Annotated in this window: 35 protein-coding genes (2 of these 35 running past the window's edge); 10 read left to right on the forward strand and 25 right to left on the reverse strand. The window is 35.2% G+C overall.

The window, feature by feature from the left end:
- From ACFSC2_RS17315 to ACFSC2_RS17340, 6 genes are all read left to right on the forward strand, one after another.
- Positions 1 to 616 carry the 3' end of an ankyrin repeat domain-containing protein gene (locus tag ACFSC2_RS17315; protein ID WP_379815592.1) on the forward strand. 884 nt of this gene lie to the left of the window's left edge, so the window shows 616 of its 1,500 coding nt (coding positions 885-1,500); its start codon lies off the left edge, out of view; it ends in the stop codon at positions 614 to 616.
- Positions 617 to 731: 115 nt separating this feature from the next.
- A complete protein-coding gene (locus ACFSC2_RS17320) occupies positions 732 to 1,214 on the forward strand; it encodes a DUF2271 domain-containing protein (RefSeq protein WP_379815593.1) in 483 nt (160 codons plus the stop codon).
- 210 nt (positions 1,215 to 1,424) lie between these two features.
- Positions 1,425 to 3,617, forward strand: coding sequence for a PepSY domain-containing protein (locus tag ACFSC2_RS17325; protein ID WP_379815594.1), 2,193 nt, complete (start codon positions 1,425 to 1,427; stop codon positions 3,615 to 3,617).
- Positions 3,618 to 3,878: 261 nt separating this feature from the next.
- Positions 3,879 to 4,886, forward strand: a complete 1,008-nt coding sequence (locus tag ACFSC2_RS17330; protein ID WP_379815595.1) for an FAD:protein FMN transferase — start codon at positions 3,879 to 3,881, stop codon at positions 4,884 to 4,886.
- Positions 4,887 to 5,227: 341 nt separating this feature from the next.
- Entirely contained in the window at positions 5,228 to 7,621 is a 2,394-nt protein-coding gene (locus ACFSC2_RS17335; protein WP_379815596.1) for a TonB-dependent receptor, read from the forward strand.
- Between the two features lie 34 nt (positions 7,622 to 7,655).
- Positions 7,656 to 8,993, forward strand: coding sequence for a hypothetical protein (locus ACFSC2_RS17340; protein ID WP_379815597.1), 1,338 nt, complete (start codon positions 7,656 to 7,658; stop codon positions 8,991 to 8,993).
- Positions 8,994 to 9,088: 95 nt separating this feature from the next.
- On the opposite strand, the gene ACFSC2_RS17345 is transcribed toward ACFSC2_RS17340, so the two are convergent.
- A complete protein-coding gene (locus ACFSC2_RS17345; RefSeq protein WP_379815598.1) occupies positions 9,089 to 9,964 on the reverse strand; it encodes an NAD(P)H-binding protein in 876 nt (291 codons plus the stop codon).
- 84 nt (positions 9,965 to 10,048) lie between these two features.
- Between ACFSC2_RS17345 and ACFSC2_RS17350 the strand changes: the two genes are divergently transcribed.
- Complete coding sequence (locus tag ACFSC2_RS17350) at positions 10,049 to 10,414, forward strand: winged helix-turn-helix transcriptional regulator (RefSeq protein WP_379815599.1); 366 nt, start codon at positions 10,049 to 10,051, stop codon at positions 10,412 to 10,414.
- A gap of 184 nt (positions 10,415 to 10,598) precedes the next feature.
- On the opposite strand, the gene ACFSC2_RS17355 is transcribed toward ACFSC2_RS17350, so the two are convergent.
- The 16 genes from ACFSC2_RS17355 to ACFSC2_RS17430 form a co-directional block, all read right to left on the reverse strand.
- Positions 10,599 to 11,552 carry a M20/M25/M40 family metallo-hydrolase gene (locus ACFSC2_RS17355; protein WP_379815600.1) on the reverse strand — a complete coding sequence of 318 codons (954 nt, stop codon included), beginning with the start codon at positions 11,550 to 11,552 and terminating at the stop codon, positions 10,599 to 10,601.
- A gap of 128 nt (positions 11,553 to 11,680) precedes the next feature.
- Positions 11,681 to 12,727: a sialidase family protein gene (locus ACFSC2_RS17360; RefSeq protein ID WP_379815601.1), complete on the reverse strand. Its 1,047-nt coding sequence runs from the start codon at positions 12,725 to 12,727 to the stop codon at positions 11,681 to 11,683.
- A 152-nt stretch (positions 12,728 to 12,879) separates the two neighbouring features.
- On the reverse strand, positions 12,880 to 14,208 hold the full coding sequence (locus ACFSC2_RS17365; protein WP_379815602.1) for a sugar MFS transporter: 1,329 nt from the start codon (positions 14,206 to 14,208) through the stop codon (positions 12,880 to 12,882).
- 269 nt (positions 14,209 to 14,477) lie between these two features.
- Positions 14,478 to 16,064: a SusD/RagB family nutrient-binding outer membrane lipoprotein gene (locus tag ACFSC2_RS17370; protein ID WP_379815603.1), complete on the reverse strand. Its 1,587-nt coding sequence runs from the start codon at positions 16,062 to 16,064 to the stop codon at positions 14,478 to 14,480.
- Between the two features lie 16 nt (positions 16,065 to 16,080).
- On the reverse strand, positions 16,081 to 19,167 hold the full coding sequence (locus tag ACFSC2_RS17375; RefSeq protein WP_379815604.1) for a SusC/RagA family TonB-linked outer membrane protein: 3,087 nt from the start codon (positions 19,165 to 19,167) through the stop codon (positions 16,081 to 16,083).
- A gap of 263 nt (positions 19,168 to 19,430) precedes the next feature.
- Positions 19,431 to 22,091 carry a glycoside hydrolase family 3 N-terminal domain-containing protein gene (locus ACFSC2_RS17380; protein WP_379815605.1) on the reverse strand — a complete coding sequence of 887 codons (2,661 nt, stop codon included), beginning with the start codon at positions 22,089 to 22,091 and terminating at the stop codon, positions 19,431 to 19,433.
- A gap of 12 nt (positions 22,092 to 22,103) precedes the next feature.
- Positions 22,104 to 24,347, reverse strand: coding sequence for a GH92 family glycosyl hydrolase (locus tag ACFSC2_RS17385; protein ID WP_379815606.1), 2,244 nt, complete (start codon positions 24,345 to 24,347; stop codon positions 22,104 to 22,106).
- An 11-nt stretch (positions 24,348 to 24,358) separates the two neighbouring features.
- A complete protein-coding gene (locus tag ACFSC2_RS17390; RefSeq protein WP_379815607.1) occupies positions 24,359 to 25,843 on the reverse strand; it encodes an alpha-L-fucosidase in 1,485 nt (494 codons plus the stop codon).
- A gap of 56 nt (positions 25,844 to 25,899) precedes the next feature.
- The gene (locus ACFSC2_RS17395) at positions 25,900 to 27,750 is read right to left on the reverse strand and encodes a glycoside hydrolase family 35 protein (protein ID WP_379815608.1); all 1,851 of its coding nucleotides are present in this window, start codon (positions 27,748 to 27,750) and stop codon (positions 25,900 to 25,902) included.
- Positions 27,751 to 27,790: 40 nt separating this feature from the next.
- Entirely contained in the window at positions 27,791 to 30,103 is a 2,313-nt protein-coding gene (locus ACFSC2_RS17400) for a beta-N-acetylhexosaminidase (RefSeq protein ID WP_379815609.1), read from the reverse strand.
- A 241-nt stretch (positions 30,104 to 30,344) separates the two neighbouring features.
- The gene (locus ACFSC2_RS17405) at positions 30,345 to 31,370 is read right to left on the reverse strand and encodes a N(4)-(beta-N-acetylglucosaminyl)-L-asparaginase (protein WP_379815610.1); all 1,026 of its coding nucleotides are present in this window, start codon (positions 31,368 to 31,370) and stop codon (positions 30,345 to 30,347) included.
- Between the two features lie 93 nt (positions 31,371 to 31,463).
- Positions 31,464 to 32,579 (reverse strand): putative glycoside hydrolase, encoded by a 1,116-nt coding sequence (locus tag ACFSC2_RS17410; RefSeq protein WP_379815611.1) that lies wholly within the window; start codon positions 32,577 to 32,579, stop codon positions 31,464 to 31,466.
- Entirely contained in the window at positions 32,554 to 33,621 is a 1,068-nt protein-coding gene (locus tag ACFSC2_RS17415) for a carbohydrate-binding family 9-like protein (RefSeq protein WP_379815612.1), read from the reverse strand. Before ACFSC2_RS17415 ends, ACFSC2_RS17410 begins: the two co-directional genes overlap by 26 nt.
- Before the next feature lie 7 nt (positions 33,622 to 33,628).
- Positions 33,629 to 34,594: a glycoside hydrolase family 130 protein gene (locus ACFSC2_RS17420; RefSeq protein WP_379815613.1), complete on the reverse strand. Its 966-nt coding sequence runs from the start codon at positions 34,592 to 34,594 to the stop codon at positions 33,629 to 33,631.
- Between the two features lie 304 nt (positions 34,595 to 34,898).
- Positions 34,899 to 36,776 carry a sodium:solute symporter family protein gene (locus tag ACFSC2_RS17425; protein ID WP_379815614.1) on the reverse strand — a complete coding sequence of 626 codons (1,878 nt, stop codon included), beginning with the start codon at positions 36,774 to 36,776 and terminating at the stop codon, positions 34,899 to 34,901.
- Between the two features lie 40 nt (positions 36,777 to 36,816).
- Entirely contained in the window at positions 36,817 to 39,042 is a 2,226-nt protein-coding gene (locus ACFSC2_RS17430; protein ID WP_379815615.1) for a GH92 family glycosyl hydrolase, read from the reverse strand.
- Positions 39,043 to 39,173: 131 nt separating this feature from the next.
- Here ACFSC2_RS17430 and ACFSC2_RS17435 point away from each other — a divergent pair, with 131 nt between their 5' ends.
- The gene (locus ACFSC2_RS17435) at positions 39,174 to 40,244 is read left to right on the forward strand and encodes a sensor histidine kinase (protein ID WP_379815616.1); all 1,071 of its coding nucleotides are present in this window, start codon (positions 39,174 to 39,176) and stop codon (positions 40,242 to 40,244) included.
- Between the two features lie 57 nt (positions 40,245 to 40,301).
- Entirely contained in the window at positions 40,302 to 41,015 is a 714-nt protein-coding gene (locus ACFSC2_RS17440; protein ID WP_379815617.1) for a LytR/AlgR family response regulator transcription factor, read from the forward strand.
- A 507-nt stretch (positions 41,016 to 41,522) separates the two neighbouring features.
- On the opposite strand, the gene nagB is transcribed toward ACFSC2_RS17440, so the two are convergent.
- The 4 genes from nagB to ACFSC2_RS17460 form a co-directional block, all read right to left on the reverse strand.
- Positions 41,523 to 43,436 (reverse strand): glucosamine-6-phosphate deaminase, encoded by a 1,914-nt coding sequence (nagB, locus tag ACFSC2_RS17445; protein ID WP_379815618.1) that lies wholly within the window; start codon positions 43,434 to 43,436, stop codon positions 41,523 to 41,525.
- 142 nt (positions 43,437 to 43,578) lie between these two features.
- The gene (locus ACFSC2_RS17450) at positions 43,579 to 45,672 is read right to left on the reverse strand and encodes an alpha-L-fucosidase (protein WP_379815619.1); all 2,094 of its coding nucleotides are present in this window, start codon (positions 45,670 to 45,672) and stop codon (positions 43,579 to 43,581) included.
- Positions 45,673 to 45,792: 120 nt separating this feature from the next.
- The gene (locus ACFSC2_RS17455; protein ID WP_379815620.1) at positions 45,793 to 46,458 is read right to left on the reverse strand and encodes a Pr6Pr family membrane protein; all 666 of its coding nucleotides are present in this window, start codon (positions 46,456 to 46,458) and stop codon (positions 45,793 to 45,795) included.
- 48 nt (positions 46,459 to 46,506) lie between these two features.
- On the reverse strand, positions 46,507 to 47,064 hold the full coding sequence (locus ACFSC2_RS17460; RefSeq protein ID WP_379815621.1) for a YdeI/OmpD-associated family protein: 558 nt from the start codon (positions 47,062 to 47,064) through the stop codon (positions 46,507 to 46,509).
- Between the two features lie 199 nt (positions 47,065 to 47,263).
- On the opposite strand from ACFSC2_RS17460, the gene ACFSC2_RS17465 reads away from it, so the two are divergent.
- Positions 47,264 to 47,662, forward strand: coding sequence for a VOC family protein (locus tag ACFSC2_RS17465; protein ID WP_379815622.1), 399 nt, complete (start codon positions 47,264 to 47,266; stop codon positions 47,660 to 47,662).
- Between the two features lie 78 nt (positions 47,663 to 47,740).
- Here ACFSC2_RS17465 and ACFSC2_RS17470 read toward each other — a convergent pair whose 3' ends face one another.
- The 4 genes from ACFSC2_RS17470 to ACFSC2_RS17485 all read right to left on the reverse strand — a co-directional run.
- A complete protein-coding gene (locus ACFSC2_RS17470; protein WP_379815623.1) occupies positions 47,741 to 49,159 on the reverse strand; it encodes a glycine-rich domain-containing protein in 1,419 nt (472 codons plus the stop codon).
- Between the two features lie 363 nt (positions 49,160 to 49,522).
- Complete coding sequence (locus ACFSC2_RS17475) at positions 49,523 to 51,925, reverse strand: glycoside hydrolase family 2 TIM barrel-domain containing protein (protein WP_379815624.1); 2,403 nt, start codon at positions 51,923 to 51,925, stop codon at positions 49,523 to 49,525.
- 256 nt (positions 51,926 to 52,181) lie between these two features.
- A complete protein-coding gene (locus tag ACFSC2_RS17480) occupies positions 52,182 to 55,697 on the reverse strand; it encodes a malectin domain-containing carbohydrate-binding protein (protein ID WP_379815625.1) in 3,516 nt (1,171 codons plus the stop codon).
- A gap of 332 nt (positions 55,698 to 56,029) precedes the next feature.
- A protein-coding gene (locus ACFSC2_RS17485) for an alpha-d-galacturonidase (RefSeq protein ID WP_379815626.1) crosses the window boundary here: on the reverse strand, positions 56,030 to 57,671 show its 3' portion. 1,088 nt of this gene lie beyond the right edge of the window; the window shows 1,642 of its 2,730 coding nt (coding positions 1,089-2,730); its start codon lies beyond the right edge, outside the window; it ends in the stop codon at positions 56,030 to 56,032.

Raw genomic sequence — 57,671 nt, forward strand, 5'->3', positions numbered from 1 at the left:
TACTCCGGTTATGGCTGCTGCTTCGGCTAGAGAAACTGCGGTTTTAGAATTATTTATTCCGAAAGCTAAAAATCTAAACGTTCAAAATTTAAAAGGCGAATCGGCTTTGACAAAAGCGGTTCAATACGGAACTCCTGAAGCGGTAAGTTTACTTTTGGCTAAAGGTGCTGATGTAAATGTAAAAGATAAAGACGGAAATAATTTAGGTGTTTATTTGGTACAATCGTATCGTCCGGCTGGAAGAGAAAGAGGCGAAACTCCAAAACAAGATCCGTTTGATGCAAAAGCAAAACTTTTACAAGATAAAGGATTGAATTTAGCAGCAGCTCAAAAAGATGGAAACACATTATATCATTTAGCTATCACTAAAAACGATGTTGTACTTCTTCAAAAAATCACTGATTTAAAAGTAGATGTAAATGCTAAAAACAAAGATGGTTTAACGGCTTTGCACAGAGCTGCAATGACTTCTAAAGATGATTCAATCTTAAAATATTTAGTGAGCGCTGGAGCGAAAAAAGACATCAGCACGGAGTTTGACGAAACGGCTTATGCTTTAGCAAAAGAAAATAATGTGCTTACAAAAAATAATATCTCAGTTGAGTTTTTAAAATAACGAAATAATAATAACCAACATTTGAAATTCCAAATTCCAAACTTTACATTTGGTGTTTGGAATTTGGAATTTAAATATTGGAATTTAAAACAACAATCCATACAAATCTAATTACATGAAATCTATATTAAAAATTACCCTTACAAGCGCTTTTATCTTTTTACTTTCTTTTAATTCTAATGCGCAGTCAAGCAAATACAAATGCATGCTGCAAATGAACAATTATATGGGAGAAGGTGCTTATATCGTTGTTTCACTAATCAATGCAAATGGCGAATATGAAAAAACATTATATGTAATGGGCGATGACAAAAAATGGTACAAATCTCTGAAAGAATGGAATAAATTTCACACTCAAAAAGCGGAAGATATCAGTGCTAAAACAGGTGCTTCTGTAACTGGAGGCGATCGTAGTGTAACTACATTTGAAATTGAAAATTCTAAAATCAATAAAGGATACAAATTACGTTTTGAGTCGGCTGTTGAAGACCAGAAATATTATGTAAGCGATCTTGAAGTGCCGTTAACAACAGAAGGTTTAGCAGATAAATCAGACGGAAAAGGTTACATTAAATATGTAAAACTTATTAAAATATAATTATTTAAACACGTAGATACATAGTTTCAGAATGCTTAAAAGGCGTTTCACTTATTTAAATTAAAATAGTTGAGACTATGTGAGAGAAACAAGTTTCTTTTTTAAGATCTTTTTTTAAATTTAAAATATATGTATCTATGTGTTAAAATAAATTTCATCCATTTCGTAAATACTTAAATATATTACGATTACATTTATAGAATACATTACATGACTCTTTCTTTTTGGCGTTACACACACTTGGCCCTTGCCTTGTTTTCTTCTCTTTTTTTGATTTTAGCTTCGGTAACAGGAATTATTCTGTCTTACGATGCGGTACAGGAAAAAACACTTCCGTACAAAAGTGCCGATTTTGATAAATTGACTTTGGGAGAAACCCTGCCGGTTCTCAAAAAAAACTATCTAGAAATTACCGAATTAAGTGTCGATTACAATCAGTTTGTGACGCTTAAAGCACTTGATGAAGAAGGAAATGATATAAACGCCTACATCGATCCTAAAACAGGAAAAGCGTTAGGAACGCCCGTAAAGAAAAGTGAATTTATTCAGTGGATTACCAGTCTGCATCGCTCTTTGTTTCTTCATGAAGCAGGGCGTTTTTTTGTTGGTGTAATTTCCTTTCTTTTATTTCTTATTGCAATTTCGGGTTTTGTTTTGGTTTTAAAAAGACAGCAAGGCATTCGAAATTTCTTTTCAAAAGTGATCAAAGAATATTTTGCTCAATATTACCATGTTGTTTTAGGAAGAATCGCTTTGATTCCGATTTTAGCGATTGCAGTTACAGGAATTTATTTGTCTTTAGAAAGATTTAATTTCTTTATGCCAAAAGACGAAAAAGTAAAAGAAATAAAAACGTCTCAAGCAGATTTGGCCAAAAATAATAAAGAGAATTTCTTTAAAAACACGCTTCTAAGTGATGTTAAAAAAATTGAATTCCCTTTTACAGACGATCCCGAAGAATATTTTATTATTGAATTAAAAGACCGTGAAGTCGAAGTGAATCAAGGAACCGGATTGGTAACTTCTGAAAAACTTTCGCCTTTTAGAACGCAAATAGCCGCTTTGAGTCTGGATCTTCATACCGGAAGAATTAATCCGATTTGGGCAGTTATTTTAGGTTTAGCATGCATTAATATTTTGTTCTTTATTTACTCTGGTTTTGCTATTACTTTAAAAAGAAGGGCAAGCCGAATTAAAAATAAATTCAAAGCTGCCGAAAGTAAATACATCTTATTGGCAGGTTCTGAAAACGGAAGTTCGCTGCGTTTTGCGAATGCTATTCAGAAACAATTAATTGCAGCAGGAGAAAAAGTATTTCTGGCCGAATTGAATCGTTTTAAAACTTTCCCAAAAGCCGAACATATTATTGTTTTTACTTCTACGCATGGTTTAGGCGACGCGCCTTCTAACGGAAGTAAATTTATTTCAATACTTAAAAAACATTCTCAGGAACACAAAACTCATTTTTCTGTAGTTGGTTTTGGTTCGAAAGCTTATCCTGATTTTTGTGGTTTTGCAAAGAAAGTTGACACTTTATTAGAAAATCAAACTTGGGCAGAACGTTTTTTACCCATGCAGACCGTAAACGATAAATCGGCAGAAGAGTTTGTAGAATGGATTAAGTTGTGGAATTCTAAAAATCCGATTTTATTATCGACTACTCCTTCCGTTTACAATCAGGTTCCAAAAGGATTAGAGAAATTGATGGTTTTAGATAAAACACCTATTTCAGAAACGGAGCATACTTTTTTACTGACTTTACGCGCGGGAAGCAGAACCAAATTTACTTCGGGTGATTTATTGGCTGTTTATCCTGCCAATGATAATCGCGAACGCCTCTATTCTATTGGAAAACATACTGGTAATATTCAGCTGGTTGTAAAACTGCATCCGTTTGGTTTGGGTTCTGGGTATTTAAATAAATTAGAACCTGGAGATACGATAAAAGCACGAATTCTTAAGAATAAAGCTTTTCATCTTCCGAAGAAAGCGACAAAAGCGGCTTTTATTTCTAACGGAACGGGAATTGCTCCTTTCCTTGGAATGATCGAACAAAATAAAGTGAAATCTGAATTGCATTTATATAGTGGTTTTAGAATGGTTACACCAACACTTTTGGCTTATCAGAAGTTTGCCGGAATCATGATGCAGAAAGAGCATTTAGAGAATTTTCATGTGGCGCTTTCGCGTGAAGCGGAACATATTTATGTTATGGATTTGATTAAACGCGATGCTGCATTTTTTATTCGTTTATTAAATCAAGGCGGTGTGATTATGATTTGCGGTTCTTTACAAATGCAAAACGACGTCGAAAATATTCTGGAAGAACTTTGTTTAACTTCAAATTCTAAAAACATTACAGAATACAAACGTAATGGCCAGATTTTGACTGATTGTTATTAAGATACTAATTGTATAATTTTAGACGCGGATTATACGGATTTGCTATCGCGAAGACGCTGATAAAAATGGATTTTTGTATGAAATCTATAGAATTCGTGTCATCTTGGTTTTAATTATTTTTGGAAATATATCGCTCCTATGGAGCTTTTTACAATTAGGAAGAATCATTTTCTATAAATATATCACTCCTACGGAGCGAAACAGACAACCTTAATTTTCTATATATATTACTCCTTTGGAGCTAAGTTGTACTTTCGATTTATGAATAAATTACAATCATATAAATTTTTATTTTTATTTACTGTTGTTTTTTGCTTTTCAGCGAATTGCCAAGTTTTACGCAAGAAAACAACACTTTTAATGGGCGGTCGTTTTGACATTTCGATTGTGGCAAAAGATTCGGCAACGGCAAGTCAGAAAATTGAAGAAGTTATTGCCGAGATTTCTCGAATTGAGAATTTAATTTCCGATTGGAAACCCGATTCGCAGGTTTCTCAGGTCAATCAGAATTCAGGAATAAAACCCATAAAAGTCGATCGTGAAGTTTTTGAATTGACACAAAGAGCCCTAAAATTATCTGAAATTACAAACGGCGGTTTCGATATCAGTTTTGCTGCAATGGATCGTATTTGGAAATTTGACGGCTCGATGACTGAAATGCCTTCGGCGGAAGCCATAAAAAAATCGGTAGAGAAAGTGGGTTATAAAAATATTATTCTTGATAGTATTCAATCGACTATTTTTCTAAAAATCAAAGGAATGAAAATTGGTTTTGGTGCTCTAGGCGAAGGCTACGCAACCGATAAATGCCGAGACATGATGATCGCTCAGGGAATTAACGCTGGAATTATAAACGGTTCTGGTGATATGAGTACTTGGGGAAAACAACCGAATGGCTCTCTCTGGAAAATCGGAATTACGAATCCGTTTAAACCAGAGAAGGTTTTGGCAGTGGTTCCGCTAGAACAAGAAGCGGTTACTACTTCTGGCAGTTATGAAAAATTTGTTGTTTTTAACGGAAAACGATATTCTCATATTATAAATCCGTCCACCGGATATCCTGCAACGGGTTTGTGCAGCGTGACTGTTTTTGGTCCCAACGCAGAAACTGCCAACGGATTGAGTACCTCAATTATCGTTTTGGGTCAGAAAGAGGGGTTTATATTGCTTCAAAAATTCCCTCAATACAGTTGTTTAATGATTACGGATAAAGGGAAAGTTGTTAAATCTTCCAATTTTAAAATTAAAGATTTCAAGGCTAAATTTTAAAAGGTTGAACCATATAAGTTATATAAGTTCATTTAAAATTGTGGTTATTTAACCGCAAAGAATGCTAAGTTTTTATTTTAGAGCTATCTAAATAACGCAAAGTTCGCAAAGCTTTATCAATAAAACTTTGCGAACTTTGCGTTTTTATTTGCGCTCTTTACGGTTAAAAATACTGCAATCCAAGTAAACTTAAAATGAACTTATATAACTTATATGGTTCAAAAACAGTCCTTTCTTAACATTAAAACCTCTAATGTAAATCTAATAATCTTCTAATAGCTTTATTTAGATTAAATTTAAATAATCACATAAGTTTGCTGCACTTTTATTCGCAGACTAACATGAGATTATTTTTACTTCTATTTTTTATAACTATTACAAGCTGGTCACAAACCGGAACCATTTCTGGAAAAGTTTCTTACAGCCATAACGAATTGGCTTTTGGCGCTACGATTTCTATTAAAGGAACTCAAAAATATGCAGTCGTAGACGATAGCGGCCATTTTGAAATCAAAGGTGTTCCTTATGGCGAATATGTTTTGGAAACTTCTTCTATGGAAGCACAGACAAAAACTACAAAAATTCATCTAAACAAACCTACTTTAGAAATTCATATTTCATTACAGCGTAACGACGCCAGATCTCTAAAAGAAGTTGTTCTTCAAAAGAAATCTGTTAAAAAAGAAATTGCCGAAAAGGGATTTTCTGTAAATGTAATAGATACGCAGGAAGCTGCTAAAAGAAACATTCAAACCAATGAATTATTAGGACAATCTGTTGGTGTTCGAATCAGGCAAAACGGAGGACTGGGCTCAAATGTTACCTATAATCTGAATGGTATGACAGGAAATGCTATCAGAATATTTATAGATGGAATTCCGATTTCTACTTATGGTTCTTCTTTTAATTTAAATAGTATTCCGCCGGCATTAATAGAACGCATCGAAGTTTACAAAGGCGTTGTTCCCGCGCATTTAGCCGATGACGCATTGGGCGGTGCAATTAATGTAATATTGAAAAAAGGTGCTAGAAATACTTTGGCAGCTTCTATTTCTTACGGATCATTTAATACTTTTCAAACCAATTTTAATACGACTTATAGAGATAAATCTGGTTTTACTTTAAAAGGTTCAGGCTTCTATAATTATTCTGATAATGATTACGAAATCTGGGGAAAATTTGCTTACAACATTCTTCCTAACGGACAAAAAGTGTTCATTAAAGCGAAACGTTTTGAAGACGCTTATCGATCTTTCGGAGGTAGAATCGAAGCTGGTTTTACCAACGTAAATTGGGCTGATTCCTTTTTAATTGGATTTAATGCTTCAGACGATTATAAAGAAATTCAACACGGACAATCGATGTCTAAACCTTACAAAGGCAGGTTTACCGAATCTGATGCACAGGTTTTTAGTTTAAATTATGCTAAAAAAGATTTTATTGTAAAAGGTCTGGAATTTACAGTGAATTCTGTTTTCAGCCAAAGAAACGAAGTAGTAAACGATACAGTAAAATGGAATTACACTTGGTTTAACGAAAAAGCTTTAGGGCTTCGAGGAGAACCTATCTTAACTCCAAACGGCGCACAACAAGGCGCACCCACAATTCTTCATCTTAACAATAAAATTTTCAGTACAAGAGCGGGTTTAAATTATACTTTAAACGAAAACCACAGATTTGTTTTCAGTACGATGCTGTATTCTTTCGATAGAGATGATTATGACGAAAAGAAATCACAACTGGAAAGAGATTTTCAACAAAAAAGAGATCTCCAAAAAAATATTTTATCGCTGGCTTACGAATTAGAAGCTTTTAATTCTCGATTAAGAACCAATCTTTTCGGAAAACGTTACAATCAAAAAACAGAGCAAATAACACCTGTTTTAAGTAATGGCGGTACTACAATTGTAGAAAATATAGAAAATAACAATACTACTTTTTACGGTTATGGTTTAGCGACATCGTATTTTATTACTCCAAAGTTACTGTTTTCGCTTTCTGCGGAAAAAGCGATCCGACTTCCAAGTGAAAATGAAATCTTCGGAAATCCAGGCGAAAACCAAAGCAGCAACAGTTCTTTAAAACCAGAACAAAGCAACAACTTAAACGTTGGTTTACGATTTGGTCCTTATATCATCAATGATCATAAATTTAGTCTTAACGGATCTGGTTTCTGGAGAAATACGAGGGACAAAATCGCTCGTCAATTTAGTGTTCGTTTAAATGAAGCGCTGCAGGTAGCACCTTCTGTCAATTTAGGGAAGGCACAGTCTCTTGGTTATGAAGCTTCTTTAGAATATTCGCATAAAAACAGATTGTTTATCGCGATGAATATGTCGCAGTTTACTTCTCGTTCTAAGGATCAATATGATAAAAACGGAAATCAGCTGGATAATTACAACAAACGGTTTCCGAATGAGCCATTTTTTACTGTAAACGGTAATGTACAATACAATTTTAAAGATGTACTGCAGAAAAATTCACAATTGAGTCTGTTTTACAATTTTGGTTATGTTGGTGCTTTTTATACCAATTGGCTGAATAACGAAGATGACAGAACTCCCAATCAATTTCCGCATGATTTGGGATTGAGCTACACTTTTCCGAACAAAAAATTCATAGCCAGTTTTGATGCTAAGAATATTACTAACCAGCAGGTTTACGACAATTTTGCGGTTCAGAAACCAGGAAGAGCGTTCTTTTTGAAGATAAATTATACACTCAATAAATTTTAGTAACTGATTAATTAATTTTTTAATGACTTTAAATATGAAAAAAAGTACCTTTAAACTACTTGCATGTGGATTGGTTTTAACCACATTTGCACTTACTACAAGCTGCAGCAGTGACGATAATAATAAAGAAGCAGATCCTGTAAACCCAGTAACTGAAGGACGCTGGATTACTGTTGCGGGAGCGTTAATGCAGACAGATCCAGGTGACGGAAACGGCGGTACAAGAATTTATTCTGTTTCTAAAGCCGATGCTAAAAATCCCGATGTTTCTATCAATGTTTTTGATAATGGTGAAGGTGTACAATCAAACAGAACAGCACGTTTGCAGTCTTCTGTAGACGGAAGTACGCTTTTCAATATTACTTATACAGGTACAAACGGAGGCGAATTCATGACTTATAAAGTTAATGGAGCGAAGAATTTTGTAAAATCTGCAACTACAGTAAACATATCTCAGTATGCAGGAACATCTCCAAGATGGGTAAAACTTTTTGATGGTGATAAAACAGGTGTTGCCGTAAACGTAACAGCTCCGCTTATTGTAACTGAAGCTGACGGAAAAACATACAAACGTACAAGAGGTTCTGCGACAGTTTTAAGCTTAGATCTTCAAAAATCAGAAATTTCAGATTACAGACAATATGAAATTCCTTTGACAGATGCTGAAGAAATTCTAGGTCACCATATTTTCCGTTTAGATGCTCCGACTTTAAACAAAGCAGGAGATAAATTAATTATCGGAACTTGGATGCGTAAAACAAATCCAGCGACTGGTGCAAACGAAAGTGCATTTACTCGTTTAGGTTCTAAATCTGTTGTAGTTGATTATCCTTCATTACAAAATCCAAAAGTAATTACTTCAACTGTTGGTTTTGGTGATACTAGCGGTTACAGAAGTTTCAACAGTTTTGTAGCTAATGACGGAAACATTTACCAAGCTACACAAAGAGATACACAAAAAGGTTCTTATATCTTAAAAATCAACCAAAGCAATGAATATGACAATTCTTATGTGTTTAGTTTAGATACTGCTCTTGGTGTTAAAGGTTCTTATATTGATGCTTGGAGATATGCTGGAAACGGAATCGCTTATGCAGTTTATACTTACGAAGGTGCTAACGATCAAGGTTTTGTAGCAAGATTGGATTTAAATGCTAAAACAGCTCAAAAAGTAGAAGGAATTGCATACGATACTGATTTGAATTTTGGCCAGTACCAAGGTTTTGTAGTTGACGGAAATGAATTCTACATCGCTGTTACTCCAGTTGGAAAAGATGGAAACATTTATGTAATTGATATTCCTACAGGCGCTGTTACAAAAGGTGCTAAATTGGTTAACAAGCCAGGAAACCACTACATCGGAGTATTCTAAAAATAATTTACAGCTTGATTCGCTGTAAGAATCCTTGAGTTTTTTTTTAAATTGACAATCCGCTCTGAATTAGTGAGCGGATTGTTTTTTTTTATTTAAAATTTAGAAGCAAATTCTTTTGCAAAATCTTCTAATTTAATTTTTCCATCAACAGGAAAATTATTACTTAAGAAATCGGCACCAATTTTTCCGCTTCTTAAACCTGCTCCCATTTCGGCATACAAATTAGCCATTTCTTCTGGTAAGCCAGCTTGAATCATACCTCCTAAAGATTGTTCGTCTGTAAATTCAACCCACGGAAGTTCTGGTTTTGCAATTGCTGTTCCAAATGCTTTTACAATTTCAGACGGCGTTTTAACATCACTGATAATGTAACGAATGTTTTTTCCTTCCTGTGCTTTTTGTAATTCTTCAGCAGCTGCCAAAGCAATATCTTCTGGATGCACTAACGGAATTTGTAATGAATCTGGAAAATTAGCTCCCATAATCCCCGCTCCTTTTATCATCGGAATATCATTGAAGAAATTAATGTAGAAATAACCCGCTCTTAGGAAAGTAACAGAAGCGTCTAAATTTTGATATAATTTTTCAATTTGATGTAATCCTGCGATTGGACCGTTTCCGCCTTCTAAATCGGCTCCAATACTGCTTAACATTACTATTCTTTGTATGTTGGTTTTCTGGATGGCTTTCGCGAAAGCGTTACCTGCTTCCACAGTATTTTTGATAATGTTTTGTCCGCCCATATTTGGAGGTGTCATTGCAAAAAGTGCATCTGCTCCTTCAAAAGTTTTAGAAAGAAAATCGGCATCGCTTACAGAACCAATTGCTGCTTTTGCTCCCAAATTTTCGATTGCTGTTTTTTTATCTGCATTACTGCTTATTACAGTCACATCATGACCAGATTGTACTAATTGTGCCGTTAGAGGCTTTCCTATGTTTCCTAATGAACCTGAAATTATAATTTTCATCTTTAAATGTTTTTTTTTTATTAACAAGACAAAGGTATATTTGTACTTACTTTTATACAAGTACTTACCCTAAAGTATGTAACTATGACAGCGATTAAAGAAACTTCTACGATTCAGGAAAACAAGCAGTATGCCTTAGAAAAATGTCCTGTAACTTTTGTTATGGAAAAAATTGGAGGCTATTGGAAACCGATTATTTTGTATCATTTATCTACGGGAGACAAACGTTACAGCGAATTAAAAAGAGCTATTCCGGCTGTTACAGAAAAAATGCTGATTCAGCATTTGAAACAGTTAGAAGCGGATGGTTTGGTTATTCGCGAAGCTAAACCTGTTGTACCGCCATTTGTAACGTATCGATTAAGCGATGCAGGAACTGGTTTAATGCCTGTTATTGATGCAATGGCTGCATGGGCTTTTAAAGTAAAAGACGGCATCTATAGTATTTAATAGACACCGCCTTTCTTCAAAACAAACAAATAACTAATTCAATATATTTTTGTTATAAGGACGCCAATAAAAGGATTTTAATTATCGCATAGATCTTTTTTTGTTTCCCGCAGATTTATTTAGATTTAAGCTCATCAAAAAGGATTATTAACTAAATCTGCGTGAAATTTAATTCTAATAAAATTTAATTTTGTTTGATGAATACCAAATCTTCATCGTAATTGGCTATTGCTGTTAAGGCATTAAAAATATATTTTGAAACCAAAGCGCCTCCTTCAAAATTGATTAATTCAATATCGTCTTCGGGTGTGTGATACTGCGGATGTCCGCCTGTATGAAAACCTACTGCAGCAATTGATGCTTTGTAAAACGAAACATGATCTGATCCGCCGACGTCTCCTGCGTGTACAACGGGATTTAATCCTGAGTTTTCTCCTAGTTTTTTCATTAACTCTACTCCATTGGGAAATGTTCCTGCTCCGCCCATATAGAGTTGTTTTTCGGCATTTAATCTTCCAACCATATCCATGTTCAGCATGACTTTTACGGCTTCTTTTATTACAGGAAGGTGATTGACAAAGTATTTTGAACCTATCAAACCTTCTTCTTCTCCACTGAATGAAATAAAAATGATGCTTCTTTTGGGTTTGATTTTCATTTTCGAAACTTCTTCTAAAATGCACAATAAAGCCGAAACGCCCGATGCATTATCATCGGCTCCGTTATGAATCGCAACAGTGTCTTTCTTTTTGCTTCCAGATTCTTTTCCGCCCCATCCCCAATGATCGTAATGTGCGCCGATTACGATGAATTCATTTTTCAGTTTTTCATCAGAACCTTCAATAAAACCAACAACATTTTGTGTGGCAACACTGTCTGATTTCATTTTGTTAATACCTTCTTTTATAAAAACTTTAAAAGGCTGGTAATAACTATTATTGAATTCTTTTAAGCCGTATTTTTTGAAATGTTTCCTGATGTAATCTGCAGCTTCATTATTTTGCTTTGTACCCGGAAAACGACCTTCCATTTTATCAGATGATAGATATTTATCGTGCTTATAAAAAGTCTGCGCCATTTGTGCATTCACGAAAGTGCAGTAACAAAAAACAGCTATAATAGAGAGTTTTAATTTCATAATGTAATGTCTATAGAATGGGACGCTGATGACACGGATTTGTTTTACAAAGACGCGGATTAATACAGATATTTAAAAAAAAATAGAATGAAAAAATACGTAGAAATCCGCGTACCATCACTCAAAGATTATAAATCAAAAGTGGTGTGTTTAATATATTTTCTATCGTAAGTATATAAAACGTGTACTTTTTTATCGCTGGTTTGAATGATTGCCGGATAGCTGAATTCTCCTTTTTCTTGTTTTTCGAGATCAAAAAGTTTTTTCCAGTTTAAACCATCTTGAGAATATTCAACGTCCAAAATATTTCTTCCGTTAAACCAATCTTTTCCCATTGGTAATGGATTATTCACTAACAAAAACAGATTTTTATTTACGGTTAAGGCATCAATACCCGAATTTGAATTAATTACATTTATGGTATTGGTTCTAATCCAGCTTTTTCCTTTGTCTCCCGACCAGCTTGCGACAACTCTATTGTGTTTGCTTCGAGATAACATTTGAATATCATTCGCATTATGAACCAAAAATGTCGGTTGGATAACATCTAATTTATTATCATTTTCTACCTCTATCTTTTTCCAAGAATCAGTTGCTTCGGTATATACTTCTACGTGAACTCTCCATTCGTCTGTTTTAACGCTTTCTGTACTGCTTCCGCAAAGAATTTCGCCAGACGTAACTTCAATTGGTTTATTTCGAATGGGGCCTAAAAATCCTTCTGGAAGGTATTTTGCTTCTCCCCAAGTCGTTCCATTGTCTTTAGAAACCATCATGGCTCCAAACCATTCTCTTGGATTTTTCCCAACTTTATAAAACAAATACAGATTCTCGCTTTTACTTTTAAACAAAACCGGATTCCAACAAGGCAGTGTGTCGCCGTTTTTTATTAAAGGCTGAATCAATTCTTTTGGTGTTGACCATTTTTTATCTTTATAAGAAGAAATATAGATTCCAACGTCTTTTGCTCCTTCGTATTTTCCGCCAAACCAAGCAGCTAAAATCTCGTTTGGTTTATGTTCAACTAAAGTCGAAGCGTGACTCGCAGCCGTAACAGGCGGATCGGCTATGTAACTGCTTTCGATATTTACTGCTTTCATTTGTGCGTTTACTGCATTATTTGAAAACAAAAATGCTGTGAAAATGATTGCAGTTGCTTTTAATTTTATATTCATTTTTTTTATTATTTTTTTAATTCGAAAGGGTTGTAACGCGGATGAAACTGATTTACTTTGTAAAGACGCGGGTTATACGGATTTTTTTCTTTGTATAAATACAATTACTGCTTAAGTTCCACTCCTAACTCGCAACCCATAACTTTCAACTCCTAACTTTTTAATCCTACTTTATGTCCAGAAACTGCATAATAAAGAATGAAGGCATAACAAGGAAGTAAAATCCAATATCCCTTTGTTGATGCTGTCGCCGTTGCATTAATTTCTGAAATTCCCTGAGCGACTAAATCCGCTTTTGTTCCGTCAACAAATTTTCCGTACAAAGGTGGAATCACAGCTCCTCCAGAAATCGCCATTACTAATAATGCTGCTCCGGTTTTAGTAAATTTACCTAAACCATTAAGCGTTAACGGCCAGACAGCAGGCCAAACCAATGCATTTGCAATACCTAAACCAGCAACAAACAATACAGAGGTAAATCCTGTAGAAAACACAATACAAAACGAAAGAAGAATTCCTAAAACAGCACTAACTCTTAAAGCTAATGCCTGAGTAATATATTTCGGAATCAAAAATGCGCCTAATGCATAAGTGGCCACCATTGCTAATAGAGTAAATGTTGTAAAGAATTTAGCGTCGGCAGCAGGGAATCCTAAAGCGATTCCGTACGCTATGATCGTGTCACCAGCGATTACTTCAACTCCAACGTACATGAATAACGTTAATACACCAAGCCAAAGATGCGGGAATTGAAAGATACTTGTTTTTGCTGTTTTTCCTCCTTCTGCTTCTTCTATCGGCGCTGCTTCAACATTTGGAAGCGGTGCTTTTAGAATTAATAATCCCAAAACAAATAAAACTACAGCCATTGAAATATACGGTACGACAACGCTATCAGCCATATTATTAAGTAAAGTGTTTTTCTCGTCAACACTCACCTTGCTTAATTTTTCCTGAATTTCATCAATTCCAGATAATAAAATGGAGCCAAAAATAAGTGAACCTAATGCCCCTGCAATTTTATTACAAATTCCCATAATCGAAATTCGTTTCGCAGCACTTTCTATCGGTCCTAAAATAGTAATATACGGATTGGATGCGGTTTGCAATAAAGTCATTCCGGCACCTTGGATAAAGATTCCGGTTAAAAACATCCAATAGGTTCTGGCTTCTGCGGCGGGAATAAAAATTAAAGCGCCGAATCCCATGATGAATAATCCTAAAGACATCCCTTTTTTGTAACCCACTTTGGCTAAAATATAAGATGCTGGAAGCGCCATTACCACAAAAGAAATATACGACGCCGATGCCACTAATAAAGACTGCGCAGAGGTTAATTCGTTAATCGTTTTCATAAACGGAATCAATGCGCCATTGATCCAGGTTACAAATCCGAAAATAAAAAACAGACTGGCAATAATTAAAATTGGTATTAAGGTTGGTTTGGTTTGTGAGGTTTTTGTGGTATTTGTAACAGCCATTATTCTTTTTTAATTTATTTAATGTTTGTGTTGTTTGACGATTTTAATTTGGAGTGAATCATCTTTTGTTGTTGTATTAGACGCTGATGAAACGGATTTACTTCGTAAAGACGCGGATTGGTACGGATTTTTTTTATAGATAACTTATGATTTAGGATTCATATCCTATAACTCATAACTTATAAAACTTCCATATAAAACAAAAGGAGAGTTGCCTCTCCTTTTGAATTTTAAGTAAGGATTGTGTGGATCGTTACTTGCCAAATAAATTATTTTGTGTCCCACCAAAGTCTTGTTCCACCTGAATCTGCACCGCCTAATTTTGCGATACCATCATCAACGGCTTCTTTGTTTGATGAGTACTCATTTGTAACATAAATAATTCTTTTCATCAAAGATTTACCAACTCCAGCATCTGTATTATCTGTGTTTAAAACAGGGTAAATTACTTTAGCATCACTTCTTCTTAAATCAGCCCACGCTTCCCAAGACTCTGGGAAAATTGCTAAGTATTTTTGAACTGCAATTTGTGTACGCTGATTAGCAACAGTTGTAGAAAAAGCTACTGGTAATTTTACTGGAATATCTTGTAAATCTAATGTTGGATAAACCGTTAAAACGTTTGGTAAAGTTGGTAATGTAGAACCAGCGATGTAAGCATTAATCGCTGCCGTATCTGTAATTCCCCATTGTGCAAGAGATAATCTAATCCCTGCTTCATACAAAGTTTTAGCATCTCCGCCCATGTTCCATCCGTTCAAAGCTCCTTCTGCTCTACTCAAGTAGTTTTCAGAAGCCATAAAGATTTCGATGTTTTTAGACTCACTAAGATTATTTGCAGCACCGTTACCCATTACATCATTGTTAAATGCAGAGAATTTAGTAGTTCCAAATTGATCTTCTAAACCTCCAACAGGCTGTCCTCTATAAACTCCGGTATCGATTGGGGCAAACCATTTAGCTAAACGAGGGTCATTATAACCAACTAATAAACTTTCCATAGAAGCGGTCATAGTATAACCCCAGCTATTTACGATCATGTTTAAGTTGTTTGGTGTAATATTACTTGCTTTAAAGAAAGCACCTTGATCGTTTGTCTGCATCACTCCTGCAGCAACTGCAGCTTCTGCTTGAGTTTTAGCTTTTGCAGGATCTTTATCAGAAATTCTTAAAGCTAAACGAAGTCTCATACTGTTTCCAAAAACTCTCCATTTGTCAACACTTCCAGCATAAACTCTATCGTTTGGCTGAAAAGCTGCAACTGTAGTTACAGAAGAAGAAGAAAGTGTTGCATTTGCTTCATCTAACAATTTGAAAAAGTCTTCGTAGATAAATTCAACACTATCGTAAGGTACTTTTTCTTTACCATTTCCAGCTTCTGTATACGGAATTGGCCCGTAAGCATCTACCATTTGGTTGTACATAAATACTTTCCAGATTTTAAGAACTGCCAAAGCTTCAGCATTACCTGCGGATGCTTTTACTGCATTGTTAAAAGCAGGAACCGCTACAGTATAAAATCTTGTCCATCCTCTTCCTTCATATCCGTTTACGAAAGCATTTCTTTCTGTTCCGTATCCACAATTTAAATAGTGAATGAAAGTTGAAGATAAAATACCTGTTGCAATACCCCAAGTACCTTGATCATCTACTCCTGGAGAAGAATAAGATCCGTTGTGAATACCTGCGTACAATGCTGACGCAAATGCAGGCCCTGCAAATGTAGCGTCTAACTGACCTTCTGTTAATGAATTAGGATCTGTGTTTATTTCGTCAAAATCTCCTGTACAGCTTGACAAAATAGAACATGCTAATAATGCAGCTCCTAATGTTTTTATTTTTAAACTATATTTCATGATATCCTTTATTTAATTAAAATCCAAATTTAACATTAACTCCATATTCTCTCGTAGAAGGAATGTTGAAAGATTCTATACCTTGCAAGTTTCCTGTACCTGCACCCGCTTCTGGATCAAAATACTTAGCTTCGTTTAAGAAGAAGAATAAATTTCTACCCACTAAAGAGAAATCGATACTTGAAAATCCTGAATCGCCTAAGATACGTTTTGGTAATGAATAACCAAATACAAGCTCTCTTAATCTGATGTTTGTAGCATCATAGATAAAAGGTTCTGCGATTGGAGTTCTTTGTCCGATTGCTGTCCAGTATTGTTCAGCAGTAATACTTGTTGTATTAGGAGTGTAAGTTCCGTTTCCAACAGCTACAACACCAGGAACAACGATTCCGCCTTCTCTTCCTGCTAAAGTAACGTCACTAACTCCTAAACCAGCTTGTCTAGCTTGAGTGTATGAAATAACTTCACCACCAATTCTAAAGTCAACTAAGAAGCTTAAAGAGAAATCTTTGTATTTGAAGTTGTTTTTGATACCTCCAGTCCAATCTGGGTTAAAGTTACCAGCACGAACATCAAATCCGTTTGTTGCTAAAGGAATACCTGCACTGTTTACGATGATATTTCCTGAAGGATCTCTTTGGAAACCTTTAATATATAAATCTCCATACTCACCACCTGCAACAACTTTACTTCTTACTAAACGACCTTCACCAAGAACTAATTCATCTCTTCCGTCTAAAATAGATTTTATTTTAGATTTATAAGAAGCATAGTTTGCTGTAATATCCCAAGTAAAATTTTGTGTCTGGATTGGAGTTGCTGTAAGCGTAACCTCGATACCTTTGTTTTCAATATCTCCACCATTTACAATAGCTCTAGAAAAAGTAGAAGATTCTGGTGTATTGATGTAGAAAATTTGATTGTTAGTTAATGTATTGAAATAAGTAGCATCTAAACCTAAACGGTTATTGAAAAATCTAAAATCTACACCAAACTCTGTAGAAGAAGAAATCTCTGGTTTTAAGTTTGGATTCGCTTTTGTACTTTGTGCATATAACATACCGCCGTTTCCACCAATATATGAATATCTTTGTTGTGTTTGGTAAGGATCTGTATCATTACCTACTTGTGCGTAAGAAGCTCTTACTTTTGCAAAACTAATAACTTCTGGTAAAGTAACCATATCTGAAATTACAGCAGAAAGTCCGAAAGATGGGTAGAAATAATCTTGTGGTAAAGTAGAAGACCAGTCATTTCTAGCTGTTAAGTCTAAGAATAAATAGTTTCTGAAACCAATTTGACCAAATCCGTAAACAGAATTGATTCTTTTTTCTGTAGCAGTAGATATAGATTGAACTGTTTGAACATTACTTAGGGCAAAGAAATTTCTTTTACTCAAAACACCACCTGAATTTAAAGCTGAATTACTTTGTTGCAATGAACTCGCACCAGCATTAAGTCCGATAGAAAAATCTCCGAATTTTTGATTGTAAGAAAGTAAAGCATCAATGTTTAATTCACTTACAGTTTCATAAGATTCGCTGTAAGAACCCATATTGCTGTTAAATGCATTTGTAGCATATCTGTTTCTTACGTTTTTATTTGTCATTTGGTCTAAACCAGCTCTACCTTGTAAACTTAATGTATTTGTGAACTGATATTTAAGAGATGCTAAACCAATAAATCTGTTTCTTTTATCTGTACGAGCATCGTCTCTTAAAGCAGACCAGAATGGGTTTCCACCCGGAGATCCAGTTTCATCAAGGAAATAGTTTACTTGTCTTTGTCCTGCAGCATCAAAAAATTCGAAATTTTTGTAATCGTTATAAGCAATACTACGAGGTAATAAATAAGCAGATGTTCCGATAGACTCCTCACCTGTTCTTAACAAGTTGTCGATATCCTGAACGATATAGTTTGTTTTTACATCCAAAGATAATTTGTCTGTAATTTTGCTTGTCAATCTTAAGTTAAGATTGTGTCTGTCCATTGCATTTCCTCCAACAATACCTTCAGCACGTGTGTTAGTATAAGAGAAGTAACCTTGAGCTTTTTCATTACCAGCAGTTACTGTTAATGTATTAGCTAAATTGTAACCTGTTTTGTAAAAATCAATTACGTTGTTTGGCTGTGCAGTATAACTTTGCGTAGCCGGTCCAGCATAATTTGGATTACGAACTAACTGCCAATTAGAAACTTGACGTCCGTCTAATCTTCCTCCCCAGCTTGAGCTAGAGTTTGCAACATAGTTTCCTTGTGTTCCTTGTCCGTATTCATTTTGTAAATTCATCAAGTTATAAGCAGAAGATGCCATAAAGTTAGATGATAACGAAACTGAAGTTTTTCCAGCTTTACCCGATTTTGTAGTAATTACGATAACACCATTTGATGCTCTAGAACCGTAAAGTGCTGCTGCAGATGGTCCTTTAAGAACAGTCATCGAAGCGATATCTTCTGGGTTAATGTTAGAAATACCATCTGGCTGTGTAGTTCCTCCTGTATCAATATCAGGGTTAGAAGAAGTTGTACCATTACTAATCGGCACACCGTCTACTACATATAATGGCTGGTTGTTTCCGTTAAGTGATCTGTTACCTCTCAAAGTAATTCTAGAAGAAGAACCAACACCATTTGAAGTTGTAGAGAAGTTAAGACCTGCAACTTTACCAGAAAGTGAGTTGGCAACGTTTAATGATCTTGCTTCAGAAAGTTCGTCTACCGAAACGTTTTGTGCAGAATACGTAATTGCTTTTTTCTCTCTTTTAATACCAAGAGCTGTAACTACTACTTCTCCTAATTGTTGTGTGTCTGCTCCTAAAGCTACATTAATTGTAGTTTGTGTTCCGACAGTAACCTCTTTTGTAGCTGATCCTACATAAGTAAAAACTAAAACTGCTGCTTGATTTGGAACACTAATAGAGTATTTACCATCAAAATCTGTTGATGCACTCGTTTTGGTTCCCTTAACAATAATATTTGCTCCAGGAATCGGACTGCCCGTTCCAGCATCTGTTATCGTTCCTTTTACTGTAGTCTGTGCCTCTAGACTTTGAAATCCGAAAAGGCATATGACCAACAGTAATTTTAGTACGTCTTTAATCATATTAGTTGTTTTTTTAGAGTTAATAACATGTTAAACTTAAGAATACATTTTGTTAACGAATCATAATTTCGACAAATGACAATTTTGAAAAGGTGTTGGTGAATGTTTGGTTCAAAATTGAAAGAAAACGTTTTCATTTGTAATCCAACTCTTGTTTATTTATAAGGCTTCGACTCGATATAATTTATAGATTTCGACCTTTTATAATTGTATTCATTTTTTTAAAGCAAAAACGCCGAATATTATTCGGCGTTTTTAGATTTTTAGTTCAAAACCTTGAATTTATTTTTTATCAAATCGACCGAATTTCCGCCGACCATAACTTCGAAATCTCCGGGCTCTACAACCTCCTTCATCTCTCTGTTCCAAAGGGATAGCTCATCCTTTGTAAGTGTAAATTCGACACGTTTGTTTTCTCCTTTTTTAATGAAAATTCTTTTGAAACCTTTCAGTGTTTTTTCTGGAGTTGTAACGCTGCTGTAAACGTCATTAATATAAAGCTGCACCACTTCGTCTCCATCAAAATTTCCAACGTTTTTCACATCAACGCTAACTTTTAATTCGCCGTCTTTTTTGATTTCAGTCGAACTAAGTGTCAAATTCGAATATTCAAACTTCGTATAACTTAATCCGAAACCAAAATTGAATAACGGATTTTCGCTCTCTGCAACATATTTATGAATTGCTGAAGGTTTTTGATTATAATATATAGGTAACTGTCCAACTGATTTCGGAACCGTAATTGGTAATCTTCCCGCCGGATTGTAATCTCCGAATAAAACATCTGCAACGGCTCTTCCTCCAAATTCACCTGGAAACCATCCTTCAATAATCCCTGGAATATTATCTGCAATCCAGTTTGTCGATAACGGACGTCCGTTTAATAATACACAAACTACCGGAGTTCCTGTTTTCTGAATCGCTTCAATCAATTCTTGTTGTATTCCGTGTAAGTTCAAATCAGCAACGTCTCTGTTTTCTTCTACTAATTCGTTGGATTCTCCTAAAACTACAATCGCAACATCTGCTTTTTTAGCGGCATCGATTGCTGGCTGCATGTTTACTTTTTCTAAGTTCCAACGCAAGTGCGCTCTGGCTCCCCAGCCTCCTTCCCACATTTCAATGCGGACTTTGTATTTCTTTCCTGCTTCAATATTTTTTGGAGTTGTTACGATACTTGTAGCACCTTTTGTCCAGTTGTCAATAACCAATTGATCGTCAATCCACATTCTAATTCCGTCATCAGAACTCAAACCTAACCAGCCGTCAAATGATTTGTCTGATTGAATGTAACCTGTCCAACGAATAGAAAAATCATCTACATTTACACCGTCTCCAGGAGCCCAAGGCCAGTCAAATTCTAATTGGCTGTCAAGACGCGTTAAAGCTGGAGTTCCTTCAAGATTTCTGTTATTAAAATATTCTCCTTTTAATCCGTTTTGAGATCCGTCCGAAGTAAATAAATATTTAGATGGAATAGCCTGCCCTTTTACAATCAGTGGCACACCTTCTTCATACACCACATTCGCGGTTTTCCCCATCACTTGCTGAATGCCTTCGAAAACCGTTACACCAACACTATTTTTAGGAGAATAACCACCCAATCTTGAAGCATTTGCGTTTGGTCCGATAACTGCAATGTTTTTAAGGTTTTTGTTTAATGGTAAAATATTGTTTTCATTTTTCAATAAAATCATTGATTTCTGTGCCGCTTCTAAAGCAACAGCTTGGTTTTCTTTTGTATGAAAACGCTCTTTAATTAAGTTTTTATCTGTAAATGGATTTTCAAATAATCCTAATAAGAATTTCAAACGTAAAACTGCTCCTGCTGCACGATCAATATTTTCCTGAGTTAATTTTTTCTCATTAACCAATTCAATAATGGTATTCTGCCAGAACTCATTTGAAAAATCGTAAAACTGCATATCAACTCCTGCAGAAACCGCTTCTCTAATACTTTCTTTTGGAGAATCAGAAACTTTATGAGTCGTTTGAATGTATTTAATCGCACCTAAATCAGATACTACAAGTCCTTTAAAACCCCATTCTTTTCTCAAAACATCAGTCAATAACCAATGGTTTGCAGCACAAGGAATTCCGTCTAACTCAGAATACGCACACATTGTTCCTAAAGCACCGCCTTTTGTAAATGCTTTTCTAAAAGAAGGCAAATGATCTTCACGAGCCGAACGTTCTCCGACCAAAATCGGCGAAGAATTTCCTCCCGCTTGTGGAATACCGTGAACCGCAAAGTGTTTTGGCTCCGCAATAATAGAACGATCCGATTTTAAATCGTCTCCTTGTAAACCTTTAATAAATGCTAAACCAATTTCACTGTTTAAGAAAGCATCTTCTCCAAAAGTTTCAGCAACTCTTCCCCATCTTGGTTCGCGTCCTAAATCTAAGTTTGGTCCAAAACCAAAATGAACGCCATGAGCTCGGGCTTCCATACCAATTACTTTACCCACTTTATCCAATACATTAACATCCCAAGTTGCCCCAAGTCCGATGTTCATTGGAAAAGCGGTACTTCCTTCGTCTAAATATCCGTGAAGCATTTCACACATAATTAAAGCTGGAATTCCCCAACGGTTTCCTTTGATTACGTTAGTCTGCAAATCATTAATCATCTTCGCTGAACGCGGATACAAATCATGAATCGCTCCAATTCCTAATTTCCCGATTTTTTCAGCCGATTTACCTTTAGCAAAATCTTCTTTTTCTTTAAAAAAATCGCCTCTATACATATCCATCTGACGCACTTTTTCTTCAAGTGTCATACGGCTTAACAAGTCTTTTACTCTGTCTTCAACAGGCGCTTTGGCATCTTGGTAAAGATACTTTTGCTGGGCATGGCTCTGGTTGAAGAAACCAACAGCCATTACAAAAATAATGGCTGTTTTTTTCATTCTTAATTGTAACATAGTTGTGTGTGTTTAGTTTTGAATCACTTTAAGCTTGGTTCCATTCACAAAATCATCGTGCGAAATAAAAAAAGTATTAAGTGATTTTCCGTTTAGCTCAATCGAATTGATTTTTCCACCATTATTGATTTGTCTTTCAATTACAATGCTTTCTTTTTTATAATATCTTGGATCTAATTTGATCGTTACTCTATGAAACATTGGCGCTGTAATGGTGTAAATTGGATCTCCAGGAGAAATTGGGTAAATTCCCATCATCGAATATACTAACCAAGCCGACATGGTTCCGGTATCGTCATTTCCAGGTAATCCTTTTGGTTCATTTTTAAAATATTCGTGAACCAATTTCTTTACCATATCCTGAGCTTTATACTCTTCACCTTTCACATAATTAAATAAATATGGATTTGCGATGTCTGGTTCGTTCGCCATATCAAATTGTTTGATATCAAAGATTTTCTGCAATTGAGCTGAAAAAGGTTTTTCACCGCCCATTAATTTCATTAATCCTTTAATGTCATGTGGCACCATAAAATTATACTGCCAAGCATTTCCTTCGATAAAACCAACATTTTCTTCAAAATTAGCTCCAGAAGCAGGATCAAAAGGTTCGTACCAATTTCCATTTGCAGTTCTTGGACGAAGTAAATTCAGATTCTTATCAAATAATTTTCTATAAGATAACGAACGTTCTTTAAAACGTTTTACATTGTCTTTGTCTCCAAATTCGTTGGCCATAAGCGAAATAGCATAATCTGAGATATTATATTCCTGAGTCGTAGAAACGGGACCTTTATTGTCGGTTGTCAAATATCCTTTTTTGATATAATCTTTCAATCCCGGACGAAGCGGATTATTTTCAGTATTATCTGCTCCTTTTAACATCGCATAATACGCTTTATTAATATCATAATCACGAATTCCTCTCAAGTAAGTATCTGTAATTACAATACTTGCAGGATCACCAACCATAGTAAAAGTTTCAGTCGAATTCAATTCCCATTTTGGTAACCAGCCGTTTTCATCAAACATATCCAACATACTTTTTATCATATCAGATTGCTGTTTTGGATAAACCAAAGACATTAACGGATGTACATTTCTATACGTATCCCATAAAGAAAATACGGTATAACGAGTATCTTTGGTTTTAGCAATTTTACTTCTTTTGATTACTGGATATTCTCCGTTAATATCATTTAAAGTGTTTGGATGGATTAGTGTATGATACAAAGCTGTATAGAAAATCGTATTGTCATCTTTTGTACCACCTTCAACCAAAATTTTAGACAATTCTTCGTTCCATTCGTTGTAAGTTTCTTTATAAATTGCGTCAAAAGATCTGTTACCCACTTCTTTTGCTAAGTTTTCACGGGCATTTTCGATACTTACGTACGAAATTCCGATCTTCACTTCAACCGTTTCTTGTTTGTCGAATTTATAAGTAAAATAACTTCCAATACTATCACCTACAACGGTCTTAATGGTATTGTCCATCATTCTCGCTTTTCCGTTGTAACCCATCCATTGCGCTTCAACACCGTTATATTTCGTAGGCTTTTTCCAAACTCCGAATTTATCAGCTGGTTTAGAAAATTGAGCCACAAAATAAACCGGGTAAGCATCTTCTGGGCTGTTGTAACAAAACGAACCAACCGAACGCATTCCTTCAATTTCTGTGGGTGACACTACTTTTATCATTGCACCTTCTTCATTTGTTAAACCTAAACCAAGATTTAATAAAATATTAGACTGCCCTTTCGGGAAAGTGAATCTGCTAATCCCAACTCGTTTTGAAGCCGTGAATTCGCCTTTTACTTTGTACTTGTCGATGTTTACGCTGTAATAAGCCGCTTTTGCAACTTCATTAGAATAAGTAGAACCGTATTTTAAATGATCGATTTCTACATTTCCAGTTGTTGGCATCAATAAAATAACGCCCAATTCTGGACAACCAACGCCGCTTAAATTCACCTGAGAAAACCCAGTCAAAAAAGTATTTTCATTCACATACGGATTCGAAAGCCATTGACTGTCTTTTTCCATCGGAGTATTTTTTACTCCAGCCACATTAAACGGACTAATACTTGCCATTCCGCGTGGTGCAATCGGGCCAGGAAAAGCCGCTCCATAATTGGAAGTTCCAATAAACGGATTTACATAATCTGCAGGTTCTTGCGCAAAAATGGTTATGCTAAAAAACAGCATGTAAAAAATACATGCTGTTTGAAATTTATTGTTTCTATTTAAAATCATAAGCTTTATTCTTATCGATTTACGGCGTCGATTTTTAAAGTCCACGCTTCTTTTGCAGGAAGATTGTTTCTTAAACTTTCTGGAATAATTACTTTAAATCCGTTTCCTTCTTTGGTCCATTTTAAAGAAGTTTTAGAACCTAACATAGTAATTTTTGTTCCTTTTTTAGGACTGATAGATTTTACTGTAACTGTTGCAGGAATTTTATCTTGTCCTTCTTTAGCTAAATAAAACGCAAATACATTTCCTGCTTTATTTTGTGTAAAACAGATGTTTTCTTCTTTGTAAGGTTCAATTGGTTTGGTGTTGTAAATCGCTGTGCTGTTTACTTTCATCCAGTCTCCGTAAGCTTGTAATAAATCGTAAGCTCCTTTATCCCATTCTCCTTCTGGACTTGGCGCAACGTTCAATAATAAGTTTCCACCTTTAGCCACAATGTCAATCAACATGTGAATACCTTGTCTTCCAGTCATATATTCAGCACCTGGAGAATAAGACCATCCGCCACCAGCTGGAATACAAGATTCCCAAGGGTAAGGCAATGTTTTAGCAGGAACACGTCCTTCTGGAGTTAAATAGTTTTGGTTTTTACCATTAACTGCTCTATCCACAACAATTAAACCTGGTTGTTTTTGACGCGCTTTGATTACCAACTCATCCATTTTTGGATCTTGATCTACTACTCTGTGTTTGATGAAACCGTTTTTAGATTCGTTTTCAGTAAATTTCTCATCGTAGTTTTCTTTGATGTTTACTTGGTCTCTTTTTCTAACCCATCCTCCATCTAACCATAAGATATCAACTTTTCCGTAGTTCGTTAAAATTTCTAAGATTTGGTTGTGTGTGAAGTCAACGTATTTCTGCCATTTTTCTGGATATAAAGACGGATCGTAATTTACGTTTCTGTCAAATGGAGGGAAATATGGATCCCAATAGTTTTCGTTATGCCAGTCTGGTTTAGAGAAATAAGCTCCAGTAGAAATTCCTTCACCTCTAAAAGAGTTAAAAATTTCTTTTAAAACGTCTGCTTTTGGGTTTGTATGGAACGGAACATCTTTACTCGTAATTTTATAATCAGAATATTTAGTATCGTACATGTTAAATCCGTCATGGTGTTTTGTAGTGAAAACCATGTATTTCATACCCGCATATTTAGCCGCTTTAGCCCATTTTGCAGGATCAAATTTTACAGGATTAAAGGTTTTTCTTAAACCTTCGTAATCTTTGATATAATCATTATAATTAGATGGATTACTTCCTTTTTTACGTTCACACCAGCCGTAATCTTCTGGACAAATAGACCAAGATTCTACAATACCCCACTGGCTGTAAGTTCCCCAGTGCATTAGCAGACCAAATTTTTTGCCTTGCCATTCGTCTAGGTTTTTTAATACTAACGGATCTGTTTCTGGTACGTATCTTTCATCTTCATATATCGCCTGAGCAAATATCTGAGCTGAAAATAAAAGGGCGATAATGAATATTCCTCTTTTCATCTTTAATCTATTTATTAGGTTTATTTATTCTTTTGTTTTTTGTTTAATAGGTATTCTTAATTTAACTTTTCAAGTATCGGCTGATCTGTAAAAGTTAATTCTGTTTTGTTATTTTCATTAAGCTGTTCCAATACAACAAACTTATTTTCACCAGCTTTCAACCAGCAACCTGGCACATAAAGCGTTTGTTGCGGTCCTACTTTCCAGTAGCGTCCAAGATTGTGTCCGTTAACAAATACAATTCCTTTTCCCCAATTTGTCATATCAAGAAAAGTATCTGCTGGCTTATCAATGTTTACTGTAGCTTCGTATAAAACAGGACGTCCAGTTTTTACCGTTTCGTTTTTAATAGCAGGAACTTCATTCATCGGCATTTTATACATTTCCCATCCACCACTAATTTCAAATTCATTCAAAAATACTGGAGAAATAATTCCTTTAGTATTATGAACTATTTCGGCACCGTAATTAATACGTCCCATATTTTCAACTAGAATTTCCAACATACCGTTGAAAGGAATCGTAACTTCCAACTCGTAGTTTTTGAAAACTCTATTCAATTCACCCACTTTAACCCCATTTACATAAACTGTAGCAAAGTCTCTCAATCCCTCAATTTTTAATTTACCAGAAATCGGCTGCGTAAATCTTTTTCGATACAAAACATATCCATGTCCCTGATTTAATTTTTCAAATGTTAAAGGCTGATCATTTACTACAGGCTTTTCCTTTTTTATCCAGCTTAAAACATCCATATTGGATTTTATAAGCTGATTAGGATATTTTGTAACGGGTATTTTCGCTGGAATTGATGCTAGTTTTGTTTTAGAATACTTTTGCATTATGTCGCGTATCGCCATGTATTTTGGTGTTGCCCAACCTGCTTCGCTAATAGGCGCATCATAATCATAGCTTGTAATATCAGGCTGAATATCCATTTCTTCATTATAATTTGCCCCAGAAGTAAATCCGAAATTAGTACCGCCATGCACCATATAATAATTGAAAGAAACACCTGCATCAAGGTACTTTTTGGTCTGACTTGCAATCTCCTCAGATCCAATTTTAATAAATGGTTCTGCCCAATGATCCAACCAACCAGAATAGAACTCTGCCACCATGTAAGGGCCTTGCCCTTTGTGGTATTTATCAACCTGCTTCTTTAAATTATCTATGTTTGATTCGCCATTTGCAGTTGGCAAAACACCTTCAACCGAACCACCTTCAAACAACCAAGTACCATCAGAAGTAAAAAAAGGCTCTGGGAATCCTGTTTCTTTAAGCATATTGTAAATGGCAGTTTTGTATGCTTTATGATCTTCAGCACTAATATCAGTTCTTTGAGAAACATAAGACCCAAATTCATTTTCAGCCTGAACCATAATAATTGGCCCTCCCTGATTAGCAAAGTTTCCTTTTACCACTGCATACAAATGTTCCAGATACGTTTTGCAAGCGTCCAAAAATGCTTTGTTATTGGTACGAATTACCAAATCTGGATTGTTTTGCAGCCACCAAGGATAGCCTCCAAATTCCCATTCGCCACATGCATACGGTCCTGGTCTAAGAATCACATATAATCCTTCACTTTTAGCAATACGTAAAAACTCTCCTAAATCTTTATTTCCTGTTTTAAAATCCCACACACCTGGTGCTGTTTCGTGATAATTCCAAAACACATAGGTCGCCACGGTATTCAATCCCATAGCTTTAAGCATTTGCAATCTATGTCTCCAATATTCTTTAGGAATACGCTCATAGTGCATTTCTCCTGAATGTATTTTTACAATTTTCCCATCTTGATGAAATTCTCCATTAGATATAGAAAATCCTTTGGTTTGTGCCCAATTAAAAAACGGCATCAAGCAAATCAATAATATTCCGAGCTTTACTACTATCTTATTCATTTTTTTTCAATTATGCTTTTATAAAGCTATCTGTTAATAGCTAATCAATTAAAATCTCATCCACAAACAGCCAAGAGCTTTCTCCCTTTGGACTTTTCTTTAAGTTACTTGCAATAACTTTTACAAAACGCGCATTTTGCTTTTGGAAATTAATTTTAAAATCTTTCAATTCTGGAACTGCATTTACAGCGTACGGACGTGTAATTTTTCCAACCTGCAAGTATTTAAATCCATCATTAGAAATGAAAACTCTAACCTCTGTTGGAAAATTAACTCCAGCGCCCTGACTTTCTAAAGCTCCAAGTTTAACCTGCTCAATGCTTTCTATTTTTTCTAAGTCAATTACCAATTCCATATCGTTAACCAACCAAGCCTGCCATTGTCCGTCGTGGAAATTTTTACTTCCGCGAATGGTGTTTACCATTGTATTGGCGTCTCCTTTATAATTCGAATTATACGGCGTTAAGTATTTCACTTTTTTCGCAAATCCTTTATGGAAAACAAGTGTGTCTGTATACGTTTTTCCAACTGGTTTTTCATCTTGAAATAAAGAAGCTTTTAAAACTGTTGTTTCTTTGATTTCAATTGGAGAAATGTATTTTACAGCATGGTGATCGATACTTTTATCTCCTAAAACATAACGAATGTCTGGATTAGGAAATTCATTTTTCAATTCTACTTTGATTTGTTTATTGGCTAAATCCGCTGTAGAAGAAGCGGTTACCAAATACGCACTTTTTGCATAATTGATTCCCATATAATCGTAACGTTTTAACAGCGTAAACAATCTCGTTGTAAAATCATTCCAATTGCGTTTCTCTTTCGGACTCCATAATGTTTCTGATAAAGCTGCCAATCTTGGAAAAATCATGTATTCAGAATCTTTTGGCAATGCTAAATGTTCTGCCCATAAATTGGCTTGTCCGCCTAAAACATGTGCTGCTTCCTGAGGCGTCATGGTAGCAACTACAGGATCAAATTTGTAAACTTCGCTTAAAGGATTGTAAGCATCAAAAGCCAAAGGTTCTTCGTTTTGAGGGCCTTGGTAAAAGTTAAAATAACAAGGAGATTCTGGAGTCATAATTACGTCATGACCTTGATCTGCTGCTTCAATTCCGCCTTTCATTCCTCTCCAGCTCATTACCGTCGCATCTGGAGCTAATCCGCCTTCTAAAATTTCATCCCAGCCGATTACTTTTTTACCTTTTGAGTTGATGTATTTTTCCATGCGTTTTACAAAATAGCTTTGTAATTCGTTAACATCTTTTAAATGCTCGTCTTTGATTCTTTTTTGGCAGTGCGGACATTTTGCCCAATTCGTTTTAGTTGCTTCATCACCTCCAATATGAATGTATTTTGAAGGGAATATTGTAATTACTTCATCAATTACATTTTGTAAAAACTCAAAAGTCGTTTCTTTTCCTGCACAGTAAATATCAGTCAAAGGCCAAACGCCGCCTGATGGAACTCCAATTTTCTGATCGAAACAAGCCAATTCAGGATAAGATGCAATCGCACTGCTAACGTGCGCCGGCATTTCGATTTCTGGAATCACTTCGATACCTTTTGAAGCGGCATATTTTACAATTTCTCTTAATTCATCTTGTGTAAAGAAACCGCCATAAGTTCCTTTTTGATCTGCTGTTACTGGAAGTCTTGCATTCCATGATAAGTTTTCCTGATCTACTCTCCAAGCACCAACTTCTGTTAGTTTTGGATATTTTTTGATTTCAATTCTCCAGCCCTGATCGTCAACTAAGTGCATGTGCAAAACATTCATTTTGTGCATTGCCAAACGATCGATTGTAGCCAGAATATAATTTTTATCGAAGAAATGACGCGATAAATCCAACATTAAACCTCTCCATTTGAAACGTGGTTCATCTGTAATAGTCAAACTCGGAATCTGCCATTTTGCAGAAGTAATCGCAAATTTGCTTTCAATCGCTTCTGGAAGTAATTGTCTAATGCTTTCTAAGCCATATAAAAAACCGTTGTTTCCTTTAGCAGAAATAACAATATTCGTTGGATTTACATCTAAAACGTATGCTTCATTTTTTAAGTTCGCATCTGTTTTCAGTAAAATATAATTGCTTGCAGGAGCTTTCGTCATTACTTCTGGTTTCCATCCTGCAGCAGTTTCAAATTTTGAAGCCAAAGCATTTGCCGCATCTTTCTGAAAATCGCTGTTTACGACAAATTTCGTGTCTTTTGTAAATTCGAAAACACCACTTTTAATAAAAGTCTGACTCGGTTTCGGAATGATATGAATATCACTTTCTGTGTAAACTTTCTGTGCGTTAGCCGAGAAAACTGAAGTGATTAGGGTTAGTAGGAATAGTAATTTTTTCATTCTTTGTTTTTTGGTTTTTTGTTTGTCATCCTGAGGAACGAAGGATCACACTCGTAATTCCTCACAGTAACTCGCCAATCTTTGTGGAGTTTCTGGTGTGATCCTTCGTCCCTCAGGATGACAAAACTGTGTGGTAAAACTTTGTCAAAGTTCTACGTCACTATGTTATTTATTCTGAGTGAAACGACTTTAAACGCAACAAAATCTATGTTTCTATGTGTTTAAAAAATCACTCAAAGATTTATTTATCCCAAGACATTTTAAATTTCGCATCTTCCATTCTGTGACCTTTTACATCATCAGAAACGGCAAAATTGAAACCAGATCTTAGGCTGTAACCTGCATATTCACCGTTTTTGTTCAAAGCGATGAAACCAACCTGCAGGTATTCCATGTCTTTGTGGTTTTTATGTTTATTGTAAATACGTTCTGTAATTTCTTTGCATGCATCGTAAGGAGATTTTCCCTGACGCATTAATTCGACCACCATGGCACTTCCAGCAGTTCTAATTACAGCTTCACCTAAGCCAGTTGCCGCTGCAGCACCTACTTCGTTATCTAGGAAAAGACCCGCGCCGATTATTGGGGAGTCACCGACGCGACCGTGCATTTTCCAAGCTGCACCACTGGTGGTACAACCACCAGAAAGATTACCTTCCTGGTCTAACATTAGCATGCTTATAGTATCGTGGTTCTCTATATTGATAACCGGTTTGTATTTAGAATCTTCCAGCCATTTTTTCCAGTCTTTCTCAGATTCTGGAGTTAGTAAATTTTCTTCTTTAAATCCTTCTGATAAAGCAAATTGTAATGCGCCTTGTCCCGCTAGCATAACGTGAGGCGTATTTTGCAATACTCTTTTAGCAACAGAAATTGGGTGTTTAATTCCTTGTAAAAAACAAACAGAACCGCAATTACTGTTATGATCCATGATGCAGGCATCAAGCGTTACTTTTCCTTCACGATCTGGATAGCCGCCGTAACCAACGCTGCGCACATTCGGATCGGCTTCAGGAATTTTCATTCCGGCTTCGATAGCGTCTAGAGCTGGTTTTCCTTCTTTTAAGTTTTTCCAAGATTCTTTATTAGCAGGAAGACCGTGATTCCATGTCGAAATAATAATGGGTTTCTGCTGTTTTTTTTCTTTTACTTCTTCAACTTCATTTTCCTTTTCATGATTTGCAGCAAATCCGCTTACACCCAAAACAGAACTTACGGCTAAGGTGCCTAAAGCAGTTTTCTTGATAAAATCTCTTCTATTTGACATGTGGTTTTTTGTTTTTTTGGTTCAACATTTCGAATTTATTGTTCTTAATGCTGCAATTTACTTCGTAAATAATTTTAATCCGAGAAAAATCTCTTATAAGCTTGCTTTAACTGCTTTTATGGTCTTTAAATTACTATCTGATAAAGCATTTCCGTCAAAAAATGAAACTCCTGTTGCGCCATTTTTCTTTGCTTCCAAAATCGCTTCTTTCAATTCTGCATCCGATTTTAAACCTGGAATATAAATTCCGGTGTTTACTTTCGTCTCCTTTCCTTCTAAATCGGCTACACCTTGTTTGGTTGCGTAACCAACCCAGTCAATTTCTTCATCATAAAAACTATGGTAAATCATTGGATATACTTCGTCAATATTCCATTTGTCCCAACGCTGACGTACCATGTGATCTGCCATTTCTGGATAAGGAAATACTGCTGCCGTTAATTTTTTATTGTGCTTGTGAGCAATTTTATAAGCATCATCAACCACTGCTTTTACTGCATTTAATCTGAAATTTTTCCATTCCATATCAATTGAAGTGTTATGGCTCTTTTTTGGATTTTTATGATGCTCTTTTTCGAATTTGCTTACGCAGGCATCACAATAACAGAAATCAAATTGTGGTAATTCTGTGTCCTGAACTAAATTGTATTTTGGCAACAAACTGATTGGCAGGAAAATATCCGGGAAACGAATGTAATCTAAATGAACGCTTTCGATTCCTTCTACTTTTGCTAAACCTTCAACTAATCCTAAAACGTGGTTTCTGGATTCTTCTTTAGTTGGGCAAAGCCATTGGTAATAATCTACGTACGGGCGGTTATCAAAACAAGATTTTCCTTCTTTGCTTACTTGATACCAATCTGGATGCTGTAAAGCGATTGAATCGTTTGGTCGGTTCATTGCCATAATCCAAGCGTGAACTTTTAGTCCTTCTTTTGTGGCAAGTGGAACCAATCTTGCTAATAGTTTTGGGTCGGTCTGCGTGTTGATTAAAACTTCGTCGATACCGCCGTCTTTGTATTTTTTGAATTCTTTCGAATAATCTGCATCCGATTTTTTAGCGTCAGCAGTTGTCCAAACTCCAAAGGTGAATTTTCCGTTTTCTTCTTTTGTTTCTTTTTGTCCGCAAGAGAATAAACTCAGCGAAAGCGCTAATACTAAAACTTTTAATAGTTTATGCAATCTATTCGTTCGTAATAATTTTACCATCTTCTTTAATTATTAAGGTTTTGTTTGAAAAAGGACTTTTTACTGCAATATTAAATCCTGATAAATGATTTTCTAATGTCGGTTTTAAAACTTTTCCGTCAACAATTATATTTTTTTTACTGATATTTTGAAGGGATTTTGCCCAAGTCTTATTCTTATCAAAATATCTCTTTTGAGCGCGGTATAAAGTGTACAGCTCCCATTTTACTTTTTCTTCCTGTGGAATTGTAAATTTATCTTCGTTTTCTTTTGAAGAGAAGTACACATAAGCCCATTTTTCGGGCTCATGCATATTTATCACTCCCATAGGCGACCAAACCCAATTGTATTCTGGGAGAAATTTTCCTTCTTTATCTTTTTTGCGTTCATATTTTCCGTCAACAATATCATGCTGCCAATTCACTCGAGAGAAATTGACTCTCCAAAATTTATCCTTCGGAACAATATTATCGAAATAAGATGTTTTGTAAACCGACCACGGAATGGCAATTTCTAATGTCCATCCTTTATCAACATCTGAACTATTATTCAAAGTTCCGTGTACTTTTACAGCCGATTTTAATCCGTCGATATTCCAATCGTTTAGAACGGTATTTTTTTCGCGGTAAGGTTTATTAATGAATAAATCCCAAGCCGTGTTTAAGGCATTAATTTCTAATTCATAATAATTGTGAGTATCATTATCTGGATCGATAAAAACTTCAAAATCATTATTATAAAAAATAATAGTGTCTCGTTGTTTTAGATTTGCCCAAACGTGTGGCTCTTCCATTTTAGCGAGAATATAGTAGTAATTATCGTCCCAGAGCATTTTGACCTGAGTCTTGTATTTTGGAGTTTCAACACCTTCTATGTCGACAAAAGGAGTTGTCCAAGATGCTTTTTCCCAAGCTTTATCTGCTTCATCGCCGTCAATAACAATTTCTTTTGAAGTCTTATACGCAATATAACTTTTTGGTGTTACCTCTTTTTCAGATTGCGAATAACCTATCAAACCAACAAAAAATACGGCAAGGGACAATAATTTACTTCTACTATGCATCTTCTTATTATAAACTATTCTCTTTTGTAAACTGAATTACTTCACTTAATTTTCCGAAAGCGATTGCTACGTGCGTATCTGCAGCTCCGTAATAAACGGCTAATTTATCTTCTTCAATATCATGTAAAGCGGCGCAAGGGAAAACTACGTTTGGTACATCACCAACCATTTCATACGTTTCTGCAGGTCCTAATAAATAAGGCTGTGTTCTGAATTTCACTTGATCTGGAGCATCTGTTTCTAATAATGCTGAACCCATCGCATAACGGAAACCGTTGCAGGTATTAATAACTCCGTGGTAAATCATCAACCAGCCTTCGTCAGTTAAGATCGGGATTGGTCCTGCTCCAACTTTTGTACACTGCCAAGCACTTTTCTCAAATGGAGATGGTTTCATCACCAATCTGTGTTCTCCCCAGTATTTCATATCCGGGCTGTAGCTGATCCAGATATCTCCAAATGGCGTGTGGCCGTTATCACTTGGACGGCTTAACATCGCGTATTTTCCGTTGATTTTCTGTGGGAATAAAACCCCGTTTCTATTGAATGGTAAAAAGGCATTTTCGCATTGGAAAAATTCTTTAAAATCGAAAGTATAACCAATACCAATTGTTGGCCCATTGTAACCGTTACACCAAGTAATCCAGTAACGATCTTCGATCCAAACTACACGAGGATCATATTTATAAGCTGATTCGATCATCTCTGTATTTCCAGATTTCATCTCAATTGGATCGTGATTGATGTCCCAATTGATACCATCTTTACTGAAACCTGCAAAAATATTCATCTGAACCGCTTTGTTATCACATCTGAAAACCCCAGCATATCCGTCTCCAAAAGGTACAACTGCACTATTGAATATACTGTTTGAAGAAGGAATCGAATATCTGTCGATAATTGGATTCTCAGAATATCTCCACATTACATCTTTACTGTTTTCGGGTCTGTCTTGCCAAGGAATAGTACTCATTTTATTTGTTTTTTATAAATTATCTGTTTTTTGTTTTTTGTTTGTTGTTGATTCTTCAGTCAGTTTTGTCATCCTGATGAACGAAGGATCACACTAGTAGCTCCGCAATCTTTGTCGTCAATCTTTGTCGAGTTACGCGTATGATCCTTCGTTCCTCAGGATGACAAACGTTGTCGTATAGCTATGTGTGAGAAACTAGTTTCTTTCTATTTCCTCTTTCAAGCAAAAGAAAATCTATGTTTCTATGTGTTTAAATTTTTATGGAATCAATATAATCTTCTCTAAAATCTTAATTCTATATTCTTTATTCTTCAATCTTCCTAACTCTATCCAACCAAGTAAATTTCAATACCGTAGTCGTCACCAAGAAAACCACCAAAGACACTACTGCTTTTGGATAATCCCTGATAATGAAGTAAATCGGAAGCAAAATCATACTTGACTGCCAAACAATTCCGATTACGCAATTCATCATATCTAAATAGAAATCATTATTTTTTTGGAAAGATTGATCTTGCGCTTTTAATTGTTTGTAAACTGGTCCCCAGAATCCCCAAGGTCTTACATTTGAGTAGAAAGATTTTAAAACTTCCATATCTGTCGGTTTGCTTAAGTAAGTTCCTAAAAGACAACCTAGAATTGACATTCCGAAGATTAATGGGAATAAGTAAATTGATGGTACTTGCGAAAGATCATGCAAGAATGTTCCAGCAGTTAAACTTCCTTTACTTTGATCTAAAACGAATTGAAGAGAAGCTGCGATTAAGCCGCCGACCATTCCCCAGAAATAACCCCAGCCATTAAAACGCCACCAAATCCACTTTAAGAAGTTGGCCGCCACGTAACCTCCGTACAGCGCACTCGTAATCCAAAGTGTTAAGGAGTTGATTGAATCTGCGAAGAATCCCATGAAAACTCCAAGACCAACCACTAAGAAAGACGAAATCTGACTTACTTTAATATAATGTTTGTTTGAAGCAACTGGTTTGAAGTATTTTTTATAAATATCATTTACAATATAAGCCGGTCCTGCATTTACGAAAGCTGAGAATCCAGACATAAAAGCAGCTAATAAACCTGCTAACAAAATTCCTTTAATACCGACTGGGATATAAAGATTCACCACTTTCGGCATTAATAATTCTAAATCTGCACCTGTTAAATTTACGTTTGCGTTTAATTCTGGCGCTAAATTCACTAAAGCAATTACGACAATTCCTGTAATCAATAAATATCTTGGAATGAATAAAATCAAGTTCGTGAAACCACTCATATAAGCTGCTTCTTTTACTGATTTTGTTGATAAAACTCTTTGTAAATCGTAACTTGGAGTTGGTCCTGCAACGCTGGCAAAGAAACCTTTGAATAAAGTCATTCCAATGAAAGCGCCAAACATTTTGTAACCTTCTGTATCAATTAATTTGTTGAAAGTTTCGAATTTATCGCTCCATTGTGTTTCAAATTCCCATCCGAAGAAAACATTTTTCCATTCTGGCGTAATTACCGAATTGATTTGAATATCTGTATAATTAAAGAATGCGTAACCTGCGATTAAAACTCCAGCCACGATCATAATAATATATTGTACAACCTCAGTCGCAACTACAGAAAACATTCCGCCTTTAACGGTGTAAATGGTAGTTAAGAAAATGATTAACAAAGCATAAGCTTGTTCTGAAGTTAAGAAAACACCGCCATTCATATGAACTGTCAAATCCCACGGAAGAATAATCGTTACAAATTTTCCGATTCCAACGAAGAAATAAGCGATAAAACCAATTGTAGAAATAATAGCAAAAATCGCTACAATAATATGGGATGCTTTTCCAGCTTTGTCACTTCCAAAACGAGTTAAAATCCATTCAGAACCCGTCATTACCTTCGATCTTCTGATCCAGACTGCGAGGAACATCATTACAAAAATCTGATTCCATATCGGCCAAAGCCACATAAACATAAAACTTTTTACACCATATAAAAACAGAACACCAATCATCCAGGAAGTTCCCGAAACATCAAACATTCCAGAGCCGTTACTCAACCCTAAAAAATACCATTTGATTGATTTTCCTCCCAAGAAATAGTCATCAAGACCTTTGGATGCTTTTCTTGAAATCCAGATTCCTATACCGACCGAGAGGACGATGTAGATTAAAATGATTGATACGTCGATAATGTTCATTAAATATTATGTATTATTGGTTAGTTCGTAAAGTTTATTTTTATAATCCCCAGTTTTTGTTTGGCTGAGGACCCATTACAAAATGAAGAATTCCTCCATTTTGCATTTCTTTATGGGAAATGGCTGTTTTATTAAAGGGTTTTCCGTTTAAAGTTGCTGATTGAATGTAGAAATTTTTATTGGAAACATTTTCTGCTTCGATCACAAAAGTTTTTCCGTTTGGAAGATTTAAAGTTGATTTCTCAAAAATCGGACTTCCAATTTCGTATTCTCCAGAAGCTGGATTCATTGGGTATAATCCCATTGAACTGAATACGTACCAAGCTGACATTTGTCCGCAATCTTCGTTTCCGCTCAAACCGTTTGCAGTGGTATTGTATTGCGTATCTAAAATATGACGCACCCAATATTGTGTTCTCCAAGGTTGTTTCGCATGGTTGAACATATAAGCAATGTGATGGCTTGGCTCATTTCCGTGCGCATATTGTCCGATCAATCCAGAAATATCTGCCGAAACATTGCTTCCTGTAATTTCAGAACTCTCTGTAAACAATTGTTCTAGACGTTTTGTAAAAATGGCATTTCCTCCGTGAAGTTTTATAAACTCATCTACATTATGAGGTACAAACCAGCTGTGCTGCCATGCGTTTCCTTCTGTATAATCTGTATGTTCTCTGTGGTTAGAGTGTTTAGGATCAAAAGGTTCGTTCCAAGATTTTCCGTCTTGAGATTTTCCTCTCATGAAACCAGATTTCGAATCAAATAAATATTCGTAAGCTTTAGAACGTTTAGAGAAAAACTCATAATCGGCTTGTTTTCCAAGTGCTTTCGCCATTTGGGCAACACACCAATCGTCATAAGCATATTCTAAAGTAATGGTAACCGACTCGTCTAATAAATTATACGGAATAAAACCGTATTGTTTGTAGAAATTTAATCCGCGTTCGTTCTGCATCATTGTTGCTTTCATGGCTTCAAAAGCTTTTTCTGCATCAAAACCTTTTATACCTTTTAAATAAGCATCTGCAATAACTGGGATTGAATGATATCCTGTCATTGTATTGGTTTCATTTGCGTATAATGTCCAAACCGGAAGTATTTTTTTTGTTTCGTAATACGCTAACATCGAGTTTACCAAATCAGAAACTTTAGTTGGTTCTAGAATAGTTAACAAAGGATTTTCTGCTCTAAAAGTATCCCAAAGTGATAATGTAGAATAGGCTGTATAATCTTTTGCAGTTACAATTTTATCATCTTCAGTTCTAAATTGTCCGTTTTTATCACTGTATGTTACTGGCGCAACTTGTGCGTGATATAAAGCCGTGTAGAAAATCGTTTTTAAAGAATCTACTGGAGTTTCTATTGTAATTTTACTTAAAGCCTTGTCCCAAAGTGCTGAAGCTTTTGATTTTACTGTCTCAAAATCCTGTTTTTCAGTATCTAAATTACCTTTTGCATTTTCAACACTTACCGAAGAAAGAGCGACTTTTACATCTAGTTCTTTAGAGTCTTTAGAATCGAAGAATAATTGTAATGACGTATTTTCACCTTCAGCGCTTTTGCCTGAAACTACTTTTTTATCATTCGTTATAATTGATTCTGTAATTGGTTTCGAAAACTTCGCTACAAAAAATACTTTCTGATTTTTTGCCCAGCCTGTACTGTAACGGAAACCGCTGATCGTATTTTCGTCTTCAATTGTAATGGCTGTTTTGGTTGCTTTATCCCAATTAATAGCGAAACCTAAATCGACAACAACAGATTGTGTGTCATTATTATTATAGGTATACTTATGGTACGCAGTTCTTTGTGTAGACGTTAATTCTACATTGATTTTAGGATCTTCAAGAAAAACTTGGTAATAACCCGGTATTGCTTTTTCGTTAACATGACTATATTTTGATTTATACGGAAGGAAATCGCGTGAAGCGGCTTTGGCGGTTAAGTCTAATTTTTTGTTTGTCGGCATAAATAAAATATCTGCCAAATCACCGATTCCTGTTCCGCTTAAATGTAAGTGACTAAATCCAGAAACTATGGAGTCAGAATAATGATAGCCAGAACACCAGTCCCAGCCCGAGGTTCCATTATCTGGACTCACTTGCAGCATTCCAAACGGAACTGTTGCGCCCGGATAAGTATGTCCGTGACCACCAGTACCTATAAAAGGATCTACATAATTTATTGCAAAACTTTGTTGATCTTTGTTTATTTTGCAACTTGCAATAAAAATTACTGTCAGAGAGAGTAAAGTAATTTTCTTCATATCAAAACAATATTAATTTAACTTTAAATTTAGATAAATTAAACTTTTACCAAAATATTTTTAGACGGACGACATTTAAACAGCTCTAAACATCAAAAAAAAGTAACAAACGACATTTTTTAAATACCATTATGATTTTTAATTCTAACAAACCATACAGCTTACCTATACGCTATCACGTTTACTTTTGGCTGACCTATTTTTTGTTTAATACCTTCCGCTGGGGAAGCTATTTTAACGATTATGTATATTCTTTAAAAACCACATTATTAGGTTTTCCTATTCACATGGCTTTATGTTATCTGAATATTTTGGTTTTGATGCCCTATTTGGTTTATCGAAAAAAATACATCCTATATATTATAAGTGTATTGTCGGCGATATTTGTAATGGTTGTTCTCAAATTTAATCTTACTTATTTATTGATTACACACGACGTCTGGCCCGAAGGACCGCAGACTATTAACGAGCTGACTCTCAATTACACAATCGATATGATGATGGGTGAATTGTATGTAATGACGTTTGTGACCGCCATTAAAATTACTTTAGATTTCTTAAAAGAACAAAGACGTGTAACTGATTTAGAAAAGTCGCAATTAGAAACAGAATTATTGTTTTTGAAATCGCAGATTTCGCCGCATTTTTTCTTTAACACCTTAAATAATATCTATTCACTTTCTGTAGAAAAATCAAACAAAACGCCAAAAATAGTATTGAAACTTTCTGAACTAATGCGTTATATGCTTTATGAAACAAAAGGTAAAAAGCAGAGTTTGGAAAATGAAATTATGTGCATTCAAAATTATCTCGATTTAGAGCGTATCAGAAACGGAGAACGATTAGAAGTTAATATGTCAATTTCTGGAGATATTCATGATAAAGAAATTTCACCCGTTTTATTATTGACTTTTATAGAAAATGCCTTTAAGCACGGAGTCAATAAAAACACAGGAAATGTAGTTATCGACATTAATTTTAAAGTAAAAGGCGATTTTTTACATTTTACTGTTTCAAACCCAACACCAGAAATTACCGTACATAAGGATAATTTTAACAAGGCAAGTGGTATAGGTATCGAAAACGTTAAAAAAAGACTGGAATTAGGCTATAATAAAAGTGACTATAAGCTTTCATTTAAAAATAAAAAGAATATTTTTGTCGTCAAACTAGTCATAAAAGTCACTGAGCCCCAGCTTTAGCTTTTTCCAAAACTATACCTACAAAAAACTTATCGGCCTAAATAATACTAGATAAAAATGAAAATAAAGTGTTTAATTATCGATGATGAGCCATTGGCGATTAACGTTATTAAAAATTATATTGAGCAGATTGAAGAATTAGAATTAATAAACACTTTCAGCAATTCTATTGAAGGTCTTAATTTTTTAAAAAACAATGCGATTGATGTAATTTTCCTTGACATTAATATGCCAGTTTTAGACGGTATTAATTTTATTAAAAGTTTGGACAACCCGCCTCTCTTGATTATTACCAGCGCTTACGATCAGTTTGCTATCGAAACTTACGAGTTGGACGTTTTAGATTATCTGGTAAAACCAATTGAGTTTCCGCGTTTAATGAAAGCGGTAAATAAAATCAGCAAACGCCTGAATAACAGCAGTAAAACACCCGTAGAAAACAGCAAAGAAAATCCGTTTATTTTCGTTAAGATTGACAAAAAGAAAATGAAAAAGATTTTCTTAAACGAAATATTGGTTATCGAAAGTTTAAAGGATTATTTAAAAATAAGCACAACATCAGGTAAATTTATCATTCACAGCACTTTATCAGATTTCACAAGTTTATTACCTGAAAGAGATTTCATCAGAATTCACAGATCATACACCATAGCCATCGATAAAATTGATGCCGTTGAAGGAAACAGTATTGAAATTGAAGGACTTAGATACGTAATAGGACGATCTTATATTGACGAAGTGAAACAGAAAATTTTAAATTCTTCTATTTAAGATTTTACCGCAAAGGCACAAAGATTTTCGCAAAGTTCTTTTTTGTGTTAACGCTAAAAAATGAAGCAAACCTCGCAAAAGTTTATTTAGCCACCGATTAAAAAGATTAAAAGGATTTTAAAAATCTCTGTAAATCTTTTTAATCTGTGGCTAACTTTTTATATAATCATTTCACAATTTATTTAGAACATAGCCCAAGGTTTCAACCTTGGGTACGTATCGTGTTCCAATCTTTGTGTACCCAAGCTTAAAACATTGGGCTATGTTTTTAAATCGTAAAGCAAACTGCACAAAGCTATGCGAAATTTTTTTTTATTCTCAATTATATATAAATAAATCTCCGCGTTCTTTGCGTAAAAACCTTAGCGAACTTTGCGTTATTCTTAGCGCCCTTTGCGGTTAAAAATAAAAACAAAAATGCGGCCAACCACGACCGCATTTTCCTCAATTATAGGTAACTAACCAAATAAACCATGAAATAGTCTATTATCTTTATGCTGCAAAAAATTAGAAATAATAACGCTTAAAAGCTTCTATAGCCGAATAATCTGCTAAACCTAAGCTGTGATATTTTTCTGCAGTCAATCTGTTTCTATCTTCAACTCGTACCCAAAACTCCCTGCTGTCATCACCTTGAAACATAACGCCGTCTTTTTGAGACTGGTGATAAAAAATTGCATGTCGTTTTTTAAGAACCTGGTCTGGACTCATTGGCACAGCCATTTCAATTTGGTACGATTCCCACTCATGCCAAGCGCCTCTGTAAAGCCAAACCCAGCAGTCATCCATAAACGATTTGTGTTTTAGTCGTTTCAAAGCTTCAAACAAACTATCCAAACACACTTTATGAGTTCCGTGCGGATCTGCTAAATCTCCAGCAGCATAAATTTGATGTGGTTTTATTCTCTCAATGATATCGCACATAATTTCAATATCTGCTTCACCAAGATTATTTTTCTTTACTGTTCCCGTTTCATAAAAAGGAAGATCTAAAAAGTTAACATTAGAATCTGGCAAACCTAAATAACGCGTTGCGCCCAAAGATTCACTTCTTCTAATCAATCCTTTTAATTTTCTCACTTCTATTGAATCGATTTCATTTCCAGTTCTGTTTTTAAGGAAATCAATTATTTCCTGAGATTTACCAGAATCTGTATTTAAGGCTTTAGAAATCTCTGCAAATTTCAAAGCTTCTTCATTCGAAACCGCAATATTTCCAGACGTTTGATACGCAATATGAACATCGTGTCCCTGCTCTACCAAACGATCAAAAGTACCTCCCATAGAAATCACGTCATCATCTGGGTGCGGGCTGAAAATGATAATCCTTTTCCTCTCCGGCGTGGAACGCTCCGGTCTGTAAGTATCATCAGCGTTTGGTTTTCCGCCCGGCCAGCCAGTGATTGTTTGCTGCATTTTATTAAACATTTTAATGTTTAAATCATATGCTGTACCTTCTTCTGTCAAGAGACTTGACATACCGCTATCATTGTAATCTTTATCAGTAAGCTTTAGAAAAGGTTTTTTTGTTAATTCACTTAACCAAGCCACTGCTTTTAATTTTAATTCGTCAGTCCAAATAACCGATTTAACCAGCCAAGGCGTTTTAACTCGTGTTAATTCAGACGATGCTTCTGTGTCCAGAACAAATGTTGTGTTGTTATGCTCCTGTAAATATGTAGCAGGCACTCGCGAAGAAATTTCTCCTTCAATAGTCTTTTTTATGATTCCCGCTTTACTGATTCCCCATCCTAATAAAACGATTCTTTTAGCATTTCTAACCGTTCCGATTCCCATTGTAATGGCTTTTCTCGGAACATTGTCAATACCTAAAAACGAAGATGCAGCATCAATACGCGTTAAATGATCCAGTGTAATACTTCTGGTTCCAGAATTTACGTGAGATCCTGGTTCGTTAAAACCAATATGTCCCGTCCTTCCGATTCCAAGAAGCTGAAAATCCAATCCGCCGTACGATTTGATTTTCATTTCGTAATCAATACAATATTGTTGTAATTCCTCGGCACTTACTTGTCCGTCTGGAATATTAATATTTTCTGGTAAAATATTTACATGATCGAATAAATGCTCGTGCATAAAATGATAATAACTCTGAATATCATTTTTATCCATCGGATAATATTCATCTAAGTTGAAGGTTACAACGTTTTCAAAACTCAAACCTTCTTCCTTATGCATTCTTACTAATTCTTCGTACACTTTAATTGGTGAAGAACCTGTCGCCAAACCTAAAACACAAGGTTCGTTCAGCTCATTTTTTCTCTGAATTAAATTGGCAATTTCCTGTGCAACTAGAAAAGACGCCTCTTCCGAAGATTCGAAAATAACATTATGAATTTTCTCAAAACGAGTTTCTTCAAACTTTCCTGCTTCTCTAAAACCAATATCTTCTCTGATCATTTGCGGTTGTCCAATTAATTAATGTAAGATAAAAGTAGATTTTATAAATCTCCAAACATCAAAAATTCGACTAATAACGGCTGCGCTTCGGCAAAAGACAAATTAGCAACTATAAGTTATTTCACAAACATCAAAAAAGCATTTATTCTATTATATTAATTTCGGCAATCGAAACACTTTGTGATTTTCCCACAGCTCCCGTAGCGACAAATTTCAAAAATCTTGCTTTAACCGCAGAAAAACTCTTAAATTGTTCAATTGGGTTATGTTTAATATTCGAAAATTCTCCTTCTGATTGTTTGTCCCAGTAAAAACTGTCTACACTAGTATAAAATTCATAATTTGAAATCAAATTTAAATTGTTGCCAACCTGTTGTGGCGTATAGGTGAAACCTTTAACATTGACCAATTCTCCCATATCAATAACAACACTTTGCGGCAGTTTGTTTTCATCATTTCCAAAACCCCAATCTGTAGCAGCATTGCCGTCAATAATTCTTTCAACCGATTTGCTGTCACCGCTCGAAACCGAAATGACTTTCCATTTCTCTTTAGAAACTCCATATTTTGCGGACTTTATGCCACTGTTGATTTTCTCTTTTGAATTTCTGGCAATAGCTTTAATTTCTACCGCTTTATTATAAACGAATGGAGCTTTATATAAAATACTTTTCTCTGATGGATTTTTTCCGTCAAGCGAATAATAAACAGCATTTCCATCTTCGGTTTTAATTGTAACCAAACCATTTTTATCGCGTGAAATCTGTGGTTCTTTTACAAAAGTCGGTGCATTATAAGCTTCAATTGTATGGATTACAAAACCAGCTTTTGCATCCAGAATATTAATTCGAATTGCCAAAGCTGTAAAACGCTCTAACCGTAAAATTCTTTTGTAGCCAATGGTAGTTTCATTAGCAATTGTTTTCCATACACCATTTATATTAGCTTCAACAGAAAAAGCTTTTACTCGCTGTCCTAATTTGATATATTCCTGAAGTAAAATTCTATTGATTGCTGTCGGTTTTTTAAACGTAAATTCAATTGTAGCTTGTTTTACTTTATCGTCTGTTGCCCAATAGCTGTTTTTATTTCCGTCAATAACATTTTGAGGTCCAAAATTAGAATCAGTTCCTCTTGTGTTTGAGGCTTGAACTTTGGCTTCTTTCAATAATTCTGTTTTGAAATCGGCTTTAATTGTGGCAACCAATTCCTTTAATCTTGCTTCATCATTTTCATGGACTAAACCTCGTCTATCAACAGGAAGATTCAATAACAAAGTCGCGTTTCTACCAATTGATTCATAATAAATATCGACCATTTCGTCAAGCGAACGCACTTTATCATCTTCAACAGAATGATAAAACCATCCTGGTCTAATCGAAACATCGGCTTCTCCTGGAACCCATTTTTCCCCATCTTCATGACCTGACATAAATTCAGTGTAATGTACTTTTCCAGCCAATTCATCTTTCTGACGCAATAATGACCAATTGGTTTTTCCTGCTCTTCCTTCTTCATTACCAATCCATCTTGCTTCAGACGGACCAACACCCCAAACCAGAGTTTTTGGTGCCAAATCGTAAATCATTTTATAAGTTTCATCCCAATTGTAATACGTCAGTGTATTTATTTTTCGAGTTTCGTTTGCACCTCCGTAATAGCCGTCACCGCCGTTTGCGCCGTCAAACCACATTTCGAAAACATCACCATAATTCGTCAGTAATTCTTTCAGCTGATTTCTGAAATACGTAACATACTCAGGCTTTCCGTATTGTGCATGGTTTCTGTCCCAAGGCGAAAGGTATAGTCCTAATTTTAGATCGTATTCTTTACACGCTGCAGCCAATTCTTTTACTAAATCACCTTTTCCGTTTTCCCAAGGCGAATTTTTAACCGAACGTTCTGTATAAGCCGACGGCCATAAACAAAAGCCATCGTGATGTTTTGCTACTAAAATAATTCCTTTCATACCTGCCTCTTTTACCACACGCGCCCATTGACGAACGTCTAATTGCGACGGATTAAAAAGTTCTGGCGATTCGTCTCCGTAACCCCACTCTTTATTGGTAAAAGTGTTTAATGAAAAATGCACAAATGCATAAAATTCCATTTCCTGCCAATCAATTTGTTTTTGTGTTGGAAGTGGTCCAAAAGGTTTTGGAGCATTTGGAAATTCTTGGCCAATACTGCCTGAAACTGCACCAAAAAGACAAAGCGAAAGGAAAATATTTTTCATTATGGTTTACTTTAAAAATAGTCTGAACTATAAATGTAATAGAATTATAGTTTGTGAATTATAGAAATTCGACCAATGACAAATTTTGAACCGTTTTGGAGAAAATTTATTTCTAATTTATTAAAGCAGCTTAAAATATAATCTTTTAACTTTAGTTCTAATTTTAGTGATTGAAATTAACAGAAAAGAAAGAATAGCAAAAGCCATTAAAACAAATAAACCATTTGCAATCGCGGTAGAGAATCCTAATTTGGTTACGTCAATAAAAGGATACGGATAAAAGTCTGTCAGAATCCCATGAAGCAAAGTATATACAACATAAATTATTGGATAAATAAGCCAGATTGGAATCAGTCTAAAAGAGATTCTTTCTATTTTGGAGTAAAAAAACCAAAAGAATAAAAATAAGACTGGAACTACTGTGTGAAAAATTTCACTCACAATTAAATGAAGTCCCTGCAAATTAACAATAGCACGCAGGACGAGATTAAATACTAAACCAACAATTAGTATATAAACGGTAATTGCTGTAATAGTCGAAGTTTTATTAAAGAATTTAGTAATCTTAAAATTACCGCCAAATAAAATAACGGCACTGCAAAAGGCAACTAAAGTATTGGTTAAAATAGTGAAGAAGCTAAAAAATCGAATAGCAGCGCCAAAAAAAGAAAATCCAGGGTTATTAAGCAGTAAATAAAACTGCATCGGCAACGCGTACAATTCTAAGGCAAAAATTATACCCAGTAGAATCTCACCTCCTATTTTTGTGGTATTTTCTTTTTCCATAGTGCACTAGAAATCAGTAACTAAAATAAGAAAATTATCTCAATCTTTTTACAAAACTCTTTTTTGTTTTTCGCTTTCAATAATTGTTTTTTCCAATCTTGAAAGACGTGTTTTTTCCTGCTTAGCTGTCATTATCCAATGAATCATAACCTTTTTGTACGATGGTGCTTGTTTCTCAAAAAAGTCCCAAGCCAATTTGTTGCTTTTAAATTGTTTTTCATAAACAGCATCCAGCAGAACAGGTTCTTTTTCGTGCGAATAAATTTTGGATTTGTTTTCGGTTCTAAAACTGAACGCTTTTAAACCAGCATCGGTCATTAAACCCGCTTTAGTCAAATCTTCCATTTTTTGAATATTGATCGCACTCCAAATACTGGAAGTTTTTCTGGGTGTAAAACGGATACTGTAGCTTTCGGCATCAATAGATCTTCGAACACCGTCTATCCAGCCAAAACAAAGCGCTTGATCGACCGATTCCGGCCAAGTCATAGAAGGCTTTCCGCTTGTAACTTTATAAAATCCGACCAAAAGTTCTTTTTGATCTTGATGATTTTTTTCTAACCATTTTCTAAAGTCTGATTGATCTGCGAAGAAAGTTGGTGTCATTGTGTATCAATAATTAAAGAATCTCGCAAAGTCGCAGAGACGCAAAGTTTATCGTAAAATTAAACCATATAAGTTATATAAGTAAATTTTAAGTTTTTCTTTTTTACTGATGTTATATAACTTGTGTGTTTTAAAACATAAATCTTAAACCACTCAATTTCATAACTTTACTTTTATATTAATTTCAAAAAATAAAAAGATGGAAACTAAAATGATATGGGGAAATTTAGCTTCAAAAGATTTAAAAGCAACACGTGACTTTTATACAAAACTCGGATTCGAATTTAATGGCCAGCACAGCACAGAAGATGATGTAAGCTTTAAATTCGGTAATAATAAATTCATTATCAATTTCTTTACAAAAAAAAGACTTCAAGATGAAGCCAACGGAGCAATTGGAAATTGGGAATCACAAAGTGAAGTCATTTTTTCACTTTCTGCTCAAACAAGAGAAGATGTAGATAAATGGCGCGAAAAAGTTGTAGAAGCAGGAGGAAAAATATGCTCTGAACCTCAAAATTATGAAATCGGCTATACTTTTTGTTTCGCTGATCCTGACGGTCATAAATTCAATGTTTTATATTGGCCTGGAATGTAAAGACTCAAACCATATAAGTCATATAAGTTCAATTAAGCCAAAACTTAAAATTACTTTAATCACTTATAGGTTCAAAAATTAATCACCACCACAGCCTCCGCAAGAGCTTCCGCATGATGATCCGCAAGAACTCCCACATGAACTACCAGAACTTCCGCAGGAAGAACCGCATGAACTTGAACTATCAGAACTCGAAAAACTAAAATAATCTCCTGATGATAATGATGATGGTGAAGCGTAATTAATCAGCGGAATAAATGCTGTCGAAAGAACCGCAGTTCCGTAGAGAAAATAATCCCACTCCCAATCTCTCTGACTTTCCCCTCTGCTTAATACTTTTTCTTTAGTAGAAGAAGGAATAATATCAGTAAAAATTAAATTTAACAGCTGATTTAAATAATAGAGCGTAATGAAAACCAATGGTACAAGTGCAATCACTAAAAAAACAATTGGTTTATCTCTCCAAAAGCCTGAAAAAAGTCTGCTGAGACCAATAGTTAAAAGTGTTCCCAAAGAAATCATTGCCACAATCATGACATTGGTAAATGGTTTCGAAGCAATAATTCTGTCCTTTATTCTGTAAGTCGCTTTTTGCAGCTGTTCAAAAATAGGTTTTTGTCTCACATTCCAGCACAATTGCTTGTAAGGCATTGGATCAAACTCCTTCATGACTTCAATAACGCAGTTTTCATACGGATTATAGCCCAAACTTTCGTCAATTAATTCCAATCTGTTATTCCCTAAAATCTTTACTTTATTGCGCTCTATTAATTTATTCATAACTCCATGTATAACAGCATCTAAACTATTATCTCTGAAATAAACGAGTTCAAATGCAGTAAGATTTTTTACGATTGCATTTGATTCTAATTCAGCGTATAAGGAACTAAATTTATTTCGAACATAATATTTCAATACTAAAAATACCGCCACATAGAGTAATAGATAACCAATGATAAAATAAGGATTCTGAATTTTTATTAAAAGAGAATAAATAATCAGATAAACAGGAATAGATGCAATTAAAGTATATTTAAAGAAATTTTTTCTAAGCTTCTTAACGTCAAATTTACTTTTCTCCAGCTGCAAAGAATCAAATTCATTATTATAATTCCAAACCTCTGCAGGCTGTGCGCCAAAATTGAGTTCGTAAAGTGTGGTAGTTCTCTCTTTTGCAATTTGAAATTTCTCAAACTCAGACTTATTATGAGTAGACGGAATATGTTCGATTCTTTTTCCAAATAAACTGCAAAAATCGGAATAGGAATTTGTAAAAATTAAATGCTGATGCCAGACAATATCTACAATTTCAGATGGTGAGACCATTTCGTTGTTGGTAGCGGCTAAAAACAGGAACTTTTTATACTCCAATATGGCACTTTGTGTGAAATATAATGTCCAATGATTTTCTAATGCTAATCTTGTCGAAAATCCGTATTCATCGTTCGGATTGTCAAAACTAAATGCTAAAGCTTTTTCCCAAAGTGTTTTATCCATAAAATCACTTATATTTTAGTTATAGACTGTCAAGTTATTGTAGTAATTAACACGACAAATCTTCAGCTAAAATAGTATTATTTCTTTCACAAAAAACATGTTTACAAAAAATTAAAACCATATAAGTTATATAAGTAATTTTAAGTTTTAGCTTAATTGAACTTATATAACTTATATGGTTAAATATCCATTTATATTTTGCTCCGCTAGAGCTATTTTTCTGTGCAGAAATTATCTTTCTATAAATATTCAGCTCTTCCAGAGCTAAAAAAACACCTAAATTCCCAATTTCCTAAAGCAAGCTCCATCGGAGATTAATATAAAAACGAATAAATTAAAAGCCCCAGCGGGGCGATATATAAATTATTCAACTTTAATCTGAATTGAAGAAACTGGAATTCCATTTCCTGCTGTCGCTTTCAACTGAATATTTTCTTTCTTTCCGTTAGATTGAATAATCACAACACATTTTCCATTAAAAAGCTTGCAAGAATTCGTTTTAAACGACTCCAAATTGGCTTGATATCCATTATCAACTCCAACTAATTTTCCTCCTCCAGTTACTTCAAAATTGATTAAATCCATTGCGCTTGGAACTAAATTTCCGTCTTTATCCAACATAGAGACGGTTACATAAACCAAATCGTAAGTATCGTTTTTGATTGTAGTTTTATCTGCTTTTAAATCAACTTTTGAAGCTTCACCAGCCGTCTGTATTTCTTTTTCTAAAACTACTTTTCCATTCTTTCTAGAAATCGCTTTTAAAGTTCCCGGTTCAAACTTCACTTTCCATGAAATATGCAAATCATCATTTTGCTTTGATTTTTTCCCAAGAGATTTTCCGTTTAAGAATATTTCCACTTCATCAGCATTATTATAATATGCCCAAACGTTGATTTCCTGATCTTTTTTCCAATTCCAATGCGGTAAAATATGCAGAACCATTTTATTCGACCATTCGCTTTGGTACATATAATACACATCTTTTGGAAGTCCTGCTAAATCGACAATTCCGAAATACGAACTTCTCGCCGGAAACGGATACGGATCTGGCTCTCCGATATAATCGAATCCAGTCCAGATAAAAGTTCCCGCCATGAAATCCTGACTTTTAATAGTTTTCCAGTTTTCTTCGTGCGTTGCACCCCAGTACGATTTCACCTGATCGTAAGCCGAAACTGTCCAATCTGCATTGCCATCAAATGGAGCACCGTGTTTTGTCGGCCAGGCTTTAATAACATCAGATTGATCGTAATGTCCACGCGTTTCTAAAGCCGAAACACTTTCTGATGCCAATATTTTTTGCCCTTTAAATTTAGCTGGAAAATCTTTATAATCTTCATGTTTGTAATTGAATCCCAAAAGATCTAAGGCTCCTGATTGGTAAATGAAGTTTTTCTCAATTACATTTTCGGTCAAAGCTGAAGTTACGGGACGAGTCGTATCTAAAGATTTTACAATTTTAGCCAATTCTCTTGTAATCGCAATTCCAGTTGAATCGAACTGTTCTCTGATTTCATTTCCAATACTCCACATCATAACTGACGGATGATTGCGGTCTCTTTTAATAAAATCTTCTAAATCCTGTTTGTGCCACGCATCCCAATCTTTATGGTAATCGTTGGTTACTTTTTTCTTTTTCCAGACATCAAAAGCTTCGTCCTGAACGATAAATCCCATTTCGTCGCACAATTGCATCATTTCTAAAGAATGTGGATTATGAGACATTCTAATAGCATTTGCTCCCATCTCTTTCATCAAAGTCAGTTTTCTTCTAACCGCATGAATATTTTCTACAGCTCCCAAAGCGCCATTATCATGATGCAGACAAACGCCATAAATTTTAGTTGGAACACCATTTAAGGAAAATCCTTTTTCTGAATCGAAATTGAAATAACGGAATCCAAGCGGTGTTTCGTAATTGTCAACCAATTTCGATTTCTCGTATACTTTTGTGATTACTTTATACAAATAAGGATTTTCTGTATTCCATAATTTTGGATTTTTTACTTCCAGATTATGAACCTTTTTTTCTGAGGTTTTTGCGCCGATTTTTTCTGTGGAAGTGAAATTTGCAACTTCTTTATTGTCTGCGTTAACAATTGAAGTAACCAACTTAAATTCTTTCGCGGAAGCGTTATCATTATCAATTGTAACTTCTAAATGTACTTTTGATTTTTCAGTAGAAACTTCTGGTGTAGTTACAAAAGTGCCCCACTTTCCAACGTGCAGTTTTTCACTCGCCACCAATCTCACATTTCTATAAATTCCAGAACCTGTGTACCATCTAGAATTGGGCTGTGCATCATTATCAACTTTTACAGCAATAGTATTTTCTTTACCAAAGTTTAAATACTGCGTTAAGTCATATCCAAAAGAAATATACCCATTCGGACGCATTCCTAATGATTTTCCATTAATGAATACTTCGCTATTCTTAAAAACACCATCAAATTCAATTGAAACCGTTTTGTTCTTCCAATTCGCAGGAACAGTAAAAACTTTGCGATACCAGCCCTTTCCAGCAGGTAAAAATCCTTGTGCTTGTTTGGTTTTAGCATCTTTATCAAAAGTGCCTTCGATACTCCAATCGTGTGGTAATTGCAACGTTCTCCAATCCGAAACATTGAAGTTGGCGGTTACCGCTTCTGGAAAATCTCCTAATTTGAAGTTCCAGTTTTTATTGAAATCTTCGACAATTCTGGCTTGTTTTTGTGCAAAAATTGATATCGAAAACAATAATGCAAGTGTAATTTTTTTAAACATATTTTTATTTTTTCTCTCGCAAAGTCGCAGAGTCGCAAAGTTTTGTTTTTACCATATAAGTTATATAAGATAATTTAAGCTTTGCCTAAAATGGACTTATATAACTTATATGGTTAATTTTTCTTCGCGACTCTGCGTCTTTGCGAGATTATTTTACTTCTTCAAAACATCCTGTGTGTTAGACACACTGCGGTGCGTCTCTACAGTGAAAACCTTTGAACCTTTGCTACTTTATACCTTTGTCCCTCTCAAAAACTTATTGAAATTCAAAGTTATCTAACATTAGTCCCTTCAAATCATCGCCTTCAAGCGTAATTTTATACGTTCCTGCGTTGATGTAACCTCCTGATGTTGTATTCAAAATCTTCCATTTTTCTGGTGAAGGAAAAAATTCGATTGTGTCGTTTCGCATTAAAATTCCGTAGGCATCTTCCATTTTAAATTTCACTTTTAACGGCGATTCATTTCGGTTCATAAAACGGAAACGCATTAAATAAATTCCGGCAACACCTGGTTTCACTTCAAACTCGATGCTGTTATTTGTTTTTTTTGTGAATTCAATATAATCCGCTTTTTTGAAATTCCCTTTTTCAATTCCTGTTCCTGTTGTTTTTGTCTTTTCAGCTTCGATAATTACGACAGGTCTTGAATCGTCTTTTTCGCCCATATCATAGGTTGGAACAACGGCAATTGTCGAAGTTGTTTCAGCATTATCAAAAGAAACTTTATCGCCTTTTTTTACTTTTTTAGTGAAAACATCAAACGAAATTCCGTTGCTGTTTTTCGCTTTTTCTTCAATCTTTTTATAATCTGAAAGCCCTTTTAATGACTTCGTTTTATCATCAACCAAAACATAAATAGTCGATTCTTCTTTTGCTGTGAATGAACCTGAAACTTTTGAATTATCAGCGAACTGTAAATAATCTGCACCAAAAACTTCTGAAGGCAATTCGGTAAAAATGACTTCTGAATTTAAGAATTGCTTCGAATTAATATCCAACCAAGAAGCTATTTTAAAATCTTTAGCATCTAAACTTACATTTTGGATATTTCTTGCTGATTCGTCAGCTGGTCTTGCGTGAATATCTTTTGTCGCAATAGCAATTGCTGAAATAATCGCTTGTCCGGCTTTTACATTTGGAAACGAAATTTTAATTTTTCCTCCAATGCTTTTGACCTTGAAAGTTTTCTTTAATGCATTATCATGTGCGGCTTCTGCCCAAATATCGAAATCTTTTAAAACTACATTATCATTAATGGCAACATCAAACAAACGCCAGCCTTTGCAGTCTAAACCACCTCCAGTTCCGTACCATGGTTCTGTGAAATACAGTTCTACTTCATATTCTCCGTCTGGCGCAGGAAATTCGTAACGCAGTTTATCAACTCCGTATCTGAAATTCTGAAATAATACTGGGTCTTTTGTTCCGTTTACGGGATCGAAACTGCTTCTTTGGCTTGCAAAAAAATCAGGAAGTTTTTCAAAATTATCTGTCCAAGATAAAGAACCCCAAGTATTTTGACCGTTTTTGTGAGTGTCGGTTAACCACGTATTTCCGTTACTATCTGTAAATTCTGAACCACCGCAATTTATTCTATAGATATAATTTAAGCCACTTTTAGCTTTTAAAATATCAGTTTTATCAGCAATTAAAGATCCTAAATTTGGCGCTTTTGGAAGATTATTCAAAACAATATAATCTTTGGCAACGGCTTTTCCGTTTACATATCCAATTGCATATAAAACATTGTATTGAATATTGACATTGTTAAACTGAAAATGCTTTCCAATTCCAGGATTCTTTAGTTTTCCGAGTGAAACTTTATTCACGTCATTAAACAATTCTACTTCGTCACAATTCGAGTAAATATCGATTCCGTTTTTGATCCCTGCTTTTTCCCAACGGCTTGGCCAAGTGTGCGAAACGATATACACCATCGGATTGGTTTTGTTTGAAGCATAATTTGCTCGGTACATATAAAACGCATCCAAAGGCTCACCCCAAATCGTAAAAAGTCCTTTGTAATTGACTGGGCCGACTTTATCAATATCTCTAAATCCTTCTCCATTTTGCACACGTCCCGGATTTTCGTGCGAAGCAAAAAGCCAGTTAAATTGTCCTGCAATTTTATCTCGAACCGATTCTGCTTCTCTCACTTTAATTTCCATTAATTGTGAAAAACGGTTTTCGCTCAAAGTTCCTTTTTGGTCGAATTCGCCTTCGGTATGTAAATCGGCAGAACGCCAGGCGCCGTATTCTCCATTTAATAACTGCGTTGTCATTTCTAAATGGTATTTTAACGGATCTCCGCCATAAGTTCCTGACCAGTTTTGCACGACATTCCAATCGGTTCCTTCTCCACCATTACAAGTCGTCACAATTCTTTGCGAAGCAGATAACGGATCCATTTCGCGGATAATCTGTGTGCATTCTTCTGCAAATTCTTTCGGAATTGTGCTTTCATTCTGTAATCCCCACATTACAACCGACGGGCTGTTTCTGCGTTCTTTAACCCACTCTCTCAATAAGGTTTTGAAGTTTTCTTTAAATTCAGGCGTATCGTACCAAATATGCGCCGAAAACTGGCTCCAAAATAAGATTCCGTTTTCGTCTAATTCTTTTTGATACAATAAATTATGAGGCTGGTGTGCTTCGCGGAAAGCATTAAATCCTCCAGCTTTGATTTGTTCTATTCTGGCATGAATCTGTTCGTCTGAAAAGGCGTGGCTGTTTCCAATTTGATGTTCGTATTCGCAAACTCCGTTTATAAAGACAGGTTCGTCATTGATGAAAAAACGATTGTCTTTTCCATCACGACTCACTGGCCAGCTCACCCAACGTATACCGTAAGGCGTTGTTAACTGATCGATTTTTTTTCCATTATCGTAAACCGAAGTAACCAATTTATACAAATACGGATTCGATGGCGACCATAATTTCGGATTCTGAATTTCAGGAAGTGTCTGTGTTATTTCTTTTGTTACACCTGATTTTATCTTGTTGTCACTTTTTGTAATAACAACCTTTTTTCCGGAAGCATCGAAAAGAACATTTTCTACAGTCAAATTTCGCTCTGAAGTCCCGTAGTTTTTGATTTCTGTCGAAGTAAGCAGAATCGCTTTTTGTTTGGAAACCGATTTGTCATTCCAAACATGAACGCCAAAAGGTTCGATTCTAACATCGTTTGTAACGACTAAGGAAACCGGTCTAAAAATCCCCATTGGCTGAGAACCTTCTGAAAAACCCCATTCGCCAGAACAACCTCCGCAAACCCAAGGCAAATCGGCTATAAAAGATGGATGTGATGCTTTTACTAAAATGATATTTTCTTTTTCTAAAGAAACAACTTTTGTAATATCAAGCGTAAAAGTGGTTCGTCCACCTTTGTGTTCGCCCACTTTTTTGCCATTTACCCAAACTGTTGCATACGAACTGACTCCTTCAAAATAGAGAAAAAGCCTTTTTCCTTTTGCAGTCTTATCGAGTTTCAGTGTTTTTTTGTACCAGGCAGTACCATGTAAATTTCCATGTTTTGTTCTTCTAAAGCCATAATACTGATCCCAATTGTGAGGCACACTTACCTTATTCCAATTGGAATCAGTTTTTGGATTTTCTACAAAATCTTCTTCTTTCAGCGGAAGATTATCCAACATTATGGTTTCCCAAGATGAATTCAGCGAAATTTCTTTACGAACCGAACCTTTGCCCTGACTCCAAACAGAGCAAAGACTTGAAAAAAAACAAAAAATAAAAAAAACTATTCTGTTCATATTTTCTATTCCTGCAAGGTTTTTAAAACCTTGTAGGTTTATATTTTAACGTTTATTTAGATACCTACAAGGTTTTGAAAACCTTGCAGGAACTGTAATGGTCTATATTTATCAGACCTAACAGGTTTTAAAAACCTGTTAGGTCTACTCACGCTTACTTCTAGCAAACCTGACGGGTTTTCGAAACCCGTCAGGTTTAACGTTACGTTTAATTGCGTGAGGGATTGAGGCGGTATCTCCCGATTTAGAAAAACAAGGCTTTTTAGCCGTAGTTTTTGTTAATCGGGAATTTAGCCGAAAGCCCGACCCGAAGGGACACGCCCAAATTATTATTAATAAAACAACCAGTCGATTGCCGCTTTTTCTCCTGCATCGATATATCCAACATCACGTGGTGTAATAGTTTGATCGGCGTCGATGAAACCTAAAATCAATACTTTTCCTTTTCCTAAATCCAGTTTGTTTTCACCTGGCTGGAAAGTGTAGGTATGAATGTTTACACGTGGTAACTCTTTCAAATTCATAGCACTTGCCAGAATTACTTCGGCTTGACCGTGAGCATTTCCTGCAGCATCGGTTTCTAAACTTGGCGGCAATAAAAATCGCTTTTGATCTGAATTGAAATAACCGACTACTAATTTAACGGCTTTTGTATTTCTAAACTTCAAATGTGTTCCTTTTTCGTTTTGTTCGTTTTCTACAAACGTAAATCCTTTTAAGTTTTGAAGTTCTGGAGCAATTTTCGTTAATTCAGAAATATCGGTTCCGTAAACTTTTGTTCCCGTTTTAACTAAATATGTTCCTGGTTTTTCGTTGATGAAAGTTACTTCTGCCGTTTTCCAAGGTTTTCCTTCTTTGGTTTCGATTTTACCATCTTTAGACGATTTCAGCTTTTCTAAATTTCTTTTGAAATTAGCCAATTCACGCTCATAATGCGGTAACAATTCAGCCCACGTTTTGTTGTTTCCGTCGTCACCTCCAATTGGGATTCGGCGTTGTGCTGTCTGCATACTGTTGGCATAGTAGTACGTATCTTTAGTTAGTTTTACTAATAATTCATAGTACTGGATACTTTTTTCTAAGTGAGGCATCGCTTTGTCTAAATCGGCGATATCATTTGAATAACTGTATCTCAAAACCAACAACGCTGCTTTGACTTTTTCTGAGAAGAAATCGGCAAAAGCTTTGTACGCATGAATATCATTTTTAAGACGTGCAAATTCTTCTTTATCTTTTGTTACGCTTGCTTCGGCCTTGTCAATGGCTTCAACGGCTAATCTTCCGTGTTCTGTAATTTCAGCAATGATCTGCGTTGGAAGTTCGCCCGAATGCGGTTCTTTATTCCATTCTTTTTTAGCATATTCCAAAAGCAATTCGCCCGGAGGCCCACAAGATTCGTGGAATCCCGGATATACTCTCCATTTTGACGGATTTACTAACTGACTTTCGAACATTCCTAACAATAAAGTCTGACGGTTTCCTTCTGTGATTCCGAAACGTCTTAAAGTTTTTGGAGCAATTTCTCCTGTTTCTTCGTACGCTTTTAAAATGTTATTTGCTCCTTCCTGATTCGTTCCGAATTTCTTCGCTAAATCATTATCCCAATATTTAACTTCTTCGTTTCTATCTCTTTTACTGTCCCAAGCATATCTTGCCCAAGCTTTGTACCAAATCCAATCGCGATCCATTTCTAACAAACGTTCACCTGACTTTGTTTTATCGGCAGAATATGGCCAATCCCAGTAAGAAGCTTGCGGATACAAGTGTAATGCATTCGCTCCGTGAACGCTGTGCATCGCTTTTACCGTTTTCTGAATAAAATCTGGTGAACCGTATCTAAAAGGTTCTAAGTTGGCCAAAATGTGAACGTTCTCAATATGAATTGATTTTAAAGCGCTCAACTGTTTGTGCGTTTCGCCCCAAGGTCCGCCCGGCGTATATGTCGTTAAAGATTCTCCTGTGTATTTACTTTCG

It is taken from the genome of Flavobacterium artemisiae, from assembly GCF_042678225.1.
GTDB classification, from domain to species: domain Bacteria; phylum Bacteroidota; class Bacteroidia; order Flavobacteriales; family Flavobacteriaceae; genus Flavobacterium; species Flavobacterium artemisiae.

Bases quoted from the DNA above. Each gene is read 5' to 3' on its own strand.
- ACFSC2_RS17320 (WP_379815593.1), top strand. From the start codon at position 732: ATGAAATCTATATTAAAAATTACCCTTACAAGCGCTTTTATCTTTTTA.
- ACFSC2_RS17325 (WP_379815594.1), top strand. From the start codon at position 1,425: ATGACTCTTTCTTTTTGGCGTTACACACACTTGGCCCTTGCCTTGTTT.
- ACFSC2_RS17330 (WP_379815595.1), top strand. From the start codon at position 3,879: ATGAATAAATTACAATCATATAAATTTTTATTTTTATTTACTGTTGTT.
- ACFSC2_RS17335 (WP_379815596.1), top strand. From the start codon at position 5,228: ATGAGATTATTTTTACTTCTATTTTTTATAACTATTACAAGCTGGTCA.
- ACFSC2_RS17340 (WP_379815597.1), top strand. From the start codon at position 7,656: ATGAAAAAAAGTACCTTTAAACTACTTGCATGTGGATTGGTTTTAACC.
- ACFSC2_RS17345 (WP_379815598.1), bottom strand. From the start codon at position 9,964: ATGAAAATTATAATTTCAGGTTCATTAGGAAACATAGGAAAGCCTCTA.
- ACFSC2_RS17350 (WP_379815599.1), top strand. From the start codon at position 10,049: ATGACAGCGATTAAAGAAACTTCTACGATTCAGGAAAACAAGCAGTAT.
- ACFSC2_RS17355 (WP_379815600.1), bottom strand. From the start codon at position 11,552: ATGAAATTAAAACTCTCTATTATAGCTGTTTTTTGTTACTGCACTTTC.
- ACFSC2_RS17360 (WP_379815601.1), bottom strand. From the start codon at position 12,727: ATGAATATAAAATTAAAAGCAACTGCAATCATTTTCACAGCATTTTTG.
- ACFSC2_RS17365 (WP_379815602.1), bottom strand. From the start codon at position 14,208: ATGGCTGTTACAAATACCACAAAAACCTCACAAACCAAACCAACCTTA.
- ACFSC2_RS17370 (WP_379815603.1), bottom strand. From the start codon at position 16,064: ATGAAATATAGTTTAAAAATAAAAACATTAGGAGCTGCATTATTAGCA.
- ACFSC2_RS17375 (WP_379815604.1), bottom strand. From the start codon at position 19,167: ATGATTAAAGACGTACTAAAATTACTGTTGGTCATATGCCTTTTCGGA.
- ACFSC2_RS17380 (WP_379815605.1), bottom strand. From the start codon at position 22,091: ATGTTACAATTAAGAATGAAAAAAACAGCCATTATTTTTGTAATGGCT.
- ACFSC2_RS17385 (WP_379815606.1), bottom strand. From the start codon at position 24,347: ATGATTTTAAATAGAAACAATAAATTTCAAACAGCATGTATTTTTTAC.
- ACFSC2_RS17390 (WP_379815607.1), bottom strand. From the start codon at position 25,843: ATGAAAAGAGGAATATTCATTATCGCCCTTTTATTTTCAGCTCAGATA.
- ACFSC2_RS17395 (WP_379815608.1), bottom strand. From the start codon at position 27,750: ATGAATAAGATAGTAGTAAAGCTCGGAATATTATTGATTTGCTTGATG.
- ACFSC2_RS17400 (WP_379815609.1), bottom strand. From the start codon at position 30,103: ATGAAAAAATTACTATTCCTACTAACCCTAATCACTTCAGTTTTCTCG.
- ACFSC2_RS17405 (WP_379815610.1), bottom strand. From the start codon at position 31,370: ATGTCAAATAGAAGAGATTTTATCAAGAAAACTGCTTTAGGCACCTTA.
- ACFSC2_RS17410 (WP_379815611.1), bottom strand. From the start codon at position 32,579: ATGGTAAAATTATTACGAACGAATAGATTGCATAAACTATTAAAAGTT.
- ACFSC2_RS17415 (WP_379815612.1), bottom strand. From the start codon at position 33,621: ATGCATAGTAGAAGTAAATTATTGTCCCTTGCCGTATTTTTTGTTGGT.
- ACFSC2_RS17420 (WP_379815613.1), bottom strand. From the start codon at position 34,594: ATGAGTACTATTCCTTGGCAAGACAGACCCGAAAACAGTAAAGATGTA.
- ACFSC2_RS17425 (WP_379815614.1), bottom strand. From the start codon at position 36,776: ATGAACATTATCGACGTATCAATCATTTTAATCTACATCGTCCTCTCG.
- ACFSC2_RS17430 (WP_379815615.1), bottom strand. From the start codon at position 39,042: ATGAAGAAAATTACTTTACTCTCTCTGACAGTAATTTTTATTGCAAGT.
- ACFSC2_RS17435 (WP_379815616.1), top strand. From the start codon at position 39,174: ATGATTTTTAATTCTAACAAACCATACAGCTTACCTATACGCTATCAC.
- ACFSC2_RS17440 (WP_379815617.1), top strand. From the start codon at position 40,302: ATGAAAATAAAGTGTTTAATTATCGATGATGAGCCATTGGCGATTAAC.
- nagB (WP_379815618.1), bottom strand. From the start codon at position 43,436: ATGATCAGAGAAGATATTGGTTTTAGAGAAGCAGGAAAGTTTGAAGAA.
- ACFSC2_RS17450 (WP_379815619.1), bottom strand. From the start codon at position 45,672: ATGAAAAATATTTTCCTTTCGCTTTGTCTTTTTGGTGCAGTTTCAGGC.
- ACFSC2_RS17455 (WP_379815620.1), bottom strand. From the start codon at position 46,458: ATGGAAAAAGAAAATACCACAAAAATAGGAGGTGAGATTCTACTGGGT.
- ACFSC2_RS17460 (WP_379815621.1), bottom strand. From the start codon at position 47,064: ATGACACCAACTTTCTTCGCAGATCAATCAGACTTTAGAAAATGGTTA.
- ACFSC2_RS17465 (WP_379815622.1), top strand. From the start codon at position 47,264: ATGGAAACTAAAATGATATGGGGAAATTTAGCTTCAAAAGATTTAAAA.
- ACFSC2_RS17470 (WP_379815623.1), bottom strand. From the start codon at position 49,159: ATGGATAAAACACTTTGGGAAAAAGCTTTAGCATTTAGTTTTGACAAT.
- ACFSC2_RS17475 (WP_379815624.1), bottom strand. From the start codon at position 51,925: ATGTTTAAAAAAATTACACTTGCATTATTGTTTTCGATATCAATTTTT.
- ACFSC2_RS17480 (WP_379815625.1), bottom strand. From the start codon at position 55,697: ATGAACAGAATAGTTTTTTTTATTTTTTGTTTTTTTTCAAGTCTTTGC.